57 protein-coding genes and 1 pseudogene are annotated in these 54,500 nt (G+C 66.6%); 24 read left to right on the top strand and 34 right to left on the bottom strand.

The genetic code is table 11. The annotated features are described in order from the left end of the window. Positions 1-100: 100 nt before the first annotated feature. The 3 genes from A8V01_RS14330 to A8V01_RS14320 form a co-directional block, all read right to left on the bottom strand. A complete protein-coding gene (locus A8V01_RS14330) occupies positions 101-1,516 on the bottom strand; it encodes an aldehyde dehydrogenase family protein (RefSeq protein ID WP_103096519.1) in 1,416 nt (471 codons plus the stop codon). Positions 1,517-1,570: 54 nt separating this feature from the next. Beyond that, complete coding sequence (locus A8V01_RS14325) at positions 1,571-3,364, bottom strand: thiamine pyrophosphate-binding protein (RefSeq protein ID WP_211295018.1); 1,794 nt, start codon at positions 3,362-3,364, stop codon at positions 1,571-1,573. 106 nt (positions 3,365-3,470) lie between these two features. After that, a complete protein-coding gene (locus A8V01_RS14320) occupies positions 3,471-4,676 on the bottom strand; it encodes a CaiB/BaiF CoA transferase family protein (RefSeq protein WP_103096529.1) in 1,206 nt (401 codons plus the stop codon). 139 nt (positions 4,677-4,815) lie between these two features. On the opposite strand from A8V01_RS14320, the gene A8V01_RS14315 reads away from it, so the two are divergent. The 4 genes from A8V01_RS14315 to A8V01_RS14300 all read left to right on the top strand — a co-directional run bounded on the left by A8V01_RS14315 (position 4,816) and on the right by A8V01_RS14300 (position 8,999). Further along, positions 4,816-5,982 carry an acyl-CoA dehydrogenase family protein gene (locus A8V01_RS14315; protein ID WP_103096518.1) on the top strand — a complete coding sequence of 389 codons (1,167 nt, stop codon included), beginning with the start codon at positions 4,816-4,818 and terminating at the stop codon, positions 5,980-5,982. A gap of 101 nt (positions 5,983-6,083) precedes the next feature. After that, positions 6,084-6,974, top strand: a complete 891-nt coding sequence (locus A8V01_RS14310; protein WP_103096517.1) for an HpcH/HpaI aldolase/citrate lyase family protein — start codon at positions 6,084-6,086, stop codon at positions 6,972-6,974. Further along, positions 6,971-8,230 (top strand): acetyl-CoA hydrolase/transferase family protein, encoded by a 1,260-nt coding sequence (locus A8V01_RS14305; protein WP_103096516.1) that lies wholly within the window; start codon positions 6,971-6,973, stop codon positions 8,228-8,230. Before A8V01_RS14310 ends, A8V01_RS14305 begins: the two co-directional genes overlap by 4 nt. Position 8,231: 1 nt before the next feature. After that, on the top strand, positions 8,232-8,999 hold the full coding sequence (locus tag A8V01_RS14300; RefSeq protein ID WP_103096515.1) for an enoyl-CoA hydratase/isomerase family protein: 768 nt from the start codon (positions 8,232-8,234) through the stop codon (positions 8,997-8,999). Here the strand turns inward: A8V01_RS14300 and A8V01_RS14295 are convergent. Continuing rightward, positions 8,996-9,574, bottom strand: coding sequence for a thiamine phosphate synthase (locus A8V01_RS14295; RefSeq protein WP_103096514.1), 579 nt, complete (start codon positions 9,572-9,574; stop codon positions 8,996-8,998). The genes A8V01_RS14300 and A8V01_RS14295 overlap by 4 nt on opposite strands. Here A8V01_RS14295 and A8V01_RS14290 point away from each other — a divergent pair. Further along, positions 9,573-10,229 carry a YggS family pyridoxal phosphate-dependent enzyme gene (locus tag A8V01_RS14290; RefSeq protein WP_103096513.1) on the top strand — a complete coding sequence of 219 codons (657 nt, stop codon included), beginning with the start codon at positions 9,573-9,575 and terminating at the stop codon, positions 10,227-10,229. The two genes, A8V01_RS14295 and A8V01_RS14290, sit on opposite strands and share 2 nt — an antisense overlap. A gap of 167 nt (positions 10,230-10,396) precedes the next feature. Here A8V01_RS14290 and pyk read toward each other — a convergent pair whose 3' ends face one another. Then, a complete protein-coding gene (gene pyk, locus A8V01_RS14285) occupies positions 10,397-11,869 on the bottom strand; it encodes a pyruvate kinase (protein WP_103096528.1) in 1,473 nt (490 codons plus the stop codon). 102 nt (positions 11,870-11,971) lie between these two features. On the opposite strand from pyk, the gene A8V01_RS14280 reads away from it, so the two are divergent. Further along, on the top strand, positions 11,972-12,283 hold the full coding sequence (locus tag A8V01_RS14280; RefSeq protein WP_103096512.1) for a DUF1244 domain-containing protein: 312 nt from the start codon (positions 11,972-11,974) through the stop codon (positions 12,281-12,283). A gap of 3 nt (positions 12,284-12,286) precedes the next feature. On the opposite strand, the gene sugE is transcribed toward A8V01_RS14280, so the two are convergent. Next, positions 12,287-12,604 (bottom strand): quaternary ammonium compound efflux SMR transporter SugE, encoded by a 318-nt coding sequence (sugE, locus tag A8V01_RS14275; protein ID WP_103096511.1) that lies wholly within the window; start codon positions 12,602-12,604, stop codon positions 12,287-12,289. 231 nt (positions 12,605-12,835) lie between these two features. Between sugE and A8V01_RS14270 the strand changes: the two genes are divergently transcribed. After that, positions 12,836-13,072, top strand: a complete 237-nt coding sequence (locus A8V01_RS14270; RefSeq protein WP_008827998.1) for a DUF2312 domain-containing protein — start codon at positions 12,836-12,838, stop codon at positions 13,070-13,072. Positions 13,073-13,093: 21 nt separating this feature from the next. Here A8V01_RS14270 and A8V01_RS14265 read toward each other — a convergent pair whose 3' ends face one another. Continuing rightward, positions 13,094-13,810 carry a CPBP family glutamic-type intramembrane protease gene (locus tag A8V01_RS14265; RefSeq protein ID WP_103096510.1) on the bottom strand — a complete coding sequence of 239 codons (717 nt, stop codon included), beginning with the start codon at positions 13,808-13,810 and terminating at the stop codon, positions 13,094-13,096. A 95-nt stretch (positions 13,811-13,905) separates the two neighbouring features. Here A8V01_RS14265 and A8V01_RS14260 point away from each other — a divergent pair, with 95 nt between their 5' ends. The 5 genes from A8V01_RS14260 to ruvB all read left to right on the top strand — a co-directional run bounded on the left by A8V01_RS14260 (position 13,906) and on the right by ruvB (position 17,347). Then, complete coding sequence (locus A8V01_RS14260; protein ID WP_103096509.1) at positions 13,906-14,223, top strand: heavy metal-binding domain-containing protein; 318 nt, start codon at positions 13,906-13,908, stop codon at positions 14,221-14,223. A 131-nt stretch (positions 14,224-14,354) separates the two neighbouring features. Then, positions 14,355-15,119 carry a YebC/PmpR family DNA-binding transcriptional regulator gene (locus A8V01_RS14255; protein ID WP_103096508.1) on the top strand — a complete coding sequence of 255 codons (765 nt, stop codon included), beginning with the start codon at positions 14,355-14,357 and terminating at the stop codon, positions 15,117-15,119. Between the two features lie 10 nt (positions 15,120-15,129). Next, positions 15,130-15,606 (top strand): crossover junction endodeoxyribonuclease RuvC, encoded by a 477-nt coding sequence (ruvC, locus tag A8V01_RS14250; RefSeq protein WP_103096507.1) that lies wholly within the window; start codon positions 15,130-15,132, stop codon positions 15,604-15,606. A gap of 82 nt (positions 15,607-15,688) precedes the next feature. Further along, the gene (ruvA, locus tag A8V01_RS14245) at positions 15,689-16,294 is read left to right on the top strand and encodes a Holliday junction branch migration protein RuvA (protein WP_103096506.1); all 606 of its coding nucleotides are present in this window, start codon (positions 15,689-15,691) and stop codon (positions 16,292-16,294) included. A 12-nt stretch (positions 16,295-16,306) separates the two neighbouring features. Next, positions 16,307-17,347 (top strand): Holliday junction branch migration DNA helicase RuvB, encoded by a 1,041-nt coding sequence (gene ruvB, locus A8V01_RS14240; RefSeq protein ID WP_103096505.1) that lies wholly within the window; start codon positions 16,307-16,309, stop codon positions 17,345-17,347. A 545-nt stretch (positions 17,348-17,892) separates the two neighbouring features. Here ruvB and A8V01_RS28940 read toward each other — a convergent pair. Together A8V01_RS28940 and A8V01_RS14230 are read right to left on the bottom strand one after the other, a co-directional pair. After that, positions 17,893-18,675 carry a hypothetical protein gene (locus A8V01_RS28940; protein ID WP_211295017.1) on the bottom strand — a complete coding sequence of 261 codons (783 nt, stop codon included), beginning with the start codon at positions 18,673-18,675 and terminating at the stop codon, positions 17,893-17,895. A 51-nt stretch (positions 18,676-18,726) separates the two neighbouring features. Further along, a complete protein-coding gene (locus A8V01_RS14230) occupies positions 18,727-20,937 on the bottom strand; it encodes an O-linked N-acetylglucosamine transferase, SPINDLY family protein (protein WP_170065936.1) in 2,211 nt (736 codons plus the stop codon). A 179-nt stretch (positions 20,938-21,116) separates the two neighbouring features. Here A8V01_RS14230 and A8V01_RS14225 point away from each other — a divergent pair, with 179 nt between their 5' ends. Genes A8V01_RS14225 through A8V01_RS14215 form a run of 3 tightly spaced genes read left to right on the top strand, consistent with a single transcriptional unit; the run spans position 21,117 to position 24,061 of the window. Then, entirely contained in the window at positions 21,117-22,148 is a 1,032-nt protein-coding gene (locus tag A8V01_RS14225) for a glycosyltransferase family 2 protein (RefSeq protein WP_103096502.1), read from the top strand. 9 nt (positions 22,149-22,157) lie between these two features. Then, positions 22,158-22,553 carry a GtrA family protein gene (locus A8V01_RS14220; protein WP_103096501.1) on the top strand — a complete coding sequence of 132 codons (396 nt, stop codon included), beginning with the start codon at positions 22,158-22,160 and terminating at the stop codon, positions 22,551-22,553. Continuing rightward, positions 22,550-24,061: a GtrA family protein gene (locus A8V01_RS14215; protein WP_103096500.1), complete on the top strand. Its 1,512-nt coding sequence runs from the start codon at positions 22,550-22,552 to the stop codon at positions 24,059-24,061. Before A8V01_RS14220 ends, A8V01_RS14215 begins: the two co-directional genes overlap by 4 nt. Here A8V01_RS14215 and A8V01_RS14210 read toward each other — a convergent pair. From A8V01_RS14210 to A8V01_RS14195, 4 genes are read right to left on the bottom strand one after another with little or no spacing between them, the layout of a single operon-like run. Beyond that, positions 24,049-25,284 carry a hypothetical protein gene (locus tag A8V01_RS14210; protein ID WP_103096499.1) on the bottom strand — a complete coding sequence of 412 codons (1,236 nt, stop codon included), beginning with the start codon at positions 25,282-25,284 and terminating at the stop codon, positions 24,049-24,051. The genes A8V01_RS14215 and A8V01_RS14210 overlap by 13 nt on opposite strands. A 2-nt stretch (positions 25,285-25,286) precedes the next feature. After that, positions 25,287-26,084, bottom strand: coding sequence for a sugar phosphate isomerase/epimerase family protein (locus A8V01_RS14205; protein ID WP_103096498.1), 798 nt, complete (start codon positions 26,082-26,084; stop codon positions 25,287-25,289). A gap of 6 nt (positions 26,085-26,090) precedes the next feature. Continuing rightward, complete coding sequence (locus A8V01_RS14200; RefSeq protein ID WP_103096527.1) at positions 26,091-27,257, bottom strand: sulfotransferase family protein; 1,167 nt, start codon at positions 27,255-27,257, stop codon at positions 26,091-26,093. A gap of 4 nt (positions 27,258-27,261) precedes the next feature. Further along, entirely contained in the window at positions 27,262-28,380 is a 1,119-nt protein-coding gene (locus A8V01_RS14195) for an LLM class flavin-dependent oxidoreductase (RefSeq protein ID WP_103096497.1), read from the bottom strand. A 117-nt stretch (positions 28,381-28,497) separates the two neighbouring features. Between A8V01_RS14195 and A8V01_RS14190 the strand changes: the two genes are divergently transcribed. From A8V01_RS14190 to A8V01_RS14180, 3 genes are all read left to right on the top strand, one after another. Then, on the top strand, positions 28,498-29,613 hold the full coding sequence (locus tag A8V01_RS14190; RefSeq protein ID WP_103096496.1) for a helix-turn-helix transcriptional regulator: 1,116 nt from the start codon (positions 28,498-28,500) through the stop codon (positions 29,611-29,613). Between the two features lie 131 nt (positions 29,614-29,744). Further along, positions 29,745-30,497 carry an SDR family oxidoreductase gene (locus tag A8V01_RS14185; protein ID WP_170065935.1) on the top strand — a complete coding sequence of 251 codons (753 nt, stop codon included), beginning with the start codon at positions 29,745-29,747 and terminating at the stop codon, positions 30,495-30,497. A 14-nt stretch (positions 30,498-30,511) separates the two neighbouring features. Further along, positions 30,512-31,321, top strand: coding sequence for an SDR family NAD(P)-dependent oxidoreductase (locus A8V01_RS14180; protein ID WP_103096494.1), 810 nt, complete (start codon positions 30,512-30,514; stop codon positions 31,319-31,321). Here the strand turns inward: A8V01_RS14180 and A8V01_RS14175 are convergent. Continuing rightward, a complete protein-coding gene (locus tag A8V01_RS14175; RefSeq protein WP_103096493.1) occupies positions 31,318-31,842 on the bottom strand; it encodes a hypothetical protein in 525 nt (174 codons plus the stop codon). The two genes, A8V01_RS14180 and A8V01_RS14175, sit on opposite strands and share 4 nt — an antisense overlap. A 141-nt stretch (positions 31,843-31,983) precedes the next feature. Here A8V01_RS14175 and A8V01_RS14170 point away from each other — a divergent pair, with 141 nt between their 5' ends. Together A8V01_RS14170 and A8V01_RS14165 are read left to right on the top strand one after the other, a co-directional pair. Beyond that, positions 31,984-32,784 (top strand): SDR family oxidoreductase, encoded by an 801-nt coding sequence (locus tag A8V01_RS14170; protein ID WP_103096492.1) that lies wholly within the window; start codon positions 31,984-31,986, stop codon positions 32,782-32,784. Next, positions 32,781-33,206 carry a nuclear transport factor 2 family protein gene (locus tag A8V01_RS14165; RefSeq protein WP_103096491.1) on the top strand — a complete coding sequence of 142 codons (426 nt, stop codon included), beginning with the start codon at positions 32,781-32,783 and terminating at the stop codon, positions 33,204-33,206. The genes A8V01_RS14170 and A8V01_RS14165 overlap by 4 nt, the downstream gene beginning before the upstream one ends. Here A8V01_RS14165 and A8V01_RS14160 read toward each other — a convergent pair. Continuing rightward, positions 33,185-34,288: an aldo/keto reductase gene (locus A8V01_RS14160; protein WP_103096526.1), complete on the bottom strand. Its 1,104-nt coding sequence runs from the start codon at positions 34,286-34,288 to the stop codon at positions 33,185-33,187. The two genes, A8V01_RS14165 and A8V01_RS14160, sit on opposite strands and share 22 nt — an antisense overlap. 161 nt (positions 34,289-34,449) lie before the next feature. On the opposite strand from A8V01_RS14160, the gene A8V01_RS14155 reads away from it, so the two are divergent. The 3 genes from A8V01_RS14155 to A8V01_RS14145 all read left to right on the top strand — a co-directional run bounded on the left by A8V01_RS14155 (position 34,450) and on the right by A8V01_RS14145 (position 37,004). Beyond that, entirely contained in the window at positions 34,450-35,595 is a 1,146-nt protein-coding gene (locus tag A8V01_RS14155; protein WP_103096490.1) for a pyridoxal phosphate-dependent aminotransferase, read from the top strand. A 51-nt stretch (positions 35,596-35,646) separates the two neighbouring features. Beyond that, on the top strand, positions 35,647-36,363 hold the full coding sequence (locus A8V01_RS14150; protein WP_103096489.1) for an alpha/beta hydrolase: 717 nt from the start codon (positions 35,647-35,649) through the stop codon (positions 36,361-36,363). Between the two features lie 191 nt (positions 36,364-36,554). Further along, the gene (locus A8V01_RS14145) at positions 36,555-37,004 is read left to right on the top strand and encodes a hypothetical protein (protein WP_103096488.1); all 450 of its coding nucleotides are present in this window, start codon (positions 36,555-36,557) and stop codon (positions 37,002-37,004) included. A gap of 223 nt (positions 37,005-37,227) precedes the next feature. On the opposite strand, the gene A8V01_RS14140 is transcribed toward A8V01_RS14145, so the two are convergent. The 19 genes from A8V01_RS14140 to A8V01_RS14050 all read right to left on the bottom strand — a co-directional run bounded on the left by A8V01_RS14140 (position 37,228) and on the right by A8V01_RS14050 (position 53,965). Continuing rightward, entirely contained in the window at positions 37,228-37,830 is a 603-nt protein-coding gene (locus tag A8V01_RS14140; RefSeq protein WP_103096487.1) for a response regulator transcription factor, read from the bottom strand. A gap of 202 nt (positions 37,831-38,032) precedes the next feature. Further along, positions 38,033-38,425 (bottom strand): flagellar protein FliS, encoded by a 393-nt coding sequence (locus A8V01_RS14135; RefSeq protein WP_245892548.1) that lies wholly within the window; start codon positions 38,423-38,425, stop codon positions 38,033-38,035. Then, positions 38,407-39,831: a flagellar filament capping protein FliD gene (fliD, locus tag A8V01_RS14130; protein WP_103096485.1), complete on the bottom strand. Its 1,425-nt coding sequence runs from the start codon at positions 39,829-39,831 to the stop codon at positions 38,407-38,409. The genes A8V01_RS14135 and fliD overlap by 19 nt, the downstream gene beginning before the upstream one ends. 61 nt (positions 39,832-39,892) lie before the next feature. Continuing rightward, positions 39,893-41,032 (bottom strand): EscU/YscU/HrcU family type III secretion system export apparatus switch protein, encoded by a 1,140-nt coding sequence (locus A8V01_RS14125; RefSeq protein WP_103096484.1) that lies wholly within the window; start codon positions 41,030-41,032, stop codon positions 39,893-39,895. Between the two features lie 13 nt (positions 41,033-41,045). After that, a complete protein-coding gene (gene fliR / locus A8V01_RS14120; protein ID WP_103096483.1) occupies positions 41,046-41,825 on the bottom strand; it encodes a flagellar biosynthetic protein FliR in 780 nt (259 codons plus the stop codon). Between the two features lie 30 nt (positions 41,826-41,855). Next, positions 41,856-42,146, bottom strand: coding sequence for a flagellar biosynthetic protein FliQ (locus tag A8V01_RS14115; protein WP_103096482.1), 291 nt, complete (start codon positions 42,144-42,146; stop codon positions 41,856-41,858). 69 nt (positions 42,147-42,215) lie between these two features. After that, positions 42,216-42,989: a flagellar type III secretion system pore protein FliP gene (gene fliP / locus A8V01_RS14110; protein ID WP_103096481.1), complete on the bottom strand. Its 774-nt coding sequence runs from the start codon at positions 42,987-42,989 to the stop codon at positions 42,216-42,218. Beyond that, entirely contained in the window at positions 42,986-43,300 is a 315-nt protein-coding gene (locus A8V01_RS14105; RefSeq protein WP_103096480.1) for a flagellar biosynthetic protein FliO, read from the bottom strand. Before A8V01_RS14105 ends, fliP begins: the two co-directional genes overlap by 4 nt. Next, the gene (fliN, locus tag A8V01_RS14100) at positions 43,300-43,602 is read right to left on the bottom strand and encodes a flagellar motor switch protein FliN (RefSeq protein WP_103096479.1); all 303 of its coding nucleotides are present in this window, start codon (positions 43,600-43,602) and stop codon (positions 43,300-43,302) included. The genes A8V01_RS14105 and fliN overlap by 1 nt, the downstream gene beginning before the upstream one ends. A gap of 15 nt (positions 43,603-43,617) precedes the next feature. Beyond that, the gene (locus tag A8V01_RS14095) at positions 43,618-44,499 is read right to left on the bottom strand and encodes a FliM/FliN family flagellar motor switch protein (RefSeq protein ID WP_103096478.1); all 882 of its coding nucleotides are present in this window, start codon (positions 44,497-44,499) and stop codon (positions 43,618-43,620) included. After that, positions 44,499-45,101 (bottom strand): flagellar basal body-associated FliL family protein, encoded by a 603-nt coding sequence (locus A8V01_RS14090; protein WP_103096477.1) that lies wholly within the window; start codon positions 45,099-45,101, stop codon positions 44,499-44,501. Before A8V01_RS14090 ends, A8V01_RS14095 begins: the two co-directional genes overlap by 1 nt. 64 nt (positions 45,102-45,165) lie before the next feature. Then, on the bottom strand, positions 45,166-47,166 hold the full coding sequence (locus A8V01_RS14085) for a hypothetical protein (protein WP_103096476.1): 2,001 nt from the start codon (positions 47,164-47,166) through the stop codon (positions 45,166-45,168). Between the two features lie 45 nt (positions 47,167-47,211). Further along, on the bottom strand, positions 47,212-47,637 hold the full coding sequence (locus A8V01_RS14080) for a hypothetical protein (protein ID WP_103096475.1): 426 nt from the start codon (positions 47,635-47,637) through the stop codon (positions 47,212-47,214). Then, positions 47,634-48,953, bottom strand: coding sequence for a FliI/YscN family ATPase (locus tag A8V01_RS14075; RefSeq protein WP_103096474.1), 1,320 nt, complete (start codon positions 48,951-48,953; stop codon positions 47,634-47,636). The genes A8V01_RS14080 and A8V01_RS14075 overlap by 4 nt, the downstream gene beginning before the upstream one ends. A 23-nt stretch (positions 48,954-48,976) precedes the next feature. After that, complete coding sequence (locus A8V01_RS14070) at positions 48,977-49,597, bottom strand: FliH/SctL family protein (protein ID WP_103096473.1); 621 nt, start codon at positions 49,595-49,597, stop codon at positions 48,977-48,979. Continuing rightward, positions 49,590-50,603 (bottom strand): flagellar motor switch protein FliG, encoded by a 1,014-nt coding sequence (gene fliG / locus A8V01_RS14065; protein WP_103096472.1) that lies wholly within the window; start codon positions 50,601-50,603, stop codon positions 49,590-49,592. Before fliG ends, A8V01_RS14070 begins: the two co-directional genes overlap by 8 nt. Next, the gene (gene fliF / locus A8V01_RS14060) at positions 50,603-52,261 is read right to left on the bottom strand and encodes a flagellar basal-body MS-ring/collar protein FliF (RefSeq protein WP_103096471.1); all 1,659 of its coding nucleotides are present in this window, start codon (positions 52,259-52,261) and stop codon (positions 50,603-50,605) included. Before fliF ends, fliG begins: the two co-directional genes overlap by 1 nt. Before the next feature lie 4 nt (positions 52,262-52,265). Next, positions 52,266-52,631 (bottom strand): flagellar hook-basal body complex protein FliE, encoded by a 366-nt coding sequence (gene fliE / locus A8V01_RS14055; RefSeq protein WP_103096470.1) that lies wholly within the window; start codon positions 52,629-52,631, stop codon positions 52,266-52,268. After that, complete coding sequence (locus tag A8V01_RS14050) at positions 52,628-53,965, bottom strand: sigma-54 interaction domain-containing protein (RefSeq protein ID WP_103096469.1); 1,338 nt, start codon at positions 53,963-53,965, stop codon at positions 52,628-52,630. The genes fliE and A8V01_RS14050 overlap by 4 nt, the downstream gene beginning before the upstream one ends. 431 nt (positions 53,966-54,396) lie before the next feature. On the opposite strand from A8V01_RS14050, the pseudogene A8V01_RS29260 reads away from it, so the two are divergent. Next, positions 54,397-54,500, top strand: a pseudogene (locus A8V01_RS29260) (flagellin FliC); the annotation flags it as partial.

Genomic DNA, 54,500 nt, shown 5'->3' with positions numbered 1-54,500 from the left:
TCTTAGCGGGTCGGGAGGGGCAAGGGAAGGAAGTCCTGGGGCCCGAGACAATTTGGCGCAGACAATTTGACGCCGAAAATCTGGGCCCCAGGACTTTCTCTTAATTCCAGCCGATCACCGACTTCACTTCCAGATATTCGTGGAAGCCGTGTTCGCCCCATTCGCGCCCGTTGCCAGAGCGCTTGTAGCCGCCGAAGGGTGCGTGGAAGTCGAACCCGCCGTTGACCCAGATCGCCCCGGTGCGCATCCGGCGCGAAACGGCGCGGCAGGTCTCGATATCCTCGCCCGAGACGTAGCCGCCCAGGCCGAAGTTCGAATCGTTGGCGATCCGCACCGCATCGTCGATATCGTCATAGGGGATGATCACCAGCACCGGGCCGAAGATCTCTTCACGCGCGATGACCATGTCGTTGGTGCCGATGAACACGGTCGGACGCACGTACCAGCCCTTGTCCAGACCATCGGGGCGGCCGCTGCCCCCGGAGATCAGTTCGGCGCCTTCTGCAAGGCCCTTTTCGATGTACTGCTGGATGATGTTGTACTGCGATTTGGAGACGACCGGCCCCATCGCCACTTCGGTCTGCGGATCGCCCACGGTGACGCCGTTCGCGGCCTCTGCCGCCACCTTGCGCACTTCGTCGAGGCGCGAGGCGGGGACCAGCAGACGCGAACCGGCAGAGCAGGTCTGGCCCGAATTGCCCATCATGCCCGCCGTCGCGCCCGCGACATTGGCGGCGAGAGAGGCATCGTCGAGCACGATCCACGCGCTCTTGCCGCCCAGTTCCAGCCCGACGCGCTTCACCGTATCGGCGGCGTCCTTCTGGATCTGCACGCCCACCGGTTCGGACCCGGTGAACGAGATCATGTCGACGTCCTCGTGTTTCGAGAGCGCCGCGCCGATCACTGATCCCTGACCCTGCACCATGTTGAACACGCCCGCCGGCACCCCGGCATCGTGCAGGATTTCGGCCAGGATCTGCGCGGAATAGGGCGCAAGTTGCGGGGGTTTCAGGATCATCGTGCAGCCTGCCGCCAGCGCCGGGAAGATCTTCACGCAAGTCTGGTTCATCGGCCAGTTCCATGGCGTGATGAGGCCGCAGACGCCGATCGGTTCCTTGCGGATCAGCGTGACCCCGCGCTGTTCCTCGAACTTGAAGTCCTTCAGCACTTCGATCGCGGTGCCCAGGTGGCCCTTGCCCAGCAGGGTATGGAAACCGTTGGCAAGGCCCTTGGGTGCGCCCATTTCCACCATGATCGCTTCGCCCAGTTCGGCTTCGCGGCGGACGTATTCGGCCTGGATCGCTTCGAGCAGGTCAAGCCGCTCTTTCACGCTGCTTTCGCCGTAAGTCGTGAAAGCGCGGCGAGCGGCGGCGACGGCAAGGTCCACGTCGGCGGGCGATCCGAGCGAGATTTCGCCGGAAACCTCTTCAGTGGCCGGGTTGATGACTTCGGCAGTCTTGGGCGTGACCGGATCGACCCAGCGGCCGTCGATGTAGAACTGCGTGTAATTGCGCATGATGCTCTCTCCCGGTTCCTCCCCGAGCCAAGCGCGGGGAGGAACGGTTTTTCGTTACTGCGTGCCTTCGGCGTACCAGGTGCGGAATTCCGAATAGTTCGGCATTTCTTCCGAGTTCGCGGCCGGGTCGATCGGCACGTGGATCACGGTGCAGCCGCCGCGGGCATAGGCGCGTTCGATGGCGGGGCCGATGTCGGCGGCCTTCTCCACATATTCGCCCGCCGCGCCGAAGCCTTCGGCGATCTTGTCGAAGCGGACCTTGTCGGACCAGTGGACGCCGGTTTCCTTGGTGCCGTGGCCGAAGGTGCGCTTGTAGACGCCCACTTCGAGGCCCCACTGGAAGTCCACGCCCACGACGATCACCAGCGGCAGGTTCTTGCGCACCGCCACTTCCAGTTCGCCGACGTGGAACAGGAACGAGGAGTCGGACGTCAGCAGCATGCCGGGGCGCACTTTGCCGGTGGCGGCCTGATCCGCCAGCATGGCGCCTGTGGCATAGGGCAGGCCGGTGCCGATGTGGCCGTAGTTCTGGTTCCAGATCACGTCATGCGGCTTGGCCTGCGAATAGGTCCACTGGAAGATCACCGTGGCGCCGCCATCGCGGATCAGGATGCCGTCCTTGGGGAAGGCCTTGGTCGCTTCGGTGACGAACTGGCTGGTGTGCATCTTGGCGGTGGAGCCATCGGACTTGGAGCCCGCGTCCTCGGCCAGTTCCTCAAGCTGCTGGGCATCGCGCTGGATGTATTCCGAAAGCGATGCCGAAGCGCTGCGCCCGCCAAGCGCCTTCAGGGCGCGCGACAGCTGCGGCACCACGGCGCGCACGTCGCCTACCAGCGGCACGTCGATCGGGCGGTTGACGCCGATCGCGGTCGGGTCCTGCTGGACGTAGATCCACTTGCGGTTGGCTTCGTTGTCTACCCAGTGGCGCCAGCGGCCGTAATGGCTGGGTTCGCCCAGTTCGGTGGCAAGCGCCACGCAGCAGTCGCTTTCGACCACCGCATCGATCGACGCTTCGGAGAAGCCGTAAGGGAAAGTGCGGTCTTCAAGCCCTTCGATGAACGAAGTGCCGCCCGAGGTCTGGATCACCGGGCACTGCATCAGTTCGGCCAGTTCGCGCACCGCCGCGCCCGACTTTGACGTGTGGACGCCGTGGCCGACCAGCAGCACCGGGTTCTTGGCGTTCTTGATGATTTCTGCCGCTTCGGCCACGCGGTCGCCATCAGCGCCCTGATTGGTCAGGCGATAGCGGTGCGGGGGCAGGACCGGCGGCAGGTCCAGTTCTTCAAGGATGATGTGCGCGGGGAATTCGATGTAAGCGGGGCCGGGCGTGCCCGACATGGCGACGCGGATCGCTTCGCGCACGATCTCGTCGGTCTGGTCCGCATATTCGATGGAACTGGAGAACTTCACCGAATCCTCGATCATCGGCTCCTGCCGCACGAACTGGATGCGGCCCCGGCGCACGCGGCGCTCGGTGATGCGGGCGCGCTGGCCGCCCATGATGATGATGGGATCGTTTTCCACCTTGGCGCACTGGATCGCCGGCATCAGGTTGGCCATGCCCGGCCCGAGCGTGCCGATGCACAGCGCGGGCTTTCCGGTGATGCGCGCCGCCGCCGCCGCCATGTGCCCGGCCGATGCTTCGTGATGCGGCGACACAACCGTCCATCCGCGCGTTTCCGCTTCCAGGAAGAGGTGGACGAAGTTGGGATCGGGAATGCCGAACAGCGTGTTGATGCCTTCGGCTTCGAACAGGTCGAGGATCCGCTTGAAGACGGGGGTGCCCTTCTTCGCCTTGGCCGTGGCTTCGGGGGCGAGCGTGTCCGCCGCAGGCTGGTCGTCGTACATCGTGATTGCCTTTCTTCTCGATCCGCTTGAGTCACGCTCTGAGGCGCTTTGAACAGGTGGTTAGCGCAAGGTTCTGGACGCTGTCAGTTGAAATCAACAGGGGTGTTCACTGCGACTCGCCTGCTATCGCCGGGGCGACGCCCGAAGCGTCCTGTCCAAGCACCTCGGCATTGTCCTGACCCAGCGTCGGGGCGGGGCCGCGCACTTTGCCGGGGGTTCTGGAGAACCACGTAGGCACGCCGGGCAGGCGCACCGGGCCTTGCGGAGTTTCCACGTCCTCGAAAAAGCCGATGGCGTTGAGCTGTGCGTTGTCGAAAAGCTCGTCGGTGGATTGCAGCCGGGCGCACGGGATGTGCAGCGCCTGCAGGGTATCGAGCCATTCCTGCGTGGTGCGCGTCAGGAAGGTTTCACCCAGGAGGGCATAGACGCGGCCGATCTGCTGCGCGCGTTTGGCCAAGGTAGAGAACGCGTCGCTCGCCCAAGGCGGGTTCACCGCGCCGACGAAGGCGTTCCAGTGCTTGTCGTTATAGACAAGCGCGGCGATGTGGCCGTCCTTCGTCTTGTACGGTCGCCGGTTGGGCTCCACCGCGCGGTGATAATGCGCAGGCGTGGTGGGCGGCGTGAACATTGCGCCGTTGGCGTGCTCGACCAGCATGAACGAGGACATCGCCTCGAACATGGTGACTTCCACTTCCTGACCCTCTCCCGTCCTCTCCCGGTGGAACAGCGCCATCATCGTGGCGTAGAGCGCGTGAAGGCCGGCCACCTTGTCGGCCATGATCGTGGCGACGTAGCCGGGCTCTCCGTTCATCAGGCCCTGCACGTGCGGGATGCCGCATTCGGCCTGGATGGTATCGTCGTAGGCGGGCTTGTCCGCATCCGGCCCGCGGCGCGAATAGCCGTAGCAGTTGGTGTAGACGATGTTGGGCCGGATCGCGCGCACCGCCTCGTAATCGAAGCCCAGCTTGCGGATCGCGCTGCCGCGCATCGAATGGATGAAGACGTCTGCAGTGGCGATCAGGCGGCGCAGCGATTCGCGGTCCGCCTGCTGCCGCAGGTCGAGCATGACCCCGCGCTTGCCCCTGTTCACGTTGGCGTAGATGCCGCCCATGCCGGGCGTGGGGCCGGTGGTGATCCAGCGGGTGTTGTCGCCTTCGGGCGGTTCCACCTTGATCACTTCGGCGCCCATGTCGGCCATGATCTGCGTGGCATAGGGGCCGAACACCACGCTGGTCAGGTCGATCACCCGGATGCCCGCCAGAGGACCGGCCTGGGCGCCTTCAGGTGCCGTTGTGGTATCGTTGCGTGCCATCGTGTCGATCTCCCGCCGCACTTGTATATCCATACGCATTTGCGTTCAATGTGCGCATATCGGAACAATGGCGTTGTCTCGGCATCGGGGCGCTGCTAGTTTCGGGTAACGCAAGAATGGGCAAGAGGGCTGGAAAAGCGTGGATTTCTCGTTGAATCAGGACCAGCAGGATATCCGCGAGGCGGTCCTGAAGCACTGCTCGCTGTTCCCGGATGAGTATTGGCTTGAAAAGGATCGCTCGGGCGAATTTCCGGTGGAGTTCCACAAGGCAATGGCAGAGGCCGGGTGGCTGGGTATCGCCATGCCCGAAGCGGTGGGCGGCGCCGGGCTGGGTATCACCGAAGCGGCGGTGATGATGCAGGCGGTGGCCGAAAGCGGCGGCGGGATGACGGCCGCCTCGGCCATCCATGGTCCGGTCTTCGGGCTTGAGCCGGTGCACCTGTTCGGCACGCAAGAGCAGCAAAAGCGCATGATCCCGCCGATCCTGTCGGGCGAGGAAAAGATGTGCTTCGCGGTGACAGAGCCCAATACCGGCCTTGATACCACCAGCCTCAAGACCCGCGCGGAAAGGGTGCCGGGCGGCTACCGCGTCAATGGCGAAAAGATCTGGATCACCAACGCGCACGTGGCCGACCGGATGCTGCTGATCGCCCGCACCACGCCCCTGGAAGACGTGAAGCGCAAGACCGACGGGTTGACGCTGTTCTATTGCAAACTCGATAGAAAATCGGTGGAGCACCGGCTTATCCCGAAGATGGGTCGCCATGCGGTGGGCTCGAACATGCTGTTCATCACCGACCTTTTCATCCCCGAGGAAGACCGTATCGGAGAGGAAGGGCAGGGGTTCAAGATACTCCTTCAGGGCCTCAACCCCGAACGCGTATTGCTGGGCGCGGAAGCCACCGGGCTGGGTCGCGTGGCGATCCAGAAGGCTTCGCGCTATGCCCGTGAACGCGTGGTTTTCGGCCGTCCGATCGGCCAGAACCAGGGCATCCAGCACCCGCTCGCCAAGGCGTGGATGCAGGTGGAGGCCGCCAGCCTGATGGTCTTCAAGGCGGCCAGCCTGTTCGATCGGGGCCTTGAATGCGGAACGGAAGCGAACGCGGCCAAGTACCTTGCCGCAGAAGCCGGGTACGAGGCGTGCCAGACTGCGGTGATGTCCATGGGCGGCATGGGCTATGCGCAGGAATATCACGTCGAACGCTATCTGCGTGAAGTGATGATCCCGCGCATCGCCCCCGTCAGCCCGCACCAGATCATGAACTACATCGCCGAGAGGGTATTGGAGTTGCCGAGGAGCTATTGAACCCCGGCTGCCGCGCCCCGGACTTGTCTACGCAGACACCATCGGCAAGACGTGGCGCTCCGGCACCGCTCTTTGCCGGCCTACTTGAATTTGGAGAGACGATGCCCCTGGCCCATTCCCCCGCCACCGCCCGCTCCTGGCTCTTTGCGCCGGGGGACAGCGAAAAGAAGATGACCAAGGCGATGGAGGGCGAGGCCGACATCGTCCTTATCGACCTTGAGGACGCGGTGGCTTCCGATGCCAAGGCGGCGGCGCGGCCGATGGTGCATGACTTCATAAAGGCCCACCCGCAGCAGCGCGCGCGCCTGTGGGTGCGCATCAACCCCTTCGATGGCCCCCACACGCTGGCGGACCTTGCGGCGGTGATGCCCGCGCATCCGGGCGGCATCATGCTGCCCAAGGTCTATGGCCGCGCGGACGTGGAGAAGCTGGATCACTGCCTGTCCGCGCTGGAAGTGGCGAACGGGATCGAGGAAGGCTCCACCCCCGTCATCGTCCTGATCACCGAGACGGCGGAGGCCATGTTCCATACCGGCAGCTACAAGGGCGCGCCGCGCGTCGTGGCGCTGACCTGGGGGGCGGAGGATCTGGCCGATTCCATCGGCGCATCGTCCAACCGCAATGACGATGGCTCATATGGCTTTACCTATGAACTGGCGCGCAGCCTGACCGTGCTGGGCGCGGCGACCGCCGGGGTGACGGCGATCGAGACGATCAGTGCCGATTTCCGTGATCTCGATGCCCTGAAGACCCGCGCGGAGAAAGTCCGCAGGGACGGTTTCCGGGGCATGATGGCGATTCACCCGGCGCAGGTGCCGGTCATCAACGCCGCCTTCACCCCCACCGAGGCGGAAATCGCGGAGGCGCAGGAAATCGTCGATGTCTTCGCCGCGAACCCCGGCGTCGGCGCGATCGGCTGGAAGGGCGGGATGCTTGACCGGCCCTATCTGGCGCGGGCCGAACGGCTGTTGCGGCAGGCGGGGAAGGCGTGAGCCCGCAGGCCCTCGACCTTTCGGCATACCTGCGCCCCGGCGATCACATCGTCTTTGGGCAGGCCTGCGGCGAACCGACAACGCTGGTAGAGGCGCTGATTGCGCAAGGGCAGGGTATCGGCGGGCTCCACGCCTTCATCGCCACCAGCTTTTCCGGCCTGTTCACGCCCGAAACCGCGCGCGCGTTTCGCCTGTCGTCGATGGGGGCGATCGGGGCGCTGCGGGCGATGACCAAGGCCCATGCGCTGGACGTGATCCCGGTTCACGTCAGCCAGGTCGCGCCGCTGATCACGGCGGGCGCGATGCGTTGCGACGTGGCGATGATCCAGGTCAGCCCGGCCAATGCGGCGGGCGAACATTCCTGCGGCCTCATATCCGACTATGTGCGCGCGGCGGTGGACAAGGCCCGCGTGGTCATTGCCGAAGTCAACGATCAGGTGCCCTTCGTGCCCGGAGAGACGATTCCCGCCAGCGCCATCGACGTGGCAGTCCAGGTTTCCCGTCCGCCGGTGGAAGTGGCCCCGGCGAAGATCGGCCCGACGGACGAGGCCATTGCAGCGCTCTGCGCCCCCTTCATTGGCGACGGATCGGTGATCCAGACCGGCGTGGGCGCGGTGCCAGATGCGATCCTGCGGCTGCTGCATGACCGGCGCGATCTGGGCGTCCATTCCGGCATGCTGGGCGACGGGCTTGTCGATCTGGCCGAGGCGGGCGTGCTGACCAATGCGCGCAAGGAGATCGACCGGGGCATCTCGATCAACGGCGCGCTGATCGGCACCCGGCGGCTTTACGACTGGGCGCGGGACAATCCGGCGATCCGAATGACGCCCACCAGCTACACCCACGATGCGGGCGTGCTGGGGCAGCTTTCCCGGCTGGTCACCATCAACTCCGCACTGGAAGTGGACCTGACGGGCCAGGTCAATGCCGAACAGTCCGGTGCGGCCTATATGGGCGGCACCGGCGGTCAGGTGGACTTCGTGCGGGCGGGCGCGCGCTCGCCGGGCGGGGCATCGCTGATGGTGCTGGCGGCAACGGCCAAGGGCGGGACGATCAGCAAGATCGTGCCTGCGCTCTGCGGCCCGGTCACCAGCGCGCGCAGCGAAGTGGACGTGGTGGTCACCGAATACGGCGCGGCGCGGCTTAAAGGGCAGACGCTGGCCGAGCGGGCGCGGCGGCTGGTGGCGATCGCCCATCCGGACTTTCGCGAAGGGCTTGACCGCGCGGCCTTCGAAATCGCCGGAAGGGGGTTCTGACATGCAGGATGCAGTGCTTTTCGATGCGCGCGCTGACGGTATCGCCGTCATCACCATCAACCGCCCCGAGCAGCGCAATGCCCTGACGCGTGACGTGCGCGATGGCCTGCGCGCCGCGTGGGATCGGTTCGAGCGCGACGATGCCCTGCGCATCGCGGTGCTGACCGGCAGCGGGGACAAGGCGTTCTGCGCCGGGGGCGATCTCAAGGAAATGGTCGATACCGGCATGGCCGTGCCCCCGCGCGACATGTACGCGCTGCCTTACGATACGATCGAACTGACCAAGCCGACGATCGCGGCGGTGAACGGGGTTGCCTTTGCGGGCGGCTGGATGATCGCGCAGGCTTGCGATCTGTGCGTGGCCTCGACTGCCGCGAAGTTCGCCATCACCGAGGTCAGGGTTGGGCGCGGCAGCCCGTGGGCGGCGCCGCTGATCCACATGATCCCGCAGCGCGTGTTCATGGAGATCGTGCTGACCGGAAAGCCGATCACGGCGCAGCGCGCTTACGAAATCGGCCTTGTCAACCGGCTGGCCGAACCCGGCAGCGCGCTGGACGCGGCGCTCGATCTGGCCCGCGAAGTGCTGGAAGGCGCGCCGCTATCGGTGAAGGCCGCGCGTGAAACGGTGATGCTCTCTACCGAGATGGGGCGTTCGGCGGCACTGGCGGCGGCCCGCGCGGCGCACGAGCACGCCTACAATTCGCACGACGCGCAGGAAGGCCCGCGCGCTTTCGCGGATAAGCGCCAGCCGGTGTGGAAAGGGGCCTAACTCAGCCCGTCGATCGCGGCCCAGCGGGGGATGCGCGCGGTGCGGGCGCGATGCTGCGTTATCCCGCCCAGTGCGATGACGGAAACTTGCGCTCTGGCGGCCAGCAGCTTGAACCTGACCGGACCCAGCGTGCCCGATCCGGGGTGCGAAGCGGTGGGAAAGACGGGGGAAATCAGCACGGCGTCTGCCCCGGCCCGATGGGCGCGGGCCAGTTCGCGCAGCGAATGGACCGTGGCCAGATGCACCATGCCGGGTTTGCGCGCCATGCCGGGTCTGCGGGGCAATCGCTCGGGCGCACCATAGGCGCCGTCGGCATGCCAGCGGCGGGCCAGCGCGGGCTCCCCTGCCAGCATTGCCAGATGGCCGTGGCGGTGCGCCAGCCTGCGCAGCGCATCGAACCGCGCGCGGCGGGCTTCGGGTGCAAGGTGGTAATGCCGGAACACCAGCCCCGACCCGCGCGGCAGCCGCGCCAGCGCGCGCTCCAGCCCCGCATCGTTGCGGGCGTCGCTGACGAGCCATAGCGTGGGAAGGGACGACTGGCGGTTCTTCACAGGGACGCTATAGCAGCGCGCCATGGATCAGCTAGAAGACATCCGCGCCCGCATCGCCAAGTCCGCCCGCATTGCCGCTCGCAAGCCCGAGGCGGTCGAACTCGTCGCCATTTCCAAGACTCACGCTGCCGAAGCGATCAGGCCGCTGCTTGACGCCGGCCAGCGCGTCTTCGGCGAAAACCGCGTGCAGGAAGCCGAAGCCAAGTGGCCGGCCCTGCGCGAAGACTACCCCGATGTGCAACTGCACCTTGTCGGCCAGCTTCAGTCGAACAAGGCCGAGGATGCGCTGGCGCTGTTCGACTGCATCCACTCGCTCGACCGCGCCTCGCTGGTCGCGGCGCTGGGCAAGGCAATGGAGAAGACCGGACGCAAGGTGCCGTGCTTCATCCAGGTCAACATCGGGGCAGAAGACCAGAAGGGCGGCTGCGCCATTGCCGAAGTGCCCGAACTGCTGGCTCTGGCGCGCGATGCGGGGATTCCCGTCGTCGGCCTGATGTGCGTGCCGCCGTTCGGGATCGAGGCGGCGCCGTTCTTCGCGCTGCTGGCCAGGATCGCTGCGGACAACGGGCTGGAACAGCTTTCGATGGGGATGAGCGAGGATTTCGAGACGGCCGTTATGCTCGGCGCGACGCATGTGCGGGTGGGCAGTGCGCTGTTCGGAGCGAGGCCAAAGAACTAAAGGAAACGCAGGGGTTTAAAACCCCTGCATCCCGTATGGCCGCCGAGGTTGCGTGCGTAGCCACCTCATGCACTGTTCAGCCTGCGGCGCCATGTGCACCTGACGCCGACAGTAACGGGGTCTGAGGGCCGGAATTCGCGGCCCGGCCCCAGACCCCTTCTTTCTTCTTACCGTGGCGTATCCAGCTCGTTGCCGGTCAGCGTGACGATATGCAGCAGGTTGGTGGAGCCGGGCACGCCGAATGGCACGCCCGCCAGCGTGACCAGACGCGACCCGGCTGCGCCGAAGCCGTGACGCAGGGCCATGCGCTTGCCCTTGGCGATCATCTCCTCGAAGCTGCCGATGTCCCTGGTGACGACCGCGTGCGCGCCCCACAGCAGGGCGATGCGGCGGGCGGTGGGCTGCGAAGGCGTGAGCACCAGCATCGGTGCGGCCGGGCGTTCGCGCGCCACGCGGCGGGCAGAGCCGCCCGATCCGGTGAACACCACGATGCCTTCGATCGTCAGGGTATCGGCGATCTGCGCGCAGGCTTCGGACAGGGCGTCCGCGCTTGTCGCGTCGGGTGGCGTGTGGGTCAGGTGGATGCGTTCGCGGTAAGTCGTGTCGCTTTCGACACGGGCGGCGATGCGGTCCATGATCGTCACCGCTTCCACCGGCCACTGGCCTGCTGCGGTTTCAGCCGAAAGCATCACCGCGTCGGCGCCGTCGTAAACCGCGTTGGCGACGTCGGACACTTCGGCGCGGGTGGGCGAGGGGCTGGTGATCATCGATTCCAGCATCTGCGTGGCGACGACCACCGGCTTGCCCTGCGCGCGGGTCTTTTCGATGATGTGCTTCTGGATCGGCGGCACTTCTTCAGGCAGAAGTTCCACGCCAAGATCGCCGCGCGCCACCATGATGCCGTCCGACAGTTCGATGATCTCGTCCAGGCTTTCGACGGCGGCGGGCTTTTCGATCTTGGCCATGATCGCGCCCTGACCACCGGAGAGGCGGCGCGCTTCGGCGACGTCTTCGGGGCGCTGGACGAACGAAAGGCCGATCCAGTCCGCCTTCTGTTCCACTGCGAAGGCAAGGTCGCGGCGGTCCTTTTCCGTCAGCGCGGGGACCGGGACGATGGCGTCGGGAATGTTCACGCCCTTGCGATCGGAGATCGGCCCGCCGACTTCGGCGCTGCACAGGATCGCGTCGTTGTCGGCGCGGATCACCACCAGGCGCAGCTTGCCGTCGTCGATCAGCAGGCGCTGGCCCTTCTGGAGAATGCCGAAGAGTTCGGGGTGCGGCAGGCACACGCGCTCGTCGTTGCCCGGCGCGGGATCGCGATCCAGCGTGAAGTGGGCGCCGTGGCGGATGAATGCCTTGCCGCCATCGAACTGGCCGACGCGCAGCTTGGGGCCCTGAAGGTCGCACAGGATCGCGACGGGACGTTCAAGGTCCTTCTCAACCGCGCGGATGTTGGCGATGGTTTCGCGATGGGTGTCATGGTCGCCATGGCTCATGTTGACGCGGAACGCGTCGGCGCCCGCCTTGAGCAGCTTGGCGATCGTTTCCTTGTCGCGGCTGGCAGGGCCCAGCGTTGCCAGGATCTTTACCTTGCGCTGGCGCTTGATACCGCGATGGTGGGGCGAACGACGATAGGGCATTGCGCCCGAGGGGATGGTATTGACCAAGTTGACTGCCTCTTCCGGAAACCGCGCCTCATATGGCAAAGGCGCGATGACAAACCAAGGACGATCGGTACGATTATGAACGGCCAAGATAATATTGATATGATAGACGATGCCGTGGCCGCAGCCGCGTTCCGTCGCCTTGTACGCCATCTCCAGCATCGCCACGATGCGCAGAATATCGAACTGATGGGATTGGCCGGGTTCTGCCGCAACTGCCTGGCCGACTGGATCCGCGATGCCGGATACGAGGGCGACAAGGGTGCCGCGCGCGCAGTCATCCACGGCATGCCGTTCGAAGACTGGAAGGCGCAGCACCAGAGCGAGGCTACCCCCGACCAGATCGCGCGCATGGAAGAGAGCGTGAAGAAGAACGCGCCCGGCCACTGAAGATCAGGGCGTCGCCACCTTCATCAGCACGATGCCGCCCAGGATCAGTCCGGCGGCAAGCAGGCGCATGGCACTGGCCGATTCGCCCATGAACGCGATCCCCGCCGCGAAGGCGCCCACCGCGCCGATGCCGGTCCACACCGCATAGGCCGTGCCGAGCGGCAGGGACCGCATCGCGGCGGCCAGCAGGGAAAAGCTGGCGATCATGGCAACGATGGTGACCACGCTGGGCCACAGGCGGGTGAAGCCTTCGGACTGTTTCATGGAAAAGGCCCAGACCACTTCCAGCAGTCCGGCGATGAGAAGAAGAATCCAGGGCATTGGGCAATCTCATTGCAGTATGATCGCCGGGCCGTCCCGGACCTGAAGCTCCGCCGAAGGAGGCGCGCGAACGTTGTCGGCGCCTGCTTCACATAGGAATGCGGGGCGGAGCGGGCAACCCTTGAACGTCCTCCACATGATTTCCACAGGGGAGCGCTTTGCCCGAATCCCCATGCATCGCTATCAGCGCCGCCGACTGATTCACCCGTTTATACCGGAGCACGTACCCCCATGGCCGAAACCACCGACGATCGCCTGCGCCTTCTGATCGAGCGCGTCGAGCGCCTGGAAGAAGAAAAGAAGGGCATCTCGGACGATATCCGCGACGTCTACAACGAAGCGAAGGCCGTGGGCTACGACGTCAAGATCATGCGTGCCATCGTGCGCCTGCGCAAGATGAAGCCCGACGATCGCCGCGAAATGGACATGCTGCTCGACACTTACAAGTCGGCGCTCGGCATCGACTGATCAGGCGGAAAAGGGGGCGGTTCAGCCCCCCAGTTGCACCAGCACCATGGCCGCCGCATTGGCGCATGCGTGCTGGAGCATCGCTGCCGGCAGGCCGATGCGCTGGCGCGTGAAGCCCAGCAGCACGCCTGCCCACAACTGCGGCAGCACCATCGGCAGCGCGAGCGCGGAGACGGTGGGATAGTTCATCAGGTGCACCGCGGCGAACAGCAGCGCGGCCAGCCAGAACAGCGCCGGATAGGCGGTCAGATAGGCACCGGGCACTTCCCGCTTGCGCAGCCGCACCCAGCCTGCAACGGCCACGATCGCCAGCGCCAGCAGCGATCCTGCCAGCACCAGCGGCTGCAGTGTTTTCGCCACTGCTACCAGCACCGCAAACAGGCCCGTGCAGGCCAGCAGCCAGAGCGCGCGCGGGCGGCCCGTCTGCCAGCCCCGGAAGATCATTTCCTCCAGCACCGGCGCGATCATGATGGTGATCGGCAGCAGCCAGCCTGCGGGCAGCTTGTCGAAGGCATCGGGCAACGGCTGGCCCATCGCCCTTTGGTAGAGCCCCAGCAGAGGCAGCACCACCAGCAGCAATCCGCCGACATGAAGCGCCGCCAGCATGGCCAGTCGCGCCCAGCCTTCGCGCGTTCGCAGGCCGACCGGCTGCAGCACGCGCGGCCGGGCAAGGAAGTGCGCCAGTTCGCGCAGGACAGGGGAACGGGCGGGAGAGGGTGTTTCGATCCGGGTCGCCATGCGTCTTCCTAGCCCTGATTTCCTTGCCAATTGGTTGTCTTGCCACCACCGCGCGACGGTGCGACCCTGCCCATCCAACGAAGGAGAGCGCGCCGATGATCGTCACCACCACTCCCGCCATCGAAGGTCGCCCGGTCAGGGACTATCTGGGCATCGTCACCGGCGAAGTCATCGTCGGCGCCAACCTTGTGCGCGACCTGTTCGCCGCCGTCACCGATATCGTCGGCGGTCGTTCCGGCAAGTATGAGGAAGTGTTGCAGCGCGCGCGTCGGGAAGCTCTGGTGGAAATGGAGGCAGAGGCGGAAAAGCTGGGCGGCAACGCCGTGGTCGGCGTCGATATCGATTACGAAGTGATCGGATCGCACGGATCGATGCTGATGGTCAGCTGCTCCGGCACGGCCGTCGTTGTCTGAGTCGTTGTCTGACAGGCCGACTCCGGTTGCCCTTTGGGGGGAGGCTGTTGTAAGGCCCGCGCCACTTCATTCATCGTAAAGACCCGCGGTTCTCGCGGGCAGGCAACGAGCGGACAGGTAAGGCGCGAGCAATGGCAGGCCATTCCAAATTCAAGAACATCATGCATCGCAAGGGTGCGCAGGACAAGAAGCGCTCGTCGCTGTTCTCCAAGCTGAGCCGCGAAATCACCGTCGCGGCCAAGATGGGCATGCCCGATCCGGACATGAACCCGCGCCTGCGCGCCGCCGTCAACGCGGCCAAGGCGCAGTCGATGCCCAAGGACAACATCCAGCGCGCGATCGACAAGGCTTCCAAGGGCGATGCCGAGAACTACGAGGAAGTGCGCTACGAGGGTTACGGCCCCGGCGGCGTCGCCATCATCGTCGAGGCACTGACCGACAATCGCAACCGCACCGCCACCAACGTGCGCACCGCCTTCGCCAAGAACGGCGGCAACCTTGGTGCTTCGGGCGCGGTTTCGCACGGCTTCGAACGCCTTGGCCTGATCGAGTACCCGGCATCGGCAGGTGACGAGGACAAGGTTCTCGAAGCCGCGATCGAAGCGGGCGCCGACGATGTCGAAAGCGATATGGGCGATGGCGACGAGAACCCCGGTCAGCACCAGATCTGGGTCTCGGTCGATTCGCTTCACGAAGTCGCGCGCGAACTGGAAAAGGTTCTGGGCGAGGCCGAAGGCGTGAAGCTGGCATGGAAGCCCAACCTCAAGGTCGATGTCGGCGCCGACAACGCGGGCACGCTGATGAAGCTGGTGGACACGCTTGACGACGACGACGACGTCCAGACCGTCTGGGGCAACTACGAAATCTCCGACGAAGTGATGGAAACGCTGGGCTAAGAGCCCGGCAATGATCATCCTGGGCATCGACCCCGGCCTGACCTGCACGGGCTGGGGCGTCGTCGCCAAGAGCGGCAGCCGCCTCAGCCACGTCGCCAATGGCCAGATCCGCACCAACGCCAAGGCCGCCATGGCCGAACGGCTGGTGGAACTGGACGCGGCGCTGACCGACGTGATCCTTCACCACCGCCCCGATGCGGGCGCGGTGGAGGAGGTCTTCGTCAACGTGAACCCGCAGTCCACGCTCAAGCTGGGGCAGGCGCGCGGCGTCGCGATGCTTTCCGTGGCGCGCGCCGGGCTGCAGGTGGCGGAATATTCGACCAAGCTGGTGAAGAAGGCGATCGTTGGCACCGGCGGCGCGGAAAAGGCGCAAGTGCAGGCGATGCTCAAGGTTCTGCTCCCTGGCGTGAAGCTGGCGGGAGAAGACGCCGCCGATGCGCTGGCGGTGGCGATCACCCACGCGAATATGCTGGGGAGTCATCGGTAAAGGGCTGGCCTCGGTAAAGGGCCGGCCTTTTTGCCGCTTTTCCTCTGGCGCGGTGATTCCCTTCCTGCCATAGGAACAAACCATGATCGCCAAGCTGACAGGATTGCTCGACGACACCGGTGCCGACTGGGCCATCATCGACGTGAACGGGGTGGGCTACCTTGTCCATTGCTCCGCGCGGACGCTGGACCATCTGGGAATCCGGGGGGACAAGGTCGTCGTCCATACCGAGATGCAGGTGTCGGAGACCGACCAGCGCCTGATCGGCTTCGCCTCTGCGGCGGAGCGCAACTGGTTCCGCCTGCTGACGGCGGTGCAGGGGGTGGGCTCCAAGGTAGCGCTGGCCATCCTTTCGGCCCTCAATACCGAGGAATTGCAGCGCGCCTGCGCGGGCGGCGACGCCGCCATGGTGGCGCGCGCCAACGGCGTGGGGCCCAAGCTGGCCAGCCGCATCGTCAACGAACTCAAGGACAAGGCCGGCGGCATGCCGACCGCGCCGGGCGCTCCGGGCATCGCGGTGGCGGCGCCTGCGGGCTCTGCCAGCGCGGATGCGGTTTCGGCCCTGCAGAACCTTGGCTTCAAGCCCGCCGTGGCGGCAACGGCCGTGGGCAAGGCGGTGGATCAGCTGGGCGAGGATGCGCCGCTGGGCGATCTCATGCGCGTGGCGCTGAAGCTGGCGACGGGATAAGCGTTTCACTTCATGACCGACAACCCCATCCTTTCCCCCACCCGCCAGGCCGAGGACGCCGATGCGGCGCTGCGGCCCAAGACGCTGGCCGAATTCGTCGGACAGGCGGCGGCCAAGGACAACCTGCACGTCTTCATCGAAAGCGCCAAATCGCGGCGCGAGGCGATGGACCATGTGCTGTTCTTCGGGCCTCCGGGCCTTGGCAAGACCACGCTGGCGCAGATCGTCGCGCGTGAACTGGGCGTGGGCTTTCGCGCCACGTCCGGCCCGGTCATCGCCAAGGCGGGCGATCTTGCGGCGCTGCTCACCAATCTGGAGCAGGGCGATGTCCTGTTCATCGACGAGATCCATCGCCTGAACCCGGTGGTCGAGGAAGTGCTCTATCCGGCGATGGAAGACCGCGCGCTGGACCTCATCATCGGCGAGGGGCCTTCGGCGCGCTCGGTGCGGATCGATCTGCCGCCGTTCACCCTGATCGGCGCGACGACGCGGCAAGGCCTGTTGCAGACCCCGCTGCGCGACCGCTTCGGCATTCCGGTGCGCCTGCAGTTCTATACGGTGGAAGAACTGGAAAAGGTCGTCTCGCGCGGGGCGGGGTTGCTGGGCATCGGCATCGACAAGGGCGGCGCGACCGAGATCGCCCGTCGCGCGCGCGGCACTCCGCGCGTGGCGGGGCGGCTGATGCGGCGCGTGCGGGACTTTGCGCACGTGGCGGGTTCGGACGTGATCACACGCGAAATCGCCGACGATTCGCTGACCCGGCTGGAAGTCGACGCCATCGGCCTTGATGCGCAGGATCGCCGCTACCTGCGGATGATCGCGGATATCTACAAGGGCGGCCCTGTGGGCGTGGAAACGCTGGCGGCGGGCCTTTCCGAACCGCGCGACACGATCGAGGAAGTGATCGAGCCGTATCTGATCCAGCTGGGCCTTGTCGCGCGCACCGCGCGCGGGCGCTGCCTCAACGATCGGGGCTGGGCGCATCTGGGCATGACCCCTCCGCTGGCGCCGACATCGGGGCCGCAGGGCGGGCTTTTCGATTCGGAAGGCTGAGTGTACTAGCCGACATATCGGGGCGAAAGTCGTCGGGCTGCTTTACAATCCCGCGAACGGACAGTCCCGTTTCGGCACAGCTTCGTGTTAAGATGATAAATTAACGCAATTTCCCGCTTCGGGACGGTGAATTCCGGGGGAATGGCGTTGCCGCTTTAACCTGTCTCTGCGTTGTTTCTGGCAGATGGATGCAAGATTGCCCGCGAAGGCGGCGTCGTGCTTCCGGTGCGAAAACAAAGAGAGCAACGCGTTATGTCTGTTCGGATGGCCCTAGCAAAACTGTCTGCTTGTGCGGCGGGCTGTGCCGTGATCGGCGGCGGCGCTGTCCACGTGGCCGAAACGCAGTCCGCGAAGACGGAGTACCGCAAGGTGAAGGTGGCCAAGGCCGCCCCGGTTAAACATCCGGCCCGGCGCATCGTCCGCAAGGACACCCCGCGCACCACCAAGCGCGTTCGCAAGATCATCAAGCGCACCTGCTGCGACCAGCCCCAGATGGCCATGGTGCCGATGCCCCCGCCGTACATGCCGCCCGCATCCGGCCCGTCCTATTCGGGCGGCGGTGGCGGCACCCCGGTTGTGATCGGCGGCGGCAGCGGCGGCTTCGGTGGCTTTGGCGGCGGGTTCTTCGGCGGCTTCTTCGGAGGCAGTGGCGGCGGTGGTGGCGGCAACGTGGTGATCACGTCGACCAGCAGCGGCGGCGTGACTTCCACCACCGGGGGCGTCACGTCGACCAGCGGCGGCGTCACGTCGACCAGCAGTTCGAGCACGGGGGGTGTAACCTCGACCACGGGCGGGGTGACTTCGACCAGCAGTTCCAGCACCGGCGGCGTAACCTCGACCACCGGCGGCATCACTTCGACCACCACGACAGGCGGCGTGACCTCGACCACATCGACCAGTTCGGGCAACGTCACCAGCACGAGCAGCTCCAGCTCTTCGTCGTCCTCGTCCTCGTCCTCGTCGAGTTCGTCGTCCAGTTCATCGAGCGGCGGCGACGACAATTCGTCCGGCGGCGCCACGTCGAGCGGCTCTTCGTCAAGTTCGTCTTCGTCTTCGTCGTCGGGCTCCTCTTCCACGTCGGGGGGATCGAACGGGTCGACCTCTTCGTCGAGCAGTTCCAGTTCGTCCTCGTCCTCCTCTTCGTCCGGCTCCACATCGGGCGGCACCACGACGACGACGGGGGGAGACAACTCTCCGCCGCCGCCGACGTCTTCGGGCGGGACCGACGTGCCCGCGCCGCCGATGCTGATCCTGTTCGGCGCGGCTGCGGCGGCGATCGTCGGCAGGCGCCGCCTGAGCCGCACCAAGGCCGCCTGAAGTCCGGCCAAAGCCAGAAAAGGGGCGGTGTCGTTGACGCCGCCCTTTTTCGCGTCCGCGCTTCAGCGCACGTCGAAGGGTTCTGGCGGCAGATCGTGCAGCCGCCGCCTGTGCATTTCTTCGAAGGCGCGTTCCACCCGGCGGGTGTAACCTTCGGTGTCGAACAGCGGGTGGGTACGGCGGTTGGTGGCCAGCCGGGCGCGAAGGTCGGCAAGGCGGGCGGGATCGCGGGCAAGCGCAAGCGCGGTCGCCGCGTAGTCCTCAACCGTCTGCGTCGTCAGTTCCGGTAACCCTACTGCACATAGCAGGCTTGCCGCCACGCGCGCGGCGAACTGGCGGCCGGTCAGCGTCAGCACCGGCAGGCCCGCCCACAGCGCATCGCTGGCGGTGGTATGGGCATTGACTGCGAAGGTATCGAGGAACAGGTCGGCGTGGGTCAGCCGGCCCAGGTGCTCGCCATGCGGCAGCGGCGGCGCGAAGACCAGCCGCTGCGCATCGACGCCGCGCGCAGCCGCTTCGCGCTGCAGGTTGGCTTCGGCCCATGGGTTGGTGCGCAGCAGCCACAACACGCTGCCCTCCACCGCGCGCAGCAGGGCCATCCACACATCCCATTCGGCGGGCGATATCTTGTAGCACTGGTTGAAGCTGGCAAAGACGAAGCCGTCAGGCGGCAGGCCATGCCCTGCGCGTCCGCGCATGTCGGGCAGGATCGGCCGTGCATCGTCGTTGGCCTGATAACAATGGGCCAGACGCACGATCTTCTCGGTAAAGAAGGCGTCGGCACCATCAGGCATCGTCACCCGGTCGGCAATGAAATAGTCCATGCAGGGGTGGCCCAATGTGCCGGGATAGCCCATCCAGCTGACCTGCACCGGGGCAAGCCGCTGCCCGAACAGCCGGGTGCGGGTGCCCAGAGTATAGCCCTTGAGGTCCACTGCGATATCCAGCCCCTGCGCACGGGCCAGCGCCAGCACGTCCGCGTCGGGCAGCGGGCTGATCTCGGTGAAGCTTGCTGCCCGCAGGCGCAGGGCGATGCGCGCGGCGTCCTCTTCCCGGCGCGGGCCGTAGCTGTGGAGATGAACGGCGAAGCGGGAGGCGTCATGTTCGCGAAAGAAGCCCGACATCAGGTGCATCGTCGCGTGATCGTGAAAGTCGGCAGAGAAATAGCCGACGCGGATGCGGCCGTCTTCGGGCGGCGGCGGCGCTGGAAAGGGCGGCGTTACCTCGGGGAACATCCGCGCCGCGCAATCGCGCGATCGCTGCAACTGGTGGGCGGGATCGTCCATGAAGGGTAGCGAGGCGAAAGGCTGCACTGCTGCGGCCTCGGGTCCATGCGTCAGGGAATATTCGCCGCGCCGCCGCCAGTCGCAGATGTGGGCTTCCTCGAACAGAGCCTGCAGCCGCGCCGATGCATTGGCGGGGTCGACTGTCAGTGCGGCGCGGAAGGCGGCAATGGCGGCGGTTCGTTCTCCTTTGAGCGACAGCGCCTTGCCGCGATTGACCAGGGCGTTGCGGTTGTCGGGATCGGCGCGCAGCGCGCGGTCGAAGGCGGACAGGGCTTCATCCGCGCGCTGGTCGGCCAGAAGCTGCGCGCCCATGTTGTTGAGCGCGTCGGCATGGCCGGGGTGCAGCGTGGCGGCGGCCGCGAAGCAGGCGATGGCCTCTGCGCGCAGGCCCTGCCGCGCGCGCAGGTTGCCCAGGTTGTAGTGCGCATCGACATGATCGGGCGCGATGGCGATGGCCTGTTCCAGCAGGAGTGCGGCTTCCTCGCAGCGATCGTGCTCTTCCAGCAGTCCGGCAAGGTTGTAGCGGGCGTCGGCATAGTCCGGCACGCGGGCGATGACTTCGCGCAGCACCGCCTCGGCCTCATCATCGCGGTTCTGGCGGCGCAGGGCGATGGACAGGTTGTTGCAGGAGGCGCTGGGCGCGGGATCGGCGGCGATGGCGCGGCGAAAGGCGATCTCGGCGCCGCGCGGATCGCCCAGCTCCAGCATTGCCGCGCCCAGCAGGTTGTGGACGCCGTGGGCATGGGGGTGATCGCGCGACAGCGCTTCGCCACAGGCCGCCGCCTCTGCCATGCGGCCTGCCTCGAAGGCGGCGACCATGCGGTCGAAGGCGATCTGGGCGTGGGTATCGGTGCCTGCAGGTGCCGTTGTCAGCGCGTTGAGTGCCGCTTTGGCGCGGGCGTTACGCGGGTGCCGTTCAAGAATGCGGCCGTAGAGTGCGCGCGCTTCCTCGATCTCGCCCCGCCGGGCGGCGGCCCGCGCTTTCATCAGAAGGCTTTCCAGTCCGCTCATGCAGCGGTGGGTAAAGGAACATGCTTCATGCCCGGTGACCGCAGGTATCCGGGAAAATGCAGAGGGTTTACAAAGGCTAGTTCCTTTTACGCGGGGTTAACCAGAAAGGGCCGATACCTTCGCCAAGCGCAGCCGAATCTTTGCAGGGCCGATTCATGAAGATGGAACCAATCCTGCCGTTCGCCGAACGGACCTGCCCCCGCCTGTCGGTCGTGGTGCCCTGCTTCAATGAGGAAGCGGTGCTCCTCATGCTGGAAGCGCGGCTGGCGGCGGCCTGCCGGGAACAGGTGGGCGAAGACTATGAGATCGTGCTCGTCAATGACGGCTCCACCGACCGTACCTGGCCGCTGATCTGCGTTCTGGCAGAACGCAACCCGCGCGTGCTGGGCGTCGACCTGTCGCGCAACCACGGCCACCAGCTGGCGGTGACGGCGGGGTTGCAGGTGTGCCGGGGCGATCTGATCATGATGATCGACGCCGACCTTCAGGACCCGCCCGAACTGCTGGGCGCGATGATCGCGAAGATCGATGCGGGCGCCGACGTGGTCTATGGGCAGCGGGTGGCGCGCCATGGCGAAAGCCGCTTTAAGCGGGGGACGGCATCGCTCTTCTACAAGCTGCTCAACCGTTTGTCCGAGCAGGATATTCCGGTCGATACCGGCGATTTTCGATTGATGACCCGGCGGGTGGTGGACCAGCTTAACGCCATGCCCGAACGCTATCGCTTCATTCGCGGCATGGTCAGCTGGATCGGTTTCGAGCAGGTCGCCCTCCCGTATGAGCGCGCCCCGCGCGCGGCCGGGGAAACGCATTATCCGCTGCGGCGCATGGTGCGCCTTGCACTTGATGCGATCACCAGTTTTTCCACCGTGCCGCTGCGCATGGCGTCGCATCTGGGCATGCTGACCGGACTGGCGGGCTTTGCCATGCTGTCCTGGGCGATCTGGCGCTGGTTCGAGGAAGGCACCATCATCGGCTGGACCAGCACGATCGCGGTGATGCTGATCATGGGCAGCATCCAGCTGATCATTCTGGGCGTCTTCGGCGATTACCTTGGGCGGCTCTACATCGAAAGCAAGGGGCGGCCGCTGTTCATCGTGCGCGAAGTGCGCAGCCAGTCGCGGGCGGCACAGCGCGGCGCGATAGAGCTGCCGCTGACGGCCGGCGCGCTCGATCCGCGCGGCTGACGCGGCGGCATGACCACGACGATGATGGCGGCCTTGCGCTTCGGGGTGGTGGGCGCACTCAACTCGCTGGTCGGGCTTGCCGTCATCTGGGCGCTGCTGCGGCTGGGGGTGGGGGACTATCCGGCCAATGCCTGCAGCTACGCGGTGGGCGTGTGCCTGTCCTTCGTGCTCAACCGGGCGTGGACTTTTGCGGTGCGCGGGCCGGTCGGTTCCGGAGAAGTCGCACGGTTCCTGCTGGTCTTCGCGCTGTCCTATGCGGCCAACCTTGGCGTCCTGACGCTGATGCGCGCGCTGGGCTTTGCGCATAGCCTGATCGGACAGGGCGCGGCGATGGCGGCCTATTCGGTCTGCTTCTTCCTGCTGTCACGCCATTTCGTCTTCGCTGCCGGGCGCCTCGCGCGATGACCGCTGTATCCGGGACGATCCCGCTGCGGTGGTGCGCGGCGCTGGTGGTGCTGGCCGCAGTGCCTCTGTTCTGGCCGCTGGTGCCGCCGCTGATCGACCTGCCCGCGCATATGTCGCGCTACATGGTGCAGATGGATGGCGGGCGCAGCGCGGACCTTGCGCAGTGGTACGGCTTTCGCTGGAACCTGCTGCCCAATCTGGGCGCGGACCTGCTGGCGTGGCTGCTGGAGCCGGTGATCGGCCTGAGGGCGGCGGTGAAGGCCATGGCGATCCTGATCGTGATGCTGCAGGTGGCGGGCTATCTGCTGCTGTCGCGCGCGGCGCATGGGCGCGTTGCGGTGACGGCGCTGTTCGCAGTGCCGCTGGCGCTGGGCAACCCGTTCCAGTTCGGGTTCCTCAACTTCACGCTGGGCATGGCGCTGGCGACACTGGCGCTGGCCTGGTGGATCAGCCCCTCGATGGCGGAGCAACCCCGCCGCCGCTGGCTGGTGTTCTGCCTTGTCGCCTGCGTCGTCTGGATCTGCCATCTGGCCGCGTGGGCAACGCTTTGCGTCCTCGTCGGATGCTGCGAACTGGCCTTGCGGTTCGAGCGGACGGGACGTCTTTGGCCTGCCTTGTGGGGGGGCTTCCTGGCCAGCAGCTGCCTGCTGGTGCCGCAAGTCGCCAGTCTTGCCTGGCCGCACCCGACCGGGCACCTGCCGACCGAGGGCTGGCTGCGCATGGGGGTGAAGCTCTACCACCTGATCAACGTGCTGGCTGACCGCTGGGAGGCGTGGGATTATGCCTGTGCGGCGCTGTTGGCGGCGCTTGTGGTCACGTTCTGGCGCTCATCGCGCTTTGCCTTGCACAAGGGGCTGGCGCTGGGCGCGCTGGCCCTGCTGGGACTGTTCATGGTGATGCCGGGGACGATCTACGGATCGGCTTATGCCGACATGCGGCTGACCCCCACGATCTATGCTTTGGCGCTGATCTGCGCTTGTCCGGCCGACCTTGGCGCGGGCAGACGGCGGGTGCTTCTGGTGGCAGCGCTGGTCTTCTTGGCGCTGCGCCTTGTCGGCAATACGGTAAGCATGGCCGCGTGGGACGCGCAGATCCGCAAGGAGCAGGCGGTGGTGGAACATGTCCCGCGCGGTTCGCAGCTGCTTACTTTCATCGCGCTGCCCTGCGGCAACTTCATCCGGCAGCAGGCGCGGCAGCGCGATGTTCACATCGCCAGTTACGCGATGATCCGGCGCCATGCTTTCGCGAACGACCAGTGGGCGATGCCCGGCGGCCAGCTTCTGACCATCCACAACCCCGCTGCCGGCCCCTTCCTGGATGCCGATATCGGCCTGCTGGTGGCCGAGCAGTGTCAGGGCACCAACCAGTTCCTGGCCGCGATGGACCGGGTGCCTGCGGGCATTGCGCAATTATGGGTGGTCTGGCACGCGCCGGAACTGCGGCTTGACGGGTGGCGCCCGGTCGCGCGTTCGGGCGGGTCGGTGCTCTACCGCCGTCAGATGCCGTAGCGGCGCTTGACCGCGCGGAAGCGTTCGAGGCGCATCGCCGCGCGCTCTGCAGGCGTTACCATGGCCGTGTCGGCGGGCAGGTGCTCCATCAGGCGATCGCGTGGGACAAGGCGCGTGCGCAGCCGGGCGGCGTCCTGCGTCAGCAGGTTGCGATAGGTCAGGTTGCCTTCGCGAAATTGCTGGGTATCCAGCCAGTTATGCACGCCCCGATCGTCATGGGCCAGTACCAGCCGCACAACGCCGTCACTGTCCACGCGGGTGCGGGCGGGGGTGGCGCTGACCGGCCGGTGCAGGAAATCCATCGATCCCATGAAGGCGCCGCCCATGCCGAATATCCAGAAGCCGGCGTGGGCGTCCATCTCCACGATCAGCGCCTCGTCCGGCTCCAGCCGCCAGACCATGTGCGCGGCCATGCGCCCGCGCCTGGCGTCAGATGCATCGTTGGCGGTGCGATCGGGCGGGAAGGCGTTCAGGCATTGCGGATCGCAGACCCCGCGCGACGTCAGCCATGAATGTTCCGGCCAGTCGCGCATCAGCCCGGAGACGAAGGCGCCCGCCCAGTCCATCGCCTCCACCATGCGCGCGGGGGCAGGTAGGGCAGGCGGCCCCGCCATGTCGAGCGCCTCGATGGTGAGCATGGTGGGGGTTTCATCCCAACCGTCAAAAGCCTCGCGGATGAACAGTTTGCGACTGGCGGGCGTGGTGGGCAGCCAGTTGCGCGCACGGGCAGGGCCGCCGACGAACAATTCGAAATGCCCGTTAGCGTCGGCATCGATCTGCGCGCCGGTGATGTTGCATTCGGGGATATCGCCGAAGGGTTCGTGAAGGGATGGCCAGTCAGTGCCGGGAATGGTCTGCGGGCGCGGGCCCTGCACGGTCACGTTCAGCCAGCGCGCGGTGCCCTTGCGGCCGGTCAGGCGATAGGCGCGGCTGCCGTCGATCCATGCCTGACGGTATGTGAAGTCGGCCACATCGCCGCCCAGCTTTCGCGTGGGGGTTACGAAGGGATGGATCTGGGGGAAGGCTGTGTCCCGCGTTTCCAGCGCAAGGTCGAAGGCCTGGCCCAGATTCTGTGTGAGGAAGCGGAACGCATCGGCGCGCTGGAGCGGGTTGGCGGGATTGGCGTCCTTGAAGGCGGCCGCGCCGGCATGCTTCAGGGTATCGCAGAACTGTTCCCATGCGGCGTGCAGGGCGGCATCGTCGGGTCCGTCACCGTAGGCCATCGTCAGGCTCCCAGCCGATCGAGCAGGTCGGAAAGGTATCGGGCGGCGCGGGCACAGGCTTCACGTGGCCCTTCGGCTTCGATGCGCGGGCCGACCAGTTCAAGGTCGAACAGCCCCGTATAACCAAGATCCAGTGTATCGCGAAGGATCCTTTCCAGCGGGATTGCGCCGTCTCCGGGCACGGCGCGGCAGGGCGTGCTGCGGTCTCCGGGCACGTAATCGCTCACCTGCACAAGCCCTGTCAGGGGCATCGCTTGTGCCAGCTTGCCGCGCAGGTCTGCCTCGGTCCAGCAGGCGTGAAGGTCGATGCAAAGGCCGATCCCGCCGATCCCGGCAAGCTGTGCCGCGTCAGGCAGGGTATGGGCCATGTGGATATCGGCGTTGAGCGGCGATGCGTTCTCCACCAGCAGCGCCACGCCCGCCTGCTGCGCGGCATCGCGGCAGGGGGCAAGCAGGTCTGCGAAGCGCAGCGCGGCCGCTTCCCACGACAGCGCGCCGCGTCCTCCGGTCAGCAGGTAGATCGCGGGGGCGCCCACTTCGGCGGCGATCTCGATAGTATGGAGCAGATCGGCCGTGGCGCGCCCGTCGTCGCGCTCAAGATCGGGGTGGATGGCGAAGAGGTGGTTGATGCATCCCACGTCCACCGCGCTTTCGCGCGCGGCGCGGCGCTCCTGTGCCGTTTGCAGGAAGGGCGCGGCAAGGGTGCAATGCTGCACGCCGATGCTGCGGCAGAAATCGAGGAAGGCGGCGGTCGGCTCGCCGATCATGGCCACCTGATGCAGACTGACGCGCGGGTGCATCGGGGCTTATCCGCGCACTTCGACAGGCACGCCGAACCGTTCGCGAAAGGGTGCGAATTCGGCGTTGAGATCGTCCAGCGCGTAGCCGGCATCGACCAGAACCTGCGTCGAATAATGGAACTTGCCGTGACGGTCGCCGCGGTTGCGGGTCAGGTAATCGCGCATGGCATCCTCCTGCCGCGCGCCGAAATCCCGGCCGGCGAAACGGTAATAGCCGCGCACGGTGCCGATCGGGTCGGCGACGAAATCGGCATAGCGCACATGATGGATGCGCGGGTCGTTCGCCAGCGGGTCGGTCATGGTATGGCCGATCGACCAGCGCACACGCTCAACATGGGCGCGGGCTTCCTTCGCCAGATCGATGGGGCCGACGATGCCGTCCATGATATCGGCCATCATCATCGTCGAACTGGCGGCCACCATCACCGGATCACGGTGCAGCCAGACCAGCGTGGCATCCGGGTAGGCATCGAACAGGGCCTGCAGGCGCGTGGTGTGGAAGCCCTTGAGCACCCAGTAGCGGGGCGGCCGGCGGTGCTGGAATGCCTGCAGCATGGCCTTGTGGATGCGGTACTGCGCGGCCGGATCGGTGGGCAGGCCCATCGACAGGTTCTGCATCGGCACGCGCCACCATGCGGTCGGCGTCATGACGCGAAAGTCGAAGGCCCAGGTCCGCTCATCCTCGGGCAGTCCGTTGCCCAGCATGTCGTTGTACGGGTGGCAGTGCAGCCATTTGGCCATCTTCGCGTTGATTTCGCGCCATTCCGCATCGGCCTGCGCATAGCGCGGATCGTCACCCGTCACAGTTCCGGGCGGGGGAGAGGGATGCATCACCTCAGCGAAGCGCAACGCCCGCGCGTCCGGGTCCACCGACATCAGCGCATGCATCAGCGTAGTGCCCGATCGCGGCTCTCCACTGGCGAACATGGGCCGATCGATCACCTCTTGCGCCAGCGCAAAGTGCCGGCGATCGTCGAAGAAGCGCAGGCGATCGGTGAGCAGCCAGTGGATGTTCGCCGCCGCTGCCTGCCGTCCCGCATCGTCCATCGGGATCGTGTTGATATGGGCGACGGCCAGCGCGAAGCGGTCCGCGAAACCATCGTCGGCCCAGTCGGCAAGGCCGGTCCGGTCCATCGCATCTTGTAGCAACTGCTGCGGATCGAGGAGGGGCATCGCGTCAGCCCTCCACCAGCCGGGCGACTTCATCCTCGGTCTCGCGGACTTTGGCGGCAGATGTTGCGGCGAACTTCGTGCCGCCCATCGCGCCATATTCCATCAGCTTGTAGACGCGCATCCCGGCATCGGCGAAGCCCTTGATCTTCAGGGCGACTTCCTTTGGCGTGCCCACCGGCAGAATGTCGCGGATGGCCTGCGGGTCCATCGCGTCGCAGAAGCGCAGCATCGCTTCGCGGCTGAGCTTCACCGGGTCGAAGTCCATGATCCCGCGCCAGTCAGGGCCCATCGGATGCTTGTGCCCGAACTGCGCCAGATCCTTGGCCGTGATCATCAGCACGATCGATTTCACCATCGGCGCGCGAAGCATTTCGTCGATTTCATCGGGTTCGCCGATCAGCGCCATCTGGGTGATCGCGGGGGTGAAGTGGCTCATGTCCCGCCCCGCCGCATCGCCTGCATCGAGGATGACCCTGAGCTTGGCGGCATAGTCTTCCGGCGTCCACGATCCTGCCGGCCACCAGCCGTCCGCCTCGCGCCCGGTGATGCCCAGCATCCTTGGCCCCGCCGCGCCAAGCCAGATCGGCGGTGCCTTGCCGTCGTAAAGTTCGGTGTCCATGCGGGCATGGTGGAGGTGGAAGAAGTCCCCCTCGAAGTCCACCGGGCCATCGGCGTGCCACAGCAGCTTGATGACCCTGATCGCTTCCTCCAGCCGCGCCACCGGCCTTGCGAAGTCGAAGCCGTAAGGCACCGTGTTTTCCAGCTCGCCAGAGCCGAGGCCAAGGATGAAGCGGCCTTTCGACAAGTGGCTGATGGTCAGCGCCGATTGCGCCAGCAGCGAAGGGTGGCGCCGGACCGTATCGACCACGGTCGTCGCCAGCGGCGTATTGCGGGTCAGCACTGCCGCCGCCGCGCTGACCGCCATGCCATCAAGGTGGCGGTGCGGGCTGGGGGATGAAACGGCAAGGTCGGTGAATTCCGGCGTCCAGATCGAATCGGGCCAGAAGCTGACCATGTGATCGGGCAGCCAGATCGAATGGTAGCGGCCCGAATCGTATTCGCCCACCATGTCGATGCCCAGCGGCAGGGTGGTGCGCAGGAAGGCGGCGGACTGCACTTTCATCGGCTCATCCCCTGTTGCGCGCATCGTCGGCACGATGGGTGCCCGGCGCGGCTTTGTCGGTCGGCCATGGGTGGGCTAGGCCCCGGTCAAAGCAAATTCCCATTTGGGGATCAGGCGATGACCGGTGAGAGTGTGCCGATAGCGGACCTGAGCCTGCGGCTTATCGCGGGCCTTGTCGAAGACCCGCCCTGGCGCGGTTTCCTTGACGCCCTGCGCGCGGCGGTGGCGGGGGACTACGCCAGCCTTGTGTTCCGGCCGCTGCCGCTGGGCACGCCCGAAGCGCGGGTGATCCACCTCTATTCCGGCGCGCCTTCGCCGCCGCCGGTATCGCGCCATTATCGTGAGACGCTCTATCTGCGCGATCCGATGCCGTATCACGAAATGGCGGAAGGGCGCGCGTACCGGCTCGACCAGCTGCTTCATTGCGGAGAGCCCGCGCACGATGCCTATCTGGCGCAGCTTCTGGCGCCTTCGGGCATGAACCATATGCGCATGATCCGCTTTGCCGAGCATACCGGCACCAGCGGCTGGATCACCGTCACCCGGCGTGAGGGAGAGTTTGCCCCGCATGTCGACGGACTGCTCGAAGCACTGGCGCCGTTCCTGCGTGCAGCGCTTGGCAGCTTCGTGGCGCTGGAACGGGAACGGATGACCGCCATGGTCGCGCGCGAAGCCGTGCGGCGGATGAACTTCGGCTGGCTGACGCTGGATGCGCAAGGGCGGGTGCTCGATGCCGATGCGCAAGGCACGCATATGCTGCAAGCGGGGCAGAGCATCGCGCAGGCGCGGGACGGCAGGCTGACCGCGCGCGATCCGGTGCTGCGGCGGCAGTTGTCCGAGGCCGTGCACGAACTGGCGCTGGACGCGCAGGCGCGCCCGCGGGCGATGGTGCTTTCGCGTGAACCCTGGCTTGATCTGCTGCTGGTGCCGTCGGGCCAGCGCATGGGGACCACGCAGGCCGCGCCCGCCATCGTGTGCTACCTCCACGCCGATAACTGGTCTTCCGCGGATCGCTGCGACCAGCTTGCCCAGCTGTTCGACCTTGCCCCCAGCGAGGCGCGGCTGGCATTGGCATTGAGCCGGGGCATGTCGATCAGCGAAGCCGCGCCCGAACTGGGGCTGACGGTGGAATCGGCGCGCACCTACTCCAAACGGATCTACGCCAAGACCGGCGCGCGCGGGCAGGCGGACCTTGTGCGTTTCATCCATCGATCGGTGCTGGTGATCGCGTGATCGGATACATCCTGAACGCTGCGCCGGAGCGATTAGAACGGATGTTCAGCATTTTCCGTTGACTGCGCCGGGCCGCAGCGCCAGCCAATGCATACAAACGAATTGGCGAAACGAATGGGAGACTGCCGCCGATGACCAAGCCGCTTGCAGGGAAAGTCGCGCTCGTGACCGGGGCATCGTCCGGCATCGGCGAAGCAGCGGCGCTGTGTCTGGCAGAAGCGGGGGCTGCGGTCGCGCTGTCGGCGCGGCGGGTGGAGCGGCTGTCGGGCCTCGTCGCCCGGATCGAGGCGGACGGCGGCACCGCGCTCGCCATTCCCGGCGACATGACGGTGGAGGACGACGCCCGCCGCGCCGTGGCGCAGACGGTCGAAAAGCTGGGGCGGATCGATATCCTGATCAACTCCGCCGGGATCATGGAGGCGGGTGGGATCGAGAACGTCGACACCGCGATCTACCGGCGCGTCATCGATATCAACCTGATGGGCACGGTCTATACTTGCGCTGCTGCCGTCCCGCACATGCTGGAACAGGGCGTGGGCGATATCATCACCATCTCATCGCTCGCCGGGCGCAAGGGCGGGCCGATGACCAGCGCCTATTCCGCCAGCAAGCATGCGGTGAACTTCATGACTGACGGGATGCGGCAGGAACTGGGCGGCCGCAACGTGCGCGTCACCACGCTGATGCCCGGCGCCACCGAAACGGAAGTGGGCGACAATATCTCGGACCCCAACTGGCGCGCGGCGATCCAGGCCCATGTGGCGAAGGAAGGCGCGGTGAAGCCGCGCGATATCGGCGAGGCCATCGTCTTCATCCTGGCCATGCCGCGCCGCACGAATATCTCGGAAATATCGATCCGGCCGACGATCGACACCTCGGCCTGAAAGGGAGAAGGAACATGGCCGGAAGGCTTCAGGACAAGGTATGCATCATCACCGGTGCAGGGTCGGGCATGGGCCGCGCGATGGCGCAGCTGTTCCATGCGCAGGGTGCGAAGCTGGTGCTTGCGGACATTTCGGGCAGGCAGGACGACGTGGCGGCCGATCTTGGCGCGGACGTGGTATCGGTCCACTGCGATGTTTCCAGCGAGGAACAGGTGCAGGCGATGATCGCCACCGCCGTCGATCGCTTCGGGCGGCTGGACGTGCTGTGCAACAATGCCGGTTTCGGCGGCGGGATGGCCCCGCTTCACACCCAGACGAGCGAGCTGTGGGACAAAGTCCACGCCACCAACATCCGCGGTGTGTTTCTGGGCATGAAGTACGGGATCGCGGCCATGCTGAAGACGGGCGGCGGGGCCATCGTCAACACCAGTTCGGCCTCGGCGGTGGTCGGGTGGAAGCATCACGGCGTCTACAGTTCGGCCAAGGCGGGCGTCCACCAGCTGACCAAGGTGGCCGCGCTAGATTACTCGGACAGCAACATCCGCGTGAACGCGGTGGCGCCCGGTACGATGTGGACCGGGCTGGTCGAGGCATCGAAGACGCACGACGCGCCGCCGGAAGGCTTTCCCACGCTGGCCGGCATCCCGATGGGCCGCTGGGGGCGGGCAGAGGATATCGCCTCGGCCGCGCTGTTCCTCGCCAGTGACGAGGCGGCTTACATCACCGGGGTGATCCTGCCGGTGGACGGCGGCTATTCGATCGGCTTTTCAGGGATGGGCGCCGAACGACCGGGCATCGTCAGCGCCAACGCGGACGGCAGTTAAAGCCACGGCGCGACGGGTATTCCCGCCAGCGAGGGATCGGCCCACAGGTACTCTGTGAAATGGCCGATCTTCGCGCGCGTATCGACGTAGCAGAAGCAAAGCTTCGCCCCTGTTGAGGGTTCTGCCGGGAACTGCAGGGCCAGCGCGTCCGTACCGGCGCGCAGTTCTTCCAGCAGGGCCTGCCATTCCGAAAAGGCGCCCGGCACGGCCACGCCGATGTGGTGGAAGGCAAGGATCTGCGCCGAAAGATCGACGGCATCGGTGTAGATTTCGGTCACGCCGGATACCGGCTCGATGATCTCGAACTGGCGCGGACCGCCGGGGGCACCGATGTTGGCGATGGCGGACTTCACGCCCAGCCTGCGCCTTTCGCCGTAGGACAACACGTCGATCTCGGATTCGCTGCGGCGCAAGCCGGTTATGCCAAGCTGCGTCTCGGCGTGGACGATCGCTGCGTCCATGTCGCGCGTGGCGTAGCTCATCTGGATCAATTGGCCGTAGCGCCTGCCAAGGTGCGTCATGCGCCGTCCTTCTCCCTGTCCTTATCGTCCTGGCGGTGATGAACAGCGCTGTTGGCGATTGCAAGATAGTGCCCGCTTCTTCAAAATTCCTCCAACACGGCCCCCGCACTGCAAGGCCGCGAACAGGAGAGGGGAAAACCCATGGATTTGAGCGAGGCACGGCATGCCTTCGTCACTGGCGGCGCCAGCGGGATCGGTCTGGGTATCGTCGATGCGATGCTCCGCCGCGGGCTGCAGGTGACCATCGCGGATATCGATGCAGAGCGGCTGGCCGTGGTCGTGGCGGAACGGGGGCAGGCCGTGCGCGGTGCCGTCCTCGATACCCGCGACCGGGACGGCTGGGCCCGCGCCAAGGCGGAGGCGGAAAGCGCCTTCGGCCCGGTCGACGTGCTGGTGAACAACGCGGGGATCGCCCCCAATGGCCGCGAATTTGCGGACATGGACCCGGCCAGCTTCGACCGTATCGTGGCGATCAACCTTACCGGCGTTGCCAACGGCGTCTTCACGTTCGCCGCCGCCATGCGGGATCGGGGCAGGGGGCATGTGGTCAATACCTCGTCGCAGGCGGGGCTTACGGCCAGCGTTCCGGGCGTTGGCGCCTATGCCGTCGCCAAGTTCGGGGTGACGGCGCTGACGGAAGCCTTGCGGCAGGAAATGGCGCCCTTTGGTGTCGGTGTGTCGCTGTTGTGTCCCGGCTACGTCGCGACGAACCTTGCCGAAAGCACCCGTAAGGTCGGCGGCGAGATCCGCCAGTATGCGGGCACCATGCCCCCATCCAGCGTCACTGCCGATCATGTCGGCGCGATGGTCGTCGCCGGGATAGAGGGTAATGAGCCCTGCATCGTCACGCACACCCGCGTCTGGCGCAGCGTCGAGCCGCGCTTCGCCGCCATCCGCGAAGCCTGCGATCGGCGCGATGCCGCGCAGGTTCCTGCCGCATGACAGAGGAACGTCTGGCACGGATCGAAGCGCAGATCGCCATCGCAGACCTCGTCTACGGTTACGCGCGGGCCGTCAGGCGTGAGGCATATGAGGAAATCCCCGCGCTTTTCGCCCCCACGGGCACGTTCGAAGTCCGCTCCGGCGCCCCCGATCGCGCCGAGCATGTGGTGCGCCAGCGGTTCGAGACGCCAGAGGCGCTGGCGGCGTTCCTCATGGAAGGAAAAGGCAAGCCGCATCCGGTGCCGCTGATCCATAACCTGATGATCACCGTGGCGGGCGACACCGCGCGGGCCAATGCGATGATGGTGGCGCCGATCACCGGCACCGACAAGAAGGTCATGGGTGAATATCACGACAGCTTCGTGCGGCTGGACGGATGCTGGCTTTTCGATGCCCGGATCTACACTGTTTTCGCCGGGTGATCGGCCAGCTGGCGCCGCTGCACGGTAACCCCGCCGAACATCATCGCCTCTGCCGGGCCGGTCAGCACGTCCATCGGGAAGACCTTGGGCACGGCGCTTGCTGCGTCGAGCCGCGCCAGATGGGCAGCGTCCAGCGTCAGGTCCAGCGCGCCGAGGTTGTCCTCCAGCTGCGCCTTCGTGCGTACGCCCACCACGGGCGCGCACGTCGCGGGGTTGGTCAGCGTCCAGGCCAGCGCTACTTGCGCGGCGGTGCAGCCAAGCTCTCCTGCGATCCCGCTCACCACATCGGCGACATCGAGGTTGCGCGCGGAAAGCTTGCCGGTCACCGCATTGATCGCCTTGCGCGAACCCATGTCTGCCATCGACGGCGCGCCCGGTGCGCTCTGGTCAAGGTCGGCACGGGTATACTTGCCCGTCAGCATCCCTTGCCCCAGCGGCGCCCATGGTGAGACGCCCATGCCCATTTCCTGCGCCATCGGGATCAGTTCGCGCTCCACCGTGCGCTCGATCAGGCTGTACTGGATCTGCAGGGCACAGAACTGCGTCCAGCCGCGCAGGTCGGCGATGGCCTGCATCCGGCTGGCCTGCCATGCAGGGGTATCGGAAAGGCCGGTGTAAAGCACCTTTCCGCTTCGTACGAGATCGTCGAAGCCGCGCAGGATCTCGTCCACCGGCGTTCTGAAATCCCACATGTGGAGGTAAAGCAGATCGATGTAGTCGGTCTGCAGCCGACGCAGCGAATCCTCCACCGACCGGACCATGTTCTTGCGCTGGTTGCCCGCCGCGTTGGGATCGCCGGGCCGGGTCGTGAGCGAATACTTGGTGGAGATCACCAGCGGATGCCGGCGTCCCTTGACGATGCGACCCAGCCATTCCTCCGATCCGCCCATACGGCCGTAGAAATCGGCGGTATCGATGAAGTTGCCGCCGCGCTCCACGAAGTGATCGACCATCGCCTGCGCCTCGTCCGGGCTGGAGCCCCAGCCGCCCTCGACTCCGAACGTCATCGTGCCCAGCGCCAGCGGCGACACCCTGAGGCCCGAGCGACCGAGCAGGCGGTAATGATCAAGGCATGTCGCCATGGGTTCTCCCTTCGCGCCCCTGTTTTGGCGGCCTGTTGTGTCGGCATGTTGTGTAGGGCGCGCGGCGCCCTGGCCACGGCCGGATGCGCGAGTGCCGTCGGGATCAAGCCAGACTTCCGCCACGCATTGCATCGGCCCCGCGCGGCGCGTAGCAGGCAGGCATGATCGCGCATGTCGAACCCTTCCACGCCACGACCATCGGCCGCCTTGCTTACGAACTTGCCGCCGAAGGGCGCGACGTGATCCATATGGAATACGGCCAGCCTTCCACCGGCGCGCCTGCGGCGGCCATTGCGGCGGCCCATGCGGTGCTTGATGCAGAGGCCGGCGGATACTGGGAAAGCCCCGCACTGCGCGAGCGGATCGCCCGCCATTATGCAGAGGCATATGGCGCAACCGTGTCTCCAGAGCAGGTGTTCCTGACCTGCGGCGCTTCGCCCGCTTTCGTGCTGGCGCTGTCCTGCCTGTTCCGGCCGGGCGCGCGGGTGGCCCTGGCCCGGCCCGGTTACGTCGCCTATCGCAACGCCATGCGCACGCTCTACATCGAGCCGGTCGAACTGCCCTGCGGCCCGGCAGAGCGCTATCAGGTGACCGCCGCCGCGATCGACGCGCTCGATCCGGAGCCCGAAGGGCTGATCCTTGCCAGCCCCGCCAATCCCACCGGCACTGTCATCGCGCCCGAGGAACTGGCCGCCATTGCGCAAGTCTGCGCGCGCAAGGGCATCGCGGTGATCTCGGACGAGATCTATCATGGCCTGACATACGGCATGACCGCTGATTCCGTGCTTCAGCACGTGCCCGATGCGCTGGTGGTGAACAGCTTTTCCAAGTGGTTCTCGATGGCAGGCTGGCGGCTGGGCTGGCTGGTCGTTCCCCCGCACCTGATCGACGCGGCGCGCGCGCGGATCGCCAACCTGTTCCTGACCCCGCCCGTGCTGGCGCAGCACGCCGGACTTGTCGCCTTCGATTGCACCGAGGAACTGGAAGGCCACCACGCCAACTACGCCCGCAATCGTGAAGTGCTGCTTGCCGCGTTGCCGCGCCTTGGCCTGCAGCGGATCGCGCCGCCGGACGGGGCGTTCTACATATGGGCGGACATCGGCCACCTGACCAATGACAGCTTTGCCTTCTGCCGCCAGTTGCTGGCCGATACCGGCGTCGCAACCGCGCCGGGCATCGACTTCGACCCCGTCGACGGCAATCGCTTCATCCGGCTGAGCTTCGCCGTTTCCACGCCTGAGATCGAGGACGCGATAGAACGTATGGTGCCCTGGTTCGCGGCGCGTCGGGAAGCAGTTGGCGCTTGACACCCGTTTCCTGATGCGATCCCCTGTGGATCATAATCAGGGAGGGGCGGCATGGCGACTTTTGTTCTGGTCCACGGCGGCGGCCATGGCGGCTGGTGTTACAAACCGGTGGCGCAGCGGCTCCGCGCACTTGGCCATGAAGTCCACACTCCTTCGCTGAGCGGCCTGGCCGACCGCGCCCACCTGATGAGCGCGGCGATCACCCTTGATACCCACATCGCCGATATCGCCGGACTGCTGGAGTTCGAGGATATGGCCGGGGTGATCCTTGTCGGCCACAGCTACGGCGGCATGGTCATCACGGGGGCGGCGGACCGCAAGCCGGAGCGTGTCGGGCACCGGGTATATCTTGATGCGGCCTACCCGCGCGACGGCGAATCACTTTACGAACATGCCTATGACGCCATCCACGCGGCACGGCAGGGGTTGCACGACATTGACGGCGTGCAACTGGTCATGGCGCCGATGCCAGGCATGGCCGCTTTTTTCGGAGTGACGGATCCAGTGCTCGGCCCCTGGACCGACGCGCGGCTGACGGCGCAACCATGGCAGTGCTTTGAACAGAAGCTGATGCTTCGGCAGGAGACTGCCATGCGCGCAATTCCGGAAAGTCACCTTATCTGTACTTCGACAATATCCGGCCGAGACATGGATTTACTGACGCAGCGGTCCGAAGGGCGGGTCTGGGATATCGATACCGGCCACGATCTGATGCTTACCGAACCGGACTGGGTCGCTACAAGACTGGATGCGATCGCGCGGCTTTAGCAGGGGCTTTTCCTTAAGCGAATTCGCGCAAGGGGAGTGCGCAGGCCCGAATATACGGGTGTTTCACCTTGCATCCATAAGATGTAACAAGGTGGGACAGCGAATCCAGATTACAGGGAACTGCGTATTGACGCTGGCCCCCGTCTGGGGACTGTGGCGCACCCTTCGGACGCGAAAGAAAACGAAAAGGCATGGCAAGCACCTCGAATACCTATGGCATGGATCGCGCGCGCGCGCGGCAGCTGCGCGACTTCCTGCATGATTGTGCGGGAAGCGCCCCGTGCGAGGAAATCGACCGTATTCGTGAAGCGCTGGCTCTGCTGGGCGGTAGCGGCATCGACGGTAATGCACCGCTGGACCGGTCGCGGGTGGACGCCATGCTCGATTGCGGCGCGGCGATGAGCGCGGTGCTGGAAATCATGGGGCCGGACATTCCCTTCATGCTGTCACGCGGAAGCCACGATACCTGCCTTGCCACCGTTGTACCGCCGGGCGGGTCGGAAGAGGCCATCGCGGAAGGCACCACGCTGGCGCTGGCGATGTTGGCCGGCCACGTCGCCGCTGTGCTGGCCAGGGGCGAGCATGCCGTGGCGCATGTGGCCGATCCGCAGATCGGCCCTGCCTCCATCCGTTTGCACTGACCTGCACACCTGAACGGGTCCCATCGAAGCGGCGCTGTAGTGATATGCGCTGTTCCGGCGGGATCCCGCGACAGGCCCGATCGGGAGGGGAAACGACCGGGCCTGCCCCTTCGTAGCGGGATCAGGCTGTCGACGCCCTGGCAAACGATGACGACGCCGACGGTACAGGTTTACGCAGTCGTGGCTAACGGCCCGTTTATCCGGGGCTACGGGCATTTACGCGTCAGTTGACCAGTGATGCTTCGATGGCAATGCGGATGGCGTCGGACGTATGGTTCGCCCCCAGCTTGTTGAGCATGTTGGCGCGGTGGATTTCCACGGTGCGCGGGCTGATCGACAGCTTTTCCCCGATCAGGCGGTTGGACAGGCCGCTGGCGACGCCGCCCAGCACTTCACGTTCGCGGCGGGTGAGGCGATCGACACGCGCGCGGGCCATGACTTCGCGCAGCTTGGCATTGCCCATGCTTTCGGCGCGGGTGATGGCCTTGGACAAGCTGTCCGTCAGTTCTTCGGGGGAGATGGGCCAGGCGATATAGTCTATCGCGCCGTCAAGGATGGCCTGCACGATCCGCTGCGCGCCCGGTTCTTCGGAAAAGGCGATGATCGGGAACCATTCGCCATGCTGGGCCATGCTTTCGATCAGTTCATCGATTGCGCCCGCCTGGTCATGGATCAGCACCACGCCGGAGCGCGGCCAGGCCATCGCCAGTTCAGGGATATTCTCGAACGGTTCCACGTGAATGCCGCCGCTGGACAGGACGTGGCTGATGGCCGCGCGGCGGCGCATGTCGCTGTCGATCAGGATCAGGTTCGAAATCAGGTCCACGGCGAAGCTCCCATGTTATCTGGCATTGGGTTTGTGCCTAGGGAGTTATTCGCATTGCGCGCCGCGCGTCGCGCCCGACCTGCTCCGAAACCGAGGCAAACGGCGGACTAATCGCGGCTAACCGGCGCTTTTCCGTGACTTACAGGCTGCCCGAAATGGGCACTTTGCATGGCTGGCCGGGTGTCAGGTCTTCACCCTGCCTTCAGCCGGCTTTCAGGGCCTGCCCGATCTCTGCAAAGTCGGTGCGCAGGGTGCCGATGGCGTCGGCATCGAAGTCCAGCGCGCTGTCGAGGATCGTGCGCCGCGCGCCTTCGTAGAGCTGGCCCAGCGCGACAGCCATGCCATCCGCCCCGGCCACGCCCATCTGCAGCGCCGTGACGGCGGTAAGCGCGCGCGTCATCGACCGGCTCTTGAGGCAGTTGTCACCGTAGATGTCGGCGTGGACGGCGGTGCCCAGCGCGCTGACGAGGTGTTCGTAGCACAAGTGGACCAGTTCGGCAGGACCGGCACCGGCCACGCGTGCGTCGAAGTCCACGCGGCGGTAGGCTTCCTGAGGAGAGCAGGGCTTCAGCATGGTCAGCTCGACTTGTTCCACTGGGCGATCTGGTTGGTCAGCATCGCCAGCGTGGACTTGGAGGTGCCGATCCGGGTTTCCGACGCGGTGTACTGCGACACCAGCCGCGCGCGCAGCTTTTCCTGCTGCTCGGCAAGGTCGGTCTTCTCGGTGGCGAGCGAGGTCTTCTTCTTGGTGTAACCCGCGATCGAACTGCCCAGCGAATAGGCATCCGACGTGGACGTGGCCGAGCGGTAGATCTTGTCGACCGTGGCGAAGACGCCGTGGACGCCGTTGGTGAACATCGCCGCAACGCCCTTGGGATCGGCGCTTTGCGTGGCGCTCAACCGGCTGGTGTCGAGCGTGAATGTGCCGTCGCGCTGGATCTTGAGGCCAAGGTCCGCCAGCGTCTTCGCCGGGCCCGTGGCGTTGGGCATGATCGTGGTGCCGCCAAGGCTTGAAAGCGATCGCTTGAGCGCGCGCGCGCCGGGGTCGTTGGCAAGGTCCGCGCCCAGCGAAGTGGCGCTGTTAAGCGCGGAGACGACTTCGTTCAGCGCGTCGACGAAGTCCTGCATCGACGTGGCGATCGCGCTCGTCGGGTCGGAGAAGCTGACGGTGGTGGGCGCGCCGGTGTTGGTGGCGGCCAGTTGCAGCTTCACGCCGGGGATCGCGTCGGTGACGGTGTTGGATTTGGCGGTCATCGACAGCCCGTCCACCTTGAACGCGGCATCGCCTGCGGTGCTCATCAGCTGGCCGTTCGATGAACCAGGCGCCCAGGCAAGCGCGGCAAGGCTGGGATCGCCCGCTTCCAGAACGAAGCCGTTGGCAGCGCCTTCCGCCCCCTTGAGCACCAGCTGCGCGCCGTCGACGGTGGTGGTGACATAAGCGCTCACCCCGGCGTCTGCGCCGTTGATCAGGCCGGCGACGTCGGCCAGCGTTGCGCCTGCGGGGATGGTGATGTCCACGGCGGTGCGGCTGGTGTCCTGCGCGAAGCTGCCGCCCGAAACGGTCCCGAATTTCAGCGAGAGGGTGCCCGACCCCACCGCGCTGGTGGTCGAAGCATAAGGCGTGCTGGCCAGCTGCTGGCCGCTTGCCAGCCGGGTGACTTCCAGCGAATAGCTGCCGCCGGGCTGGCTTGCGCCCGAAAGCGTGGCCCCGGCGACGGCGGCATTGGCCACGCTCGGCGTGCGGGCAAGGCTGCCCGAACGCACCAGAGTGCCCAGCGAGGTGTCAAGGCCGAGCATCAGCGACTTGATGTTGGAGGCGGCGGAAATCTGCGCGTCCAGCTTGTCCGACTTTGCCGTCAGCCGATCATTGCGCGAGGCGAACTGGGCGTTGGCGAGGTTGTTAGCCAGCGCGGTCATGTCCACCCCGCTGCCCCCGCCAAGCGCGGTCACGAGCGAGGTCGTGGTGGTGGCCGACGAGGTGGAGGAGGTGGTGGTGGTCATGCGGGTTAGGACGGCCTTGGGAGGGCAAAGTTAAGGGTGTCAGCGGCGTTACGGCGCACAATCACGCGGCCGATCCCGGATCGAGCCGCCCCTCTGTGTCGAAGCGCAGGCTTACCGGCACCGAGACTTCGGGGTTGGGCCGCTTTTCCCCGCGTTTCAGCGCCAGCACGAAGGCCAGCAACGCAGCCACGGCGACATAGTGTTCCTCGCGGATGATCTGCCTTTCGCGGGTGGTGTAGAACACCGAGCGGGCCAGCGCCGGATAGTGCAGCACGGGCACGCCGTATTCGGCGGCAAGATCGCGGATCGCCAGCGCGGTGTCGCCGCGGCCCTTGGCGACGAGGATCGGCGCGGAGGCCTTGGCCGGGTCGTAAGTCAGCGCTACGGCGAAATGCGTGGGGTTGGCCACCACGAACTGCGCCTGCTTCATGGCGGGGACGAGGCCGCCCGAGGCTATCTTGCGCTGGCGTTCCTTGATCGCGGCTTTCTTTTCCGGCGCGCCTTCGGCTTCCTTGGCTTCGTCGCGCACGTCCTGCAGGGTCATCATCAGGCGCTTGTTGCGGCGGAAAAGCTGGATCGGCAGGTCCACCAGCGCAATCAGGAACAGCCCGGCGGAAAGCCAGAACAGCAGCAGGACTATGGTGTTCCACGCCCATGACAGCTGGCCGAACACGTCGCCGCGCCCCAGCCGTGCGAAAGCGTCGATCCGGCCATCCGCCCAGACCCATGCGATCACGCCCAGCAGCGCCACTTTGGCAAGGCCCTTGGCCATCTCGATCCAGCCGGAGGGGCCGAACACGCGCTTAAGGCCGGACATCGGGTTGATGCGCGAACCCTTGGGCGCAAGGTTGCCACCGATCCAGCGGCCCTGTCCGAAGCTCAGCTGCGCGACGAGCGAGATCGCGACGATGCCAAGCCCCAGGACCGCGATCGGCGGCAGCGCGGCGACCAGCGCGCCGGTCAGCATCGTGCCCGGCGCAAATTCATCAAGCGAGGCACGGTCGAACGTGAAGCTCTGCCGGATCAGACGTTCGCACAGGTCAAGCAGCCATGGCCCCGCCAGCAGCAGCCAAGCGCCGCCGATCGCCATCGACGCTGCGATCGCCAGTTCGCGCGGGCGGATGACATCGCCGCGCTTGGCCGCTTCGCGCAGGCGCTTTTCGGATGGGGCGAAGCTCTTCTCGCCTTCCTGCTCGCTCATTTGGCCTGCTCGCTCACTGGAACAGATCCTGGACGTGATCGAGCGCCTCGGCGGAAAGGCGGGTGACAAGGTCGGTCAGCACCGGGGCGGAGATCATCAGCGCCGCGATGCCGCCCAGCACCCCCATCGGCAGGCCCAGCGAGAACAGGTTGAGCGCCGGGGCGGAGCGGCTCAGCACGCCCGCCACCAGTTGCACCACCAGCAGCACCAGCGTCACCGGCAGCGCGATGGCAACGGCGGTGAGGAACATCTGCCCCGCGAACCCGGCGACAAGGTCGAACCTTTCCGGTCCCAGCCATGTCTGGCCGGGCGGGAACACCGCATAGGATCGCACCACCAGCGCGAACCACTGCAGGTGCGCGCCCAGCGCCGGGAACACCACGGTCATCACCACCATGAAATACTGCCCGATCGCAGGGGACTGCGTGCCCGCCACGGGATCGACCGCAACCGCCATGTTCATGCCCATGCCGCCGCCGATCACTTCGGCGGCGATGATCGGTGCGGCGAAGGACAGTTGCAGGATGAAGCCAAGCGTCAGGCCGACCAGAACTTCGCCCATGACCATCAGGATGCCCGCCAGCGACAGCATCTGGGCCGGGGCCTGAACCGGCGTCCACACGCAGACCAGCACCGCCACCGCGCCCGCCACCATCACCCGCACTTGCGGGGGCACCGTCACCGCCCCGAACAGCGGTGCAGCCACCAGCGCGCCGCCCACGCGGGTCATCACGAAGACCAGCCGCCAGAACTCCGCCTCAAGCGGTCCGAAGCCGAAGTCGACGCCGTTCAATTTCGGGCGCCGTTCAAGAACCGGCCCCGTTCAATTCGAAGCCTGCGTCTGCTGGCCGCTGGCGGCGATCTGGGCGAAGATGTCCTGCGTGTAGTCGGCGATCAGGGTCATCATCGAACTGCCCAGCAGCACCAGCACCAGCGCTATCACCGCCAGCTTGGGCACGAACGTCAGCGTCTGTTCGTTTACCGAAGTCGCCGCCTGAACCACGCCGATGACCAGCCCCACCGCCAGCGACGCCAGCAGCACCGGCGCGGCCACCAGCGCGGTCACCCACAGCATCCGGTCCGCCAGGGCGAGGAGGGCGCTTATGTCATCCATGGGGTGTCATCCCATGTGTGGGCCTTGCATGTGTGGGCCTTGCATGTGTGGGCCTTGCGGGGCGCTGCATCATCCGAAACTCTGCGCCAGCGAGCCCATCAGCAGCGACCACCCATCCACCATCACGAACAGCAGCAGCTTGAACGGCAGGGACACCACCATCGGGCTCATCATCGCCATGCCCAGGCTCATCAGCACCGAAGAGACGACAAGGTCGATCACCAGGAACGGCAGGAACAGCATGAAGCCGATCTGGAACGCGGTTTTCAGTTCGCTGGTGACGAAGGCGGGCAGAAGGATGGAGAACGGCACGTCGGCGGCGCTGGCGAAGCGGGGCGCCCTGGCCATTTCGGCAAACATCAGCAGGTCGCGCTCTCTGGTCTGGCGGATCATGAAGGCGTGGAAGGCCTTGCCGCCGTTCTGGATGGCGTCCTGCGCGTTCATGGTGCCCGCCGAATAGGGCGCGATGGCGGTGCGGTTCACCACTTCCAGCGTGGGAGCCATGACGAACAGCGACAGGAACATCGACAGTCCGATCAACACCTGATTGGGTGGCGACTGCTGCAGTCCGATTGCCTGCCGCAGGATCGACAGGACCACAAGGATGCGCGTGAAGCTGGTCATCATCAGGATCAGGCTGGGCAGGATCGTCAGCAGCCCCATGATCAGGAGCAGCTGCAGCGACATCGTCATCCCCGGCCCGTCGGTTCCGCCCAGCGATCCGAACGCCCGGTCCAGCGCGCCGGGGATGGCGGCAGGTGCCTCCTGGGCCTGGGCAGCGGTGGAAAGCACAAGCGCAGGCAGGGCGGCGCAGATGCGCCCCCAACTGGCAGGGAACCTCATTCGGGCTGCTCCCGCAGAGGGGCGGGCTGCTCCCACAGAGGGGCGGGGGCTGGGTGCTCCCGCGCGGGGGCCTCGGCCAGCCGGGTCAGCCCGTGGCGCGACGTGGAAACCAGTATCTCGCGCCCGTGGAATTCGATCACCGCCAGCTTGAGCGTGGGGGAAAGCATGGTCGTCTCGACGATGCGGATCGATTTCGATCCCGTCCCGATCCCCGCGCGCGCCTGCACCATTTTCGCAAGGCGCAGACATCCCCATACCATCAGCGCGATCAGCGGCAGCAGCACCAGCAGCTTGAGGACGTACCACAGCATCAGCTGTCGCTTTCACCGGGCAGTCCCAGCGCATCGTCGGGCGCGGCGGTTTCCTCCACGCCCAGCATTTCCACTATGCGCAAGCCGAAGCGGCCGTTGTGCGAGACGACTTCTCCCTTGGCGATCGGCTTGCCGTTCACCAGCACGTCGAGCAGTTCGTCGGTCATGCGGTCAAGCATGACGAGGCTTTCCGGGCCAAGTGCCAGTACGTCCTTCAGCTTCATTTGCGTGCGGCCCAGCTCGACCGACAGGCGCACATCGACATCGCGCAGAAAATCGAGGCCGCGGGAATGGATGCTCATGTCTCTTCGTGTTCCTCAAAAGGCATTCTGGACCTGAACCGCAACGCGGTCCTCGACTTCGCCGACCGTGCCCGCAGCAATGGTGCGCCCGTCGACCCGCAGCGGCACCGCGCGCGCTACCGTTACCGGCAGCACGTCTCCGGGGCGCAGGGCGGACAGGCGGGAGAAGGGCAGCGTCATGTCGACCAGCACCGCCGTCACTTCGATCGGCAGCGAGGCGAAAGGCTCTTCGCCGGGGCCGGGCCGCCGGGCACGCACCGGCACCCGGCGCTGGCGACGCGGGGCTACAAGCGCGCTGGCCAGCGTGCCGAGCGGAAACGCCAGCGCAAGCGACCATGCCTCCACCCCGGCTTCCTCCACTTCCAGCACGATCCGCAGCAGCGGTTCGCCGGGGCCGAAGGGGGCCAGCTGGGCAAGCACGGTATCGCGGCGCAGCGGCGCCACGCGATGGATATCGTCGCCCCCCATCCCGGCCGAAAGCGCGGCGGCAATGGCTTCCTCCATGCGCGACAGCAGCAGTTCGGCGGACAGCGGAAAGCGCGTGGGCAGCGGATCGGGCAGCAGGCCGCGCCCGCCGAATGTGCGATCCAGCAGCCGCAGCACCGGGGCCGCCTCGAAACTGGCAAGCAGCGGCAGGCGCTTGGGGCCAAGGCCCATCAGCGCGTGGGCGGTCAGGCCGTTCTCTTCGGCGATCAGGGCGTCCAGCGTGCCTTCGGCGGGGATGCCGATGCGCACGACGGGCGGCTCTCCCCCGGATATCCGCGCAAGGCTGCCCGGCAGCGTGCGTGCCAGCGTTTCGCCCAGCTGCGTCAGCGGGCGGACCATCTCGGCGATGGACGGCCCGGCGCCCAGCAGTTCGGCGGCATGGCGCGCCTTTTTTGGGGGAGCGCTGGCCATCACTGCACGATGAAGTTGCGGAAGTAGACGGCATCCACGCCGCCGAAGCCTTCCTTCTGGATGAGCACCTGGTTGATCGCGGCGGTCATGCGTTTCTGCAGCCGGTCCTTGCCCTCCACGGTCGAGGCATCGTCCTCCGACGTATCGGCAAGGATGCTCAGCAGTTGCGAACGGATCGCCAGTTCGTGCTTGGCCAGCCACTGCAGCACGCGCCCGTCGCGGCGGGTGGAGCAGGCAATGCTGGCCTGCACCATCGAGCCGGAATCCTTGAGGTTCGACGTGAAATCATCCGTGAACGTGAAATAGGCGGTGCGGTATTCGTCGCCCCCCTCGCTTTCGGCTTCCTCGGCGCCGCCAGCCTCCTCGCCTTCCTTGGCGGGCGGGGCATAAGGATCGGCTTCACCCTTCTTGATCAGTTGCGGGCCTTCGGGCTTCTTCTTTTCTTCCGCGTGGCCGCCGCCGATGACGCCCGCAGCCATGAGGCCGAAGACGCCGCCACCGCCGACCGCCAGCAGGGCGACCGCGATGATGATCAGACCCAGCTTGCCTTTCTTCTTCTTGGTCGGTGCGTCGTCATCGCCCTTGGCCGGCTTGTCACTCATCTAAAGAATGTCCCTGTTGAACTTTGGCCCTGTTGATCCCTGGCCCCTGTTGGAAGAGGCGCGATCAGGCGTAGACGCCGCCCTGTTTCTGGTCCGAGCGCGGACGTTGCTGCCCGGAAGCCTGCCCATCCTGCTGGCGGGAAGGCTGGCCGCCCGACCGCTGCTGGCCCTGATTCTGGCCCTGATTTTGGCCCTGAGAGTTCTGATTCTGAGAACTTTGGGCCTGAGCGCCTCCGAAGCTGTTCTGCCCGCTGTTCTGGCCGCCGCTCTGGCCGGATTGCTGTTGCGAACTGGCCGGATTGTCCTGTCGCGGCTGGTCCGTGTTCCCGGCCGATCCGCCCGCCATCGCGGCGGCGGCGGCCTGCACGGCGGGCGCGAAATCGGCGTCACGGCTTGTCAGCGTCACCGAAAGGCCGCCTTCATCCTGCCCCAGCTGCATCGCAACGCGGCCGAATTCGGCGTGTTCGAAGGCCGTGCGCACCACATGCGGCGCGGCCGCCTCGCGCGCTTCGGCCATGCGTGAGACAAGGGTGTCGAAGTCATGCGGCGTTTCGCCCGCAGGGGCGGTGCCCGTCACGCTGCCGGGTACGCCGGTCGAGGCGGAAGCCGGGGTCTCTGCGGACTGGACCGGTGCGAAGGGCTGCGTCGGGGTGTGCACCGTCCGGGTGGCGGGCGCGTCGGCCTTCACCTCGACCTGACTTTCGCGAGCGGCGGGAGCATCGCCGTCACCTGCTTCGGACGGCTGCTGACGCGCAGGGTTGGCCGGGCGGAAGACAGGCGCGGTTTCGGCTTCGGCCTGCGCGGTCACGGGGCTTTGCGCCAGCGCATCGGAGCGCGGCGCGGCGCCGTGGCCGCGTGCCGTTGCGTCGGGCTGCATGGGTTGCGGGGCGGGCATCGGCCGCTCGGCGCCGGCGACCGGCTCGGCAGTGGGTTCGGAACTGATCGGTGCCGCCACCGGCGATGATGCCTGCGATGTTGTCGGGGCCGGAGCTGACTGGATCGGAGCAGCCGATGCGGCGCGCACGATCTCGATCGGCTCGAACCGCATGGCGCGCACTTCCGGCGCTATCGTGGGCGCGGCGGCGGAACGGTCGCCTTGCGGTGCGGGCTCGTCGGCGGGCGGGGGCGGCGCAGCTGAGGCCAGGACCGGCGCGGCAGGCAAGATGGCGGCGAGGGGCATGGATACGGATGTGGGCACGGCTTGTTCCACGACCACGCTGGGTGCCGTGGCGGCGTCGGTCTTGCCCGCCTCATCGCGCAGCGGGCGTTCGGCAGCCTTGTCGAGCGGATTCTCGGTGCGTGGCTCGGACGGCTTTGCGACGCGTGGCTCGGCGCGGGATGCCGGGCGGAAGGGATCTGCAGCCGGCGGCAAGATGTTGCCGTCCAGCTTGCCGTCCTTGCCGCCTGCCTGCTGGACGAGGGGGGGAGTAGCCTCTGCGGCCGGATCGGCGGCCGGGGTCTTGCCGACCTTGATGCCGGCAGCCGTTACCGGGCGCTGCGGCGCAGGTGCGGCGACGGCGGGCGCTTGCGATGCAACCGGCAGGGCCTGCAAGGCGGCCGACGCATCGACCGGCGCGTCAGGTGATGACGGCGGCGCGCCCGCAGGCGACGGCTGGGCCGCCGCCGCAAGGCGGGTTGCCAGTGCGATATGCGAAGTTTCCGGGGGCACGGCCAGCGCAGCCTGGTCGCGCAAAACCGCCGTTTCGCGAGGCATGGCGACGGGCGTGCCGGCCGGAGCGACCGGGTCCGGCTGCAGTGCCGCTCCAGCCTGCCGGGTCAGAGCGGCAAGCCCCTGCAGCGCGCCCTTGATCGCGTCAGGCAAGGGTTGAGCGGCCTGAACGGTCGCGGCGGTGATGGCAGCGGTATCTGCAAGTTTAGCAGTGTGCGCGACGGCGGCGGCCCCCGCATCCCCTACTGCGGCCACGGTAGGGCCAGCGGCGCCCGGCGCAGGGGCAGCACCCAGCAGCGCCGCGAAGCCGTCGGCGGCTCCCGGTATGGAGGCGGACGCCGTACCGGCCGGTGAAAGCAGGGCAGCGGAGAGCGTCGGGGCGGTACTCTGGATCATGCGGGCGGCGGTCCTGCGAGGGTTCGAGGGCGGTTCTGCAAAAGGTTAATCAAGATCCGTGCCAGTTGACCGCTTGCCGCCAAGCGCGGGCACTTGCGCCTTGCTGGCAACCACGCGGGCCTGTGCGGCGGCGCGATCCTCGATGGCGGCGCGTCGGCGTTCGGCCTCTACCAGTGCCTGCTGCTTGGCATCGGCGATCGACTGGGCGCGCAGGGCGTTGCCATCGGTGGTGCTGGACAGGCTCTGCAGCCCGCTGACGAAGCGGCCCACCTGATGCAGCGCCCCGCCATCGGACGCATCGCGGCGCGCGGCATAGTCGGTGGCAAGGCGGCGGGTGCGTTCGGAAAGGTTCTTCAACTGCGCCAGCGTGCTTTCGGCCTGCGCGGCCTCCGTCGCGGCGGTCTGCTTGGCGATCGCGCGCAGCTTTTCCAGCCGGTTGAGGCGGGCCAGCTTCTTGCGGTCGGCGTTCATCCCAGCAAGGCCCGCAACTGCGCGGCGCTTTGATCAAGCGTCACGACTTCGCCCTGCGGCTGGCAGAGGAACCCGGTCAGCGCACCGTGCATGGCGATGGCGCGGTCCAGCTGGGCATCGGCGCCCTGCCGGTACGCCCCCATCAGCACAAGGTCGCGGTTCGCCTCGTAACTGGCGGTCAGCGCGCGGAAGGTGCGCGCCGACTGCTGGTGTTCACGCGGGACGATATCGTTCATCACGCGGCTGAGCGAAGCGGCGATGTCGATCGCGGGATATTGCCCGCGCTGCGCCAGATCGCGGGAAAGGACCACGTGCCCGTCCAGGATGGAGCGGGCGGTGTCGACCACCGGATCGTCCTGATTGTCGCCATCGGCCAGCACCGTGTAGAGGCCGGTGATCGACCCGCCGCTTGCCGCCGAATTGCCCGCCCGCTCGACCAGCTTGGTGATCGTGGCCAGCGCGGAAGGGGGATAGCCGCGCGCGGCGCCGGGCTCTCCCAGCAAGAGGCCGATCTCGCGCCCGGCATGGGCAACGCGGGTCAGGCTGTCGAGGATCAGCAGCACGTTGCGGCCGCGCGCGCGGAAATGCTCGGCCATCGATGTCGCCAGCATCGCACCGCGCAGGCGCAGGTTGGGGGCATGGTCTGCCGGGACGGCAACGATCACCGTCTTGTGCCGCTTGGCATCGTGCATGTGCCGCTCCACAAAGTCGGAGACTTCGCGCGCGCGCTCTCCGATCAGGCCGACAACGATGATCTCGGCACTGGCGCCATGCGCGATCATGTCGATGAGTACGGATTTGCCGACGCCCGATCCTGCCATCACGCCGATGCGCTGGCCGATGCCGAAGGTGGTCATCGCGTTGAGCGCGCGCACGCCGGTGTCGAACGGGCGTCGTACCGGGCTGCGATCGAGCGCGGACGTGCGCACGCCGCCTGCGGGCCATTCGGTGCGGGTGTGGATCGGCAGGCCGCCGTCGATCGGCAGCCCTTCACCGTCGACTGCCCGGCCCAGGAAAGCGTCGCCCACCGGCAGCATTCCGGGGTGTCCTTCGGGCACTACGCGCGCGCCGGGGCGCAGCAGGATGGTATCGCCCAGAAGCATCATCATCGTGCGCCCGTTGCGAAAGCCGATCACTTCGGCGGCAAGCGTGCTGCGCCCATTGGCGACCTTGCACAGCGCGCCGACCGGGATCGACAGGCCGCTGACTTCCAGCAGTCCGCCGTCGCAGGCGGTGACGATGCCGAAGCGGCGAGGGCCGAGTTCTGCCGGGGCGGCCGCGAAGTCGGCAAGGATGGAGGTGTAGGGCGAAGTCATGGGTGAAGGCCGCTCCAGCCCCCTCACGCCTGATGCAGCGCTTCGGCGATGGCCATGCGCCATGCCGCCGGGCCGTCCTCTACCCCGCCGGTGGCGGTTTCGACCCGCACGGTGCCGCGTTCCAGGCTGGGGTCAGGCTGGACTGTCCAGTCGGCGTGGAGGCGTGCGGAAACCAGCGCGATATCGGCGGGATGCAGGCGGACCACCCGTTCATCATCAGCGCGGGCGAGCATCGATACGGCGCGTTCGATGCGGCCCTCCAGCGCCACCACGTCCAGCGCCAGCGGGCCAAGCGCCACTTCGCACAGCGCCGCCACGGTATCGCGCAGGCGCAGGCGCAGATCCTCGGCCAGCGTCGCGTCGAGGCGGGCGAAGGACAGCGCGAGTTCCTCACGCGCGCGGTCGTCGGCCAGCAGGCGGGCGGCAGCCTCGGCGCTGGCGGCGGCGTGGCCTTCGGCATAGCCGCGCCCGTAAGTCTCGCTCAGGATGTCGGGGGCGTCGGCGGCCAGTTCGTGATGCGGGGCGATCATCTCGGGCAACCCGCAGAGCCGCGCGTTGGGGCGGAATGCCGGGGCCTGCCCCAGCGCTTCGGCCAGCGACAGCTTCGGGCGCGGGATGCCCATGGTGAAGCCCATGTCAGACATAGTCGTCGTCTCCCGAGGAGCCGAACACGATCGTCCCGTCTGCCGCCAGCTTGCGGGCCACGGCGACGACGGCCTTTTGCGCGGTGACCACGTCGGCCAGCTTCACCCGGCCGCGCGCGGCGATTTCATCGCGCACGCCATCGGCCGCGCGGCTCGACATGGCGCGGAAGAAGACCTCGCGCTCGTCTTCCGAGATGCCCTTGAGGGCATCGATCAGCGTTTCGTTCGGCACGTCGCGTAGCAGCGCGCCCATCGCCTGCGCATCGAGGACGAAGAGGTGTTCGAACTTGAACATCTCCTCCTCGATCTGGCGGGCGAGCAGCTTGTCGCGCTTGGTCAGCGCGCCCATGACGTGCTTTTCCGCGACCTTGCCGATGGAATTGATGATCTGCGCCGCCTCGCGCGCGCCGCCCATCTGCAGCGGGCGTTCGCCGTGCGCCTCGGATATCCGGCGCGAGAGCACTTCCTCCAGCATCTCCAGCGCATGGGGCGCGACGGGGCCGAGGGTGGCGATGCGGTGGACGATCTCGGGCTGAACTTCCGGCGGCAATCCGTGCATCACCGCGGCCGCCACTTCTGGGTCGAGCTGGATCAGCAGCACCGCGATCGCCTGCGGATGTTCGCCCTTCACCAGCGGGATCAGCGCATCGGGGGTAAGCCAGCGCGCCATTTCCAGCGAGGATGTCTGCGCCGGAGCGGCAGGGGCGATGCGGCGCATCATGTTCTCGGTCTTCACTTCGCCCAGCGCGCGGTTCATCATCGTGCGCACCTGACCCACGCGGTCATGGACGACGAGGCCCATCTTCTCGGTCTTTTCGACGAAGCCGGTGATGGCGCTGGCGATAACATCGGGGCCGATTTCGCCCAGCTGCACCATCTTTTCGCCCAGGAGGCGCAGTTCGTGCGGCTCCAGCGCGGAGAGGATGTGCGTGGTCTGGTCCTCATCAAGCAGCATCATCATGACCGCCGCGTTGTCGACGGGAGCCATGGGCGTAATCTCGGTCATCAGGCGGCTTTCTGGTCGTCAGGCGGGCTGAGCATCTGGCGAAGGACAAGGACGGCGCTGTCGGGCTTTTCGGCGACGAGGCGCTGGGCGATCTCAAGCTGGCGGGCGAGCAGTTCGGCGCGGCTGATCTCTACCGCGACGCCTGCCACGTCGCCGATTTCCGGCCGCGCGGTGATGGCGGCGGTGGTGGAGGGCAGGCTGTCGTCCAGCTGGACATCGCCCTTCTTGCCCTTCTTCGCCGGCTTGCCGCCGCGCATGGCGGTGATCATCGGGCGCACGCCCAGCAACAGCACCAGCAGCACCGCCAGCACCGCCGCGCCGTTGCGCACGATCATCGCGAACCAGTCCGTCTCGTAGAACGGGGTTTCCTCTACCGCGACCGGGGAGAAGGCGCGGGTGACGATCTTCACCGTGTCCCCGCGCTGCGGGTCGGCGCCGACCGCTGCGCTGACAAGCGCCTGCAAGTCCTGGATTTCCTGCGCCTTGGCGCCCTTCATGGCATCGGCGCTGATGGCCACGGCCACGGTCAGGCGCTTGATGTTGCCGGGGCCGGTTTCGGAAACCGAAACCTGGCGGCCCAGTTCGTAAGTGCGGCTGGAAGAGCTTTCGCCGTTCTGCGGAGCAGCGGCAGCATTGGGGGCGGGCGTTGCGGTGCCCTGCGGCGGACCGGGGACGGCCTGCGTCGCGGGCGGCGGCGTGTTGGACAGCGCGCCGGGGATGCCGCCTGCCTGTCCTGGCGCGGCGGTGGAGGATTGCTGCTGCTGTTCGGTGCGGACGACGCCGTCCTTGTCATAGCTTTCGCGCGCGGCAGTCACCTGATCCATGTTCAGTTCCACCTGCGCTTCGGTGGTGAACTTGCCGTCGCCCAGCATCGGGGTGAGCAGCTGGGACACCTGTTCGCGCAGCTTGGATTCCAGCCGTGCCTGCATGTCCAGCCGTTCGTTGTCGCCGTTGGCGCTGCCTTCGGACAGCAGCTGGCCGTGCTGGTCCACAACCCGCACCGCATCGGCCGAAAGGCCCGGCACCGACCCGGCGACAAGGTTGACGATCGCCGAAACCTGGCTTTGGCTGAGGTTGCGCCCCGAACGCAGGCGCACCATGACGGACGCGGTCGGCGCCACGTTGTCACGCACGAAGACTGATCGTTCGGCTTCTGCCAGATGGACGCGCACGGCCTCCACCCCGTCGATCTGGCCGATCGTCAGCTGCAGGTCGTGTTCGCGCGCAGAGCGCAGGCGCTGACCTTCCAGCGTGCGGCTGGCGCCCATCGGCAGCTTGTCCAGCACGGCATCGCCGCTTTCGGGCGTGGACAGCGCACCGTCTTGCGCCACCAGCATGCGCGCCTTGTAGTAATCGGCCTCCGACACCGTAAGCGCGCCGGTCTGGTTGTCGATCCGGTACGCGATCTGCGCCCCGTCCAGCGCCTCGGCCACGCCTGCGCGCTCGCTGTCGTCCAGCTGCGCATAGAGCACGCGCTGCGGGGTGGGGGCCATCAGGCTCCACGTCAGCGCGGCCCCGCCGATCGCGGACAGGCCGATGAACACCGGCAGCATCTTCTTCACGGCAGGCTGCTGGGTGATCGCGGAAAGCCGCGTCAGCACGCTGCCGCCGCCCGAAAATGCTGATGCAGGACCGCCTGCGGGGACGAGATCGGCCATCTAATCAGACTCCCATCCGCATGATGTCCTGGTAGGCGGACAGCAGCTTGTTGCGGACCTGCAGCGTGGCTTCGAAGGCGACGCCCGCCTCCTGCCGCGCCAGCATGACCTTGGCGACGTCGGTGACTTCGCCCTTTTCGTAAGCGACCGAGAGGTCTTCGGAACGCTGCTGCACGGCGCTGACGCCGTTCAGTGCGTTCTGGAGGGAAGAGGCGAAGCCGCCTGCAGGCCCTTCGTTTGCAGCGGGCTGGCTGGTCGCCTGCGCGGTGTGGATCTCGCGCAGGAGGTCGTTGCGCGAAATGATCTGCTGGCGCAGCGCAAGGATCTGCTGGATGCCGCCGCCTGTACCAATTCCGGGAAGGCTGTTCATCGGCCGCCTCCGAAGGCGGCAGAGCCGTGGGGTGCGCTATGGGAACGGGAGCCGATCTCGATCCCGGCCTCACGCATCGAAGCCAGGCGGTAGCGCAAGGTGCGTTCCGAAATGCCCAGTTCGCGCGCCGCGCGCAGGCGGTTGCCGCCACAGGCTTCAAGCACTTCGACGATATGGCGCGCTTCGGAATGCTGGACGATGCTGGACAGCTTGCGGGTGCCGCCATGATCGGCGCCGTCAGTGTCGGCCATCATCCCGGCCCCGCCGTGCGCCACCGCCAGACCGCCGATCGCCAGCGGGCTGATGAGCCGCGCCGGGCTGTCGAAAACGATGTGTTCGGGCGTGATCGTCGCGTTGCCGTTGGCGAGCAGCAGCGCGCGGCGCACCACGTTTTCCAGTTCGCGCACGTTGCCCGGCCAGGAATGCAGCTTGAGCATGGCCAGCGCGCTTTCGGTGAAACAAGGCGTGGTGCCGGGCGAGTGGCGCAGCGCCAGCGCGAAGGCCAGCGGGGCAATATCGTCCGCCCGTTCGCGCAAGGGGCGCAGGGTCAGCGGGAAGACGTTGAGGCGGTAATAAAGGTCGGCGCGGAAACGGCCCTCGGCCACTTCTGCGGGCAGGTCGCGGTTGGCGCAGGCGATGATGCGCACGTCGACCTTGATCGCCCTGGTGGAGCCGATCGGCACCACTTCCTGTTCCTGCAGCGCGCGCAGCAGCTTGGCCTGCAGCGGCAGGGGCAGTTCGGCGATCTCGTCCAGCAGCAGGGTGCCGCCGTCGGCCGCGCGCATGAAGCCTTCGCTGGCCGAAGTGGCGCCGGTGAATGCGCCCTTCTGGTGGCCGAACAGCATCGCTTCCAGCATCGTTTCGGGCATCGCCGCGCAGTTCACCGCGATGAACGGGCCGCTGCGGCGGTTCGAACGGGCGTGAATGAAGCGGCTGAGCACTTCCTTGCCGGTGCCCGTGGGGCCGTTGATCAGCACCGGGATGTCGCTGACGGCCAGCCGTTCGGCCAGCGCGAATACCGAAAGGCTTTCCGGGTCGGCGGCGATCGGGTCTTCCGGCCCGGCCATCGCGGCCAGGATCATCGCCAGCGAGGCTTCGCTGACCGGGTCGACATACGTGACGCAGGTGTGCTGCGCGCCTTCGCGCACGATCGCGGGCGCGGCGGCGCGCTCCAGGCTGATCCGGCGACTGCGCGGCTTGGCCGGACTGCGATCGTCAGCGGCCCGAAAATCGATTGCAGAAGTGTCGAAAAGAGAGGCCGCAATGGCGCTGGCGCGCTGCATCAGTGGGCCATGCAGGCGCAGCGTGTCGTTGGTGCCATGCAGTCCGGTCATGTTGCGCTCCTTTCGGGAATTAACCGTGTTCCGAAGTCGCTTATGCGGGTGGCACGGCAAAAAGAGCGGTAATTTAAGGGGGGGTAGGTTTGCGTAATCGCATCGGCGCGGCCGGGTGCTGCACGGGCCTCTCACGCGCGCGCGAGACACGCGGGGATACGCGCGATTCCGCCTCTTGCCTGCCGATCAAAGGAAAAACGCGGTGCCGGGACAGGCAGGCAGAGGGGTTGCGGCCGCGTTAAGAATTTTAAGGAACTTGCGCGGCGCGCTGGCCGGAGCGCCGGAAAGACGAGAATCGCCGCGCTCGATTCGTTTTCGCAAACGATTGTCGATGCCCCACTTAAACTTCGCCGCGTGCTGCCGGTCTAGTGGCTGGCGGCGCTGGAGACCCACCCGCCGGGACCAACGGGACTGTCACGGGAACACGCACAATGTCTGTCATCAACACCAATATCAGCGCGATCCGCGCTTCGAATGCTTCGAATTCGGCCAGCAAGGCTCTGGGCACGGCGATGGAGCGCCTGTCGACCGGCAA

The sequence above is a fragment of the Novosphingobium guangzhouense genome (assembly GCF_002896965.1).
GTDB lineage: Bacteria > Pseudomonadota > Alphaproteobacteria > Sphingomonadales > Sphingomonadaceae > Novosphingobium > Novosphingobium guangzhouense.
The sequence above is the reverse complement of the archived record's forward strand: the minus strand, read 5'-3'. Positions and strand labels throughout refer to the sequence as shown.

Excerpts from the sequence above, each read along its gene's own strand:
- A8V01_RS14330 (WP_103096519.1), bottom strand. The coding sequence starts at position 1,516 with ATGCGCAATTACACGCAGTTCTACATCGACGGCCGCTGGGTCGATCCG.
- A8V01_RS14325 (WP_211295018.1), bottom strand. The coding sequence starts at position 3,364 with ATGTACGACGACCAGCCTGCGGCGGACACGCTCGCCCCCGAAGCCACG.
- A8V01_RS14320 (WP_103096529.1), bottom strand. The coding sequence starts at position 4,676 with ATGGCACGCAACGATACCACAACGGCACCTGAAGGCGCCCAGGCCGGT.
- A8V01_RS14310 (WP_103096517.1), top strand. The coding sequence starts at position 6,084 with ATGCCCCTGGCCCATTCCCCCGCCACCGCCCGCTCCTGGCTCTTTGCG.
- A8V01_RS14300 (WP_103096515.1), top strand. The coding sequence starts at position 8,232 with ATGCAGGATGCAGTGCTTTTCGATGCGCGCGCTGACGGTATCGCCGTC.
- A8V01_RS14290 (WP_103096513.1), top strand. The coding sequence starts at position 9,573 with ATGGATCAGCTAGAAGACATCCGCGCCCGCATCGCCAAGTCCGCCCGC.
- A8V01_RS14295 (WP_103096514.1), bottom strand. The coding sequence starts at position 9,574 with ATGGCGCGCTGCTATAGCGTCCCTGTGAAGAACCGCCAGTCGTCCCTT.
- pyk (WP_103096528.1), bottom strand. The coding sequence starts at position 11,869 with ATGCCCTATCGTCGTTCGCCCCACCATCGCGGTATCAAGCGCCAGCGC.
- A8V01_RS14280 (WP_103096512.1), top strand. The coding sequence starts at position 11,972 with ATGAACGGCCAAGATAATATTGATATGATAGACGATGCCGTGGCCGCA.
- sugE (WP_103096511.1), bottom strand. The coding sequence starts at position 12,604 with ATGCCCTGGATTCTTCTTCTCATCGCCGGACTGCTGGAAGTGGTCTGG.
- A8V01_RS14270 (WP_008827998.1), top strand. The coding sequence starts at position 12,836 with ATGGCCGAAACCACCGACGATCGCCTGCGCCTTCTGATCGAGCGCGTC.
- A8V01_RS14265 (WP_103096510.1), bottom strand. The coding sequence starts at position 13,810 with ATGGCGACCCGGATCGAAACACCCTCTCCCGCCCGTTCCCCTGTCCTG.
- A8V01_RS14260 (WP_103096509.1), top strand. The coding sequence starts at position 13,906 with ATGATCGTCACCACCACTCCCGCCATCGAAGGTCGCCCGGTCAGGGAC.
- A8V01_RS14255 (WP_103096508.1), top strand. The coding sequence starts at position 14,355 with ATGGCAGGCCATTCCAAATTCAAGAACATCATGCATCGCAAGGGTGCG.
- ruvC (WP_103096507.1), top strand. The coding sequence starts at position 15,130 with ATGATCATCCTGGGCATCGACCCCGGCCTGACCTGCACGGGCTGGGGC.
- ruvA (WP_103096506.1), top strand. The coding sequence starts at position 15,689 with ATGATCGCCAAGCTGACAGGATTGCTCGACGACACCGGTGCCGACTGG.
- ruvB (WP_103096505.1), top strand. The coding sequence starts at position 16,307 with ATGACCGACAACCCCATCCTTTCCCCCACCCGCCAGGCCGAGGACGCC.
- A8V01_RS14230 (WP_170065936.1), bottom strand. The coding sequence starts at position 20,937 with ATGAAAGCGCGGGCCGCCGCCCGGCGGGGCGAGATCGAGGAAGCGCGC.
- A8V01_RS14225 (WP_103096502.1), top strand. The coding sequence starts at position 21,117 with ATGAAGATGGAACCAATCCTGCCGTTCGCCGAACGGACCTGCCCCCGC.
- A8V01_RS14220 (WP_103096501.1), top strand. The coding sequence starts at position 22,158 with ATGACCACGACGATGATGGCGGCCTTGCGCTTCGGGGTGGTGGGCGCA.
- A8V01_RS14215 (WP_103096500.1), top strand. The coding sequence starts at position 22,550 with ATGACCGCTGTATCCGGGACGATCCCGCTGCGGTGGTGCGCGGCGCTG.
- A8V01_RS14210 (WP_103096499.1), bottom strand. The coding sequence starts at position 25,284 with ATGGCCTACGGTGACGGACCCGACGATGCCGCCCTGCACGCCGCATGG.
- A8V01_RS14205 (WP_103096498.1), bottom strand. The coding sequence starts at position 26,084 with ATGCACCCGCGCGTCAGTCTGCATCAGGTGGCCATGATCGGCGAGCCG.
- A8V01_RS14200 (WP_103096527.1), bottom strand. The coding sequence starts at position 27,257 with ATGCCCCTCCTCGATCCGCAGCAGTTGCTACAAGATGCGATGGACCGG.
- A8V01_RS14195 (WP_103096497.1), bottom strand. The coding sequence starts at position 28,380 with ATGAAAGTGCAGTCCGCCGCCTTCCTGCGCACCACCCTGCCGCTGGGC.
- A8V01_RS14190 (WP_103096496.1), top strand. The coding sequence starts at position 28,498 with ATGACCGGTGAGAGTGTGCCGATAGCGGACCTGAGCCTGCGGCTTATC.
- A8V01_RS14185 (WP_170065935.1), top strand. The coding sequence starts at position 29,745 with ATGACCAAGCCGCTTGCAGGGAAAGTCGCGCTCGTGACCGGGGCATCG.
- A8V01_RS14180 (WP_103096494.1), top strand. The coding sequence starts at position 30,512 with ATGGCCGGAAGGCTTCAGGACAAGGTATGCATCATCACCGGTGCAGGG.
- A8V01_RS14175 (WP_103096493.1), bottom strand. The coding sequence starts at position 31,842 with ATGACGCACCTTGGCAGGCGCTACGGCCAATTGATCCAGATGAGCTAC.
- A8V01_RS14170 (WP_103096492.1), top strand. The coding sequence starts at position 31,984 with ATGGATTTGAGCGAGGCACGGCATGCCTTCGTCACTGGCGGCGCCAGC.
- A8V01_RS14165 (WP_103096491.1), top strand. The coding sequence starts at position 32,781 with ATGACAGAGGAACGTCTGGCACGGATCGAAGCGCAGATCGCCATCGCA.
- A8V01_RS14160 (WP_103096526.1), bottom strand. The coding sequence starts at position 34,288 with ATGGCGACATGCCTTGATCATTACCGCCTGCTCGGTCGCTCGGGCCTC.
- A8V01_RS14155 (WP_103096490.1), top strand. The coding sequence starts at position 34,450 with ATGATCGCGCATGTCGAACCCTTCCACGCCACGACCATCGGCCGCCTT.
- A8V01_RS14150 (WP_103096489.1), top strand. The coding sequence starts at position 35,647 with ATGGCGACTTTTGTTCTGGTCCACGGCGGCGGCCATGGCGGCTGGTGT.
- A8V01_RS14145 (WP_103096488.1), top strand. The coding sequence starts at position 36,555 with ATGGCAAGCACCTCGAATACCTATGGCATGGATCGCGCGCGCGCGCGG.
- fliD (WP_103096485.1), bottom strand. The coding sequence starts at position 39,831 with ATGACCACCACCACCTCCTCCACCTCGTCGGCCACCACCACGACCTCG.
- A8V01_RS14125 (WP_103096484.1), bottom strand. The coding sequence starts at position 41,032 with ATGAGCGAGCAGGAAGGCGAGAAGAGCTTCGCCCCATCCGAAAAGCGC.
- A8V01_RS14115 (WP_103096482.1), bottom strand. The coding sequence starts at position 42,146 with ATGGATGACATAAGCGCCCTCCTCGCCCTGGCGGACCGGATGCTGTGG.
- fliP (WP_103096481.1), bottom strand. The coding sequence starts at position 42,989 with ATGAGGTTCCCTGCCAGTTGGGGGCGCATCTGCGCCGCCCTGCCTGCG.
- A8V01_RS14105 (WP_103096480.1), bottom strand. The coding sequence starts at position 43,300 with ATGCTGTGGTACGTCCTCAAGCTGCTGGTGCTGCTGCCGCTGATCGCG.
- fliN (WP_103096479.1), bottom strand. The coding sequence starts at position 43,602 with ATGAGCATCCATTCCCGCGGCCTCGATTTTCTGCGCGATGTCGATGTG.
- A8V01_RS14095 (WP_103096478.1), bottom strand. The coding sequence starts at position 44,499 with ATGGCCAGCGCTCCCCCAAAAAAGGCGCGCCATGCCGCCGAACTGCTG.
- A8V01_RS14090 (WP_103096477.1), bottom strand. The coding sequence starts at position 45,101 with ATGAGTGACAAGCCGGCCAAGGGCGATGACGACGCACCGACCAAGAAG.
- A8V01_RS14085 (WP_103096476.1), bottom strand. The coding sequence starts at position 47,166 with ATGATCCAGAGTACCGCCCCGACGCTCTCCGCTGCCCTGCTTTCACCG.
- A8V01_RS14080 (WP_103096475.1), bottom strand. The coding sequence starts at position 47,637 with ATGAACGCCGACCGCAAGAAGCTGGCCCGCCTCAACCGGCTGGAAAAG.
- A8V01_RS14075 (WP_103096474.1), bottom strand. The coding sequence starts at position 48,953 with ATGACTTCGCCCTACACCTCCATCCTTGCCGACTTCGCGGCCGCCCCG.
- A8V01_RS14070 (WP_103096473.1), bottom strand. The coding sequence starts at position 49,597 with ATGTCTGACATGGGCTTCACCATGGGCATCCCGCGCCCGAAGCTGTCG.
- fliG (WP_103096472.1), bottom strand. The coding sequence starts at position 50,603 with ATGACCGAGATTACGCCCATGGCTCCCGTCGACAACGCGGCGGTCATG.
- fliF (WP_103096471.1), bottom strand. The coding sequence starts at position 52,261 with ATGGCCGATCTCGTCCCCGCAGGCGGTCCTGCATCAGCATTTTCGGGC.
- fliE (WP_103096470.1), bottom strand. The coding sequence starts at position 52,631 with ATGAACAGCCTTCCCGGAATTGGTACAGGCGGCGGCATCCAGCAGATC.
- A8V01_RS14050 (WP_103096469.1), bottom strand. The coding sequence starts at position 53,965 with ATGACCGGACTGCATGGCACCAACGACACGCTGCGCCTGCATGGCCCA.